Genomic DNA, 42,553 nt, shown 5'->3' on the forward strand with positions numbered 1-42,553 from the left:
ACAGCTTCTATCATTTCAAATCAAGAATTCTTATGATTCAAAATCTAACTAAACCCAAAAGAAAAATCCTAGCAGCATAGCTACTAGGATTTCAATTCGGTCGTTCATTGTAATAGGTCACAAATTAATCAGCAACACTATTTGACAAAGAACCTACTTTTGACGGTCTTTCAATGCTTTTTCAATTTGACGATTTGCATCTTTGGCCTTTAAATCTTGACGTTTATCGTAATTTTTCTTCCCTTTTGCAATACCAAATAATAATTTCGCATATCCATCTTTAATGTATAACTTTAATGGAATAAGTGAATAACCACCCATTTTTTGTGTTCCAATTAATTTTGCTATTTCACGTTTGTGTAATAATAGTTTTCTTGTACGTAATGGATCATGATTAAATCGATTTCCTTGTTCATAATGAGAAATGTGCATATTATGTACAAAAGCTTCATTACGATCAATACGAACAAATGAATCTCTTAAATTGACTTTACCGGCACGAATCGATTTGATTTCAGTTCCTTGCAGCACAATTCCCGCTTCAAATGTTTCTTCAATAAAATAATCATGTCCTGCTTTTTTATTTTGCGCAAGCGTTGATCCCACACCTTTTGGCATTCTTACACCACCTTTAAGCTCTCCAACTAATTTTCATCGTAAGTAATGTAATCTACAACATCAACTACATTCGAGTAATTTTCCATTAAAGCTTGAACCGTTTCAAAATAATCACGTTGATCAGATTCAACTAATGGAACTAATTGATAATTAACTGTTCCATTTTCAGCATAGTTATAGGTTGGCATTAATTGAGGTTGCGAAATTTCAATTTTCACTTCATCACCAATCGTTGTTTTAATAATATCAAACTTTAAAATTCCACCTACTAATTTAGCAAGTCCTGTTTGACCTGAAATAAAGTTACCTAATGAATACGCAACTAATGTTTCATTTCCATCACGTCCAACCAAGATATCAACAGGTTGTAAAACATGAGGATGTTCACCTAAAATAACATTTACACCTTGATCTGCTAGCCACTTGGCTTGTTCTAACTGTGTTTCATTTGGTGTATCTTGATATTCAGTACCCCAATGCATTGAAACCACGATAACATCTGCAACTTCTTTAGCTTTTTGAATATCTTGTTCCGCTTGTTCATAACTGAACTCATTAGCTAAATAAGGTTTATCTTCTGGAACCCTATATCCATTAAATCCGTAAGAATATGCTAGTAATGCTAATCTAATTCCATTTTGTTCAATCACAGGGATTTGATCACGTTTTTCTTGTGAATCAGTTGATCCAGCTGAAATAATTCCATTTAAGGTTTGCCAGTATGATTCAGCCAAAATCACGCCATTTTCTCCCTTATCTAATGTGTGATTATTAGCTCTTGAAAACATATTGAATCCAATGCCAACAAGATCTCGAACAATTTCATATGGACTATTAAAGTTTGGATATGAAGATAATCCAATCTCTATACCTCCAATATTTGACTCTTGATTTGCAAAAGCAAAGTCTGCTGGTTCAATATATGATTTTACATTTTCAAGTAATGGAGAAAAATCAAACAAATCTCCTTCTAATCTAAAATCATTAAATACAGTATCATGTAGTAAAATATCACCTACAGCAACCATAGAAGCTTTATAGACACGTATTTCGGGTCCTAAAGAAAAGCTAATATCAATACGCTGTTTAATAGGATCTGGTTCATAATAAACTGCAAATCCAGGCTTTACATCATTTGAGTACATTGAGTCATGATAATTGACTTCATTTGCTGTAATTAATCCCGTAGCAATCAATTCATCTAGGTAGGCTCTAATTTCTGTTTCTGTGTTTTTTGAGACATCTCTTCCTTTTGATATCGTTAATTTAACATCACAAGTCTCCTCATTTTCACATTTTTGTTGATCAACAACGATCCCATAATCCACTTCGTCTGAATAAATATAATCATAAATAATATTTATATCATTAGCAGCTTCATAATGTAAAACACGCTCAACATCCCATCCTTCCATATTAGGACGAACAAAAAATTGAGCTAAAACTAATAAACCAACCATGACGAATAGGAACAAAATGACATTGAACCACTTAATACCTTTTAACTTCTTCATCATGATTTACCTGCACCCTTTCACTAATTAGCCAAACTATTATTTATTAGATTTTTTTTGACTATTACTTTTTTGATTCGAAAAGTTTTTTGAACCTTTATTATTTTTTCTTTTTGGTTTCTTATTATCATTGAAACGATCAGATGATTTTTTATTACGATTATTTCTCGAATTTGATGATGAAGATGTTTTAGGTTTGCCATCTCTTCTTCGATCATTTGCTCCTGATGCACCTCGTGTATCAATACGTTTAAATGAACGTTTAGGACGGCTCTTACTCATACCAACTAATTGGAAGTCAATAGTTCTTTCCTCTTTACTTGCAGCTACTACAACAACTTTTACAACATCCCCAAGTTTGTACATGGTTTTCGTACGACGTCCAATTAATGCTAAATTATCTTCATCAAATTCATAATAATCATCTGTTAAATCATTTACATGAACTAGCCCTTCTACCGTATTTGGTAGTTCGACATACATTCCCCATTTCGTAACAGATGAAATAACACCTTCAAACTCTTCGTCAATAAATTGTGTCATATACTCTGCCTTTTTCATATCCTCCACTTCACGTTCTGCATCGATTGCATCACGCTCACGTTTTGAAGTTTGAAGACCAATTTCAGGCATAATAGTATTATAATATGTTAAAGTCTCATTTGATAAGTCCTGTTCGAACAAATATCGACGAATTAATCGATGAACAATTAAGTCCGGGTAACGACGAATCGGTGATGTAAAGTGAGTATAGAACTCTGCAGCCAATCCAAAATGTCCTAAACTTTCTTCACTATATTTTGCTTTTTGTAATGAACGAAGCATCATTGTATTAATTGCAGCATGCTCAGGTTTTCCTTGTACGGCTTCCGTAATCATTTGCAATGCTTTTGGATGAACATGTTCTCTTGTTCCTTTAATCTCATAACCTAAAGCACGAGCTAGCTTATAGAAACGCTCTAATTTTTCAGGTTTTGGATGTTCATGAACTCGATAAATAAATGGAACATCCATCCAATGGAAATGTTCAGCAACTGTTTCATTAGCTGCTAACATAAAATCTTCAATAATGCGCTCTGCGATCCCACGGTCACGAAGTTCAACACCTGTTGGAAAACCATACTCATCTACAATAATTTTTGCTTCATCTAAATCAAAATCAATTGATCCACGATCATGACGAGCTTTACGTAGAATTTGAGATAACTCATACATTAGATGGAAATTTGGTACTAACGCTTCATAACGATTTAAAACCTCTTGATCCTCACCCTGTAAAATCAAATTCACATTGTGATAAGTCATACGTTCTGTTGTATTAATTACAGAAGGGAAGATTTCATGGTTAACCACTTCACCTTTAGGTGAAATCTCCATTTCACAAGTAATCGTCAAACGATCAACTTGAGGATTTAATGAACAAATTCCATTTGATAAACGATGTGGAATCATTGGGATAACGCGGTCAACTAAATACACACTAGTCCCTCTAAAATACGCATCACGATCTAATGGAGACCCTTCGGTTACATAATACGAAACGTCTGCAATTGAAACACCTAATAAATAGTTTCCATTATCAAGCATTTTTACATGAACAGCGTCATCTAAGTCTTTAGCATCATCGCCATCAATTGTAACAATGGTTTCACCACGTAAATCACGACGACCTTTATAGCTGTCTGCATCTAATTCCGTAGGAATAGCAGCAGCTTGTTCTAATGCATCCTTTGAAAATTCAGGTACAATGTCATATTTATAAACAACAGATAAAATATCAATACCTGGATCGTTTTTATGTCCAAGAATTTCTAAAACTTCTGCTTTAACAACATTATTTTCTAAGTAGTCAACAATCTTAACACGGACTTTATGGTCGCGAACAGCCCCTTTACTTTTATTTTTAGGAATTGCTACAACAGCATGATAACGTGAGTTGTCTGGTTTAACATAACCTACTTGTTTAATTTCATAGTAAGTCCCAATAAACTCTTTCATTCCACGTTCTAAAACTTGAACGATTTCTCCTTCTAAACTATCACCTTTAGAAGATGGTAAGATTTTAACTAAAACCGTATCTTTATGTAAGGCTCCATTTAAATCTTCATTACGAATATAAACGTCATCCATATCATCTATTTCAACAAACCCAAATCCTTTTGGATGAATAGAAATAATTCCTTTATAAAAACCTAATTCACGTGCTAAATCATAACGATCATTTTTTGAACGTACGACAACCCCTTCATCTTCAAGGGCTACCATTAATTTAACGAATTCTTTAAAAGCTTCTGTTCCTTCAATTTGTAAATAATCTACTAACTCATCAATTGTCATTGCTTCATAATGACTTGATCCTAATAACTCTAATACTGTATTGCGCAAATAGCACACCTCCAACTCATAACTACTATTCTATCATACTCGGTTAAATATTTAACCATTTTTTAGAATCCGAGAATACAAAGTTCTCTTGTATTTGACCTATGTTTAGTTTGTACCAATATTATATAATTTATTGCTACTACGTATTTTGACATTAAAAAAACTCATATTCTTCGAATATGAGCTAGTATATTATTTCATAAAAATAATTAGTCCTAAAACGATAAAAATAATTGAACAAATATAAGTTGCACGAACAATATAAGCTTCTGCTCCACGTTCTTTTTGATTCTTGAATAACTCACTATTTCCACCTGTTAATGAATCGCTTAATCCCTGTTTAGAACTTTGTAATGCAACTAAGACAATTAGGATTACTGAAACAATCATAAATAATACGTCTACAACACCTAAACTAAACATCCTAAACCCTCCTTGTATATATCAAAACTGTATCACATCTATTATACAATTTCAACCATTATTTCAAGGATGTCGTAATATAGTAACAATAAACTAGAATAATCAAAACAGAAGGAATTGCGTATAAAAATTTATTTTTAATCTTAATACCAAATAACACAAAAGCTAATACAATAGATTCTGCCAAGCCAACAAAAACTAACAATGAATTGGAGATATCGGCAATTTCAAAGATATTACCCGAGAAATATAAAACATCTGTCAAAGCAATAATTCCAAAATTAAACAAGTTACTTCCAACAATATTCCCAACTGCAATATCATAGTTACGCATTCTAATTAAACTAATTAAACTAGTCATCTCAGGTAATGATGTTGCCACCCCTAAAAAGATTGCTCCCACAAAAGATGAACCAACACCAGTCTCCCTTGCAATGTTATCTGTCGTAATTGAAACTAATAAACTACTGATCACAATAACAATTGCAAAGAATACGAAGCGTAAAATTAAGTTAAGCATTGATTCTGATGGATTTGGCAAATCGCTACTTTGATTGTCGTTAGACTCTAAATTAGAAGCTAATTTTAAATTTAAATAATATAACACCGCAATAGAAATAGATGCTGTTCCAACATGTCCCACCTGTGTAATCGTTGGACTAAAAAACGTAAATAAAATAATAATATAAATACTACAGTTAATAACATTTGTCATCGTGTTAGAGCGTCCTATGTTATTAAATAACATGTGCTTAATAAAAACAATATTTCCAACCGCTAAAATAAAAACATTAAAAGCATTACTTCCAAGAATGTTTCCGAATGCTAAATCTGGGTTATTTAACATCATTGTTGATGAAATACTTGTAATCAATTCTGGTAAGGATGTAACCCCAGCTAATAAAATTCCTCCTATTAAAGCTCCCCCGAGTTTAGTTCTCTGATCAAGTTCATCTACACATTCTGAAATTTTAATTGATGAAAAGACGACTAAAAACGATAATCCCACATACTGCAATAATAACAATCCCATCTAACAACTCCTCCTACAATCATTACTTCATTATTTACATAAGGTAAAGTAGATTTCTTATCTATAAACTCTATGATTAACTAAACAATTATATGTAGAAAAGACATGATTTTTTGAAGTTTGATTATTTTTGCATATATAAGGCCCGAGACTCATTTATAATGGTGAAATATATTTTTGTTTTAATATAGAAAAGGTCATTCCATGATTATGAAATGACCTTTAAACTAATTCAATTCATTATTTTTTTTACTACGGTATTCAAAATAGACGTCTTTACTATAACGTAAGATAATTTTTATAATACCTGCAATCGGAATAATGAAAATCATCCCAATTACCCCAAAAATTTGTCCTCCAATAATAATAAGTGTTAACAAAATAATTGGATGAAAGTCTACTGCTTTAGAGAACACAAGTGGTTTAATAAAGTTTCCTTCAATAAAATTAAGTGCTAATACTCCGATAATGACATACACTGGCGTCCAAATCGAAACTGTTAAACCAAAAAGAGCAGCTGGAATCGTACCAATAATTTGTCCCACATAAGGAATAATATTTAAAAATCCAATTAAAACACCAAATACAACCGCGTTATCTAATCCAATTAAGGCAAAATAAATAGATGCAATTATCGATAAAGCAAGTGATACTGCTAATGTTCCTGACACATATCCCCTCACAACTTCTTCCGATTCTTTTAAAATATTAAAAAATTGAATATGACGGTGAGTTATTAAATAGTTTTTAATTCGATTACGCAGTTCATAGAAGTTATTTAAAATATAGTATAACAAAATAGGAACTAGGAATAACATCCCTATAATCATCGTAAAACTACTACTTGCACTTGATAACCAACTACCTGCTCGTGATAAAAATGATGAAAAAAGGGTAAAGAATTTTGAATTTTCACTAAACAGAGAACTAAAATCAAACTTATAAATATCAATATAATCTAGATTTAAATTAGAAATAAGAAGCTCCACTTTTTCAATCAACATTGGCATACTATTAAGTACTTCTTGAATATTAACAATTAAATACGGAATTAAGCTAAAGATAGCATAAAATAACCCACCGACAATTGAAACAAAGGTTACAAGTATCGCGTATGAACGTTTAAAATGTAAGCGACAGAAGAAATCGACTAATGGATTGAGTAAATATGCTAGAGAAATCGCAATAATAAATGGGCTAATAATTAAATTTAATGCTGAAATAACAGGTTTAATAATCGGAAAACATATTTTAATAACCTGAACCCCAACTAAGATCCCAATTAATAAGACAACTCGATTAATCAATTTAAAATTCAAAGTTTCTTCTGATTTTTTCATTTGTCTCATCCTTTCAATCATGTCATATATTTTTAACAATTTTAAACTGGTTAAACACTCTAGAACTGTATATTGAAATAAAAATTTCTTCCTATCAGTTGCGGATTGTTTTTCACACCAAATACTAGCGAACCTATATTATATAGATTAATTCCATCCTATGGTAATTTTTATTAAAGCAGTATTCTATTGTCTAAAGGTTAATTCACCAAAGGTGTAATAAAATCAAATGGAATCTCTCCCATTTAAAAGGTATCTTCTACTAATAGGTCGCATTTTTTCTAAGTATAGAAGACTTATATATAAGTATATTTTAGCATATTTTGTTAAATCGACAATTATTTTGAAAATGTTTTTTTGTCAAAAAAAGCCCATCTAGATTTAGTTACCTAAACCTAGATGGGCTTCAATATATGTGCATGATTAATTAGGTTATAAATCCCTAACTTAAAAACAATCGTGTGCGATTTAATTTAATAAATTAAATTATTTTTTTAAGTTATAGAAAGATTTAACTCCGTTGTAAACAGCTTGTTGTCCTAATTCATCTTCGATACGTAATAATTGGTTGTATTTTGCAATACGGTCTGTACGAGACATAGAACCTGTTTTGATTTGTCCAGCATTTGTAGCAACTGCGATGTCAGCAATTGTAGCATCTTCAGTTTCTCCTGAACGGTGAGATACAACTGCAGTGTATCCAGCTTTCTTAGCCATTTCGATAGCTTCGAAAGTTTCAGTTAATGTACCGATTTGGTTAACTTTGATTAAGATTGAGTTAGCCACGTTTTTCTCGATACCTTCAGCTAAACGCTCAGTGTTAGTTACGAAGAAATCGTCTCCAACTAATTGAACTTTATCTCCGATTTTTTTAGTTAAATAATCCCATCCAGCCCAGTCGTCTTGGTCTAAACCGTCTTCGATTGAGATGATTGGATATTTTTCACATAATTCAGCGTAGAAGTCACATAATTCTTCAGATGTGAATACTTTTCCACCTTCACCAGCTAAAACGTATTTTCCATCTTTGTAGAACTCAGAAGAAGCAACGTCCATAGCGATCATTACGTCTTTACCTGGAACATATCCAGCTTTTTCGATAGCTTCTAAGATAACTTTGATAGCAGCTTCGTTTGATTCTAAGTTTGGAGCGAATCCACCTTCATCTCCAACTGCTGTATTTAATCCCATACCGTGTAATACTGATTTTAATGCATGGAATACTTCAGCTCCCATACGGATAGCTTCTTTGAATGTTGGAGCTCCAACTGGCATGATCATGAATTCTTGGAAGTCGATGTTGTTGTCAGCGTGCTCTCCACCGTTGATGATGTTCATCATTGGAGTTGGTAATTCTTTAGAGTTGAATCCACCTAAGTAACGGTATAATGGTAATCCAACGAAATCAGCAGCAGCATGAGCAACAGCCATAGATACACCTAAGATTGCGTTAGCTCCTAATTTACCTTTGTTTTTAGTTCCGTCTAAAGCGATCATTAAACGGTCGATTCCACATTGGTCAGTAACATCCATACCAACTAATTCAGGTGCGATAATGTCGTTAACATTTTTAACAGCGTTTAAAACACCTTTTCCTAAGTAACGAGATTTATCTCCATCACGTAACTCAACAGCTTCGTAGATTCCTGTAGAAGCTCCAGATGGTACTAAAGCACGTCCGAATGATCCACTTTCAGTTGTAACTTCTACTTCAACAGTAGGATTTCCGCGAGAGTCTAATACTTCGCGAGCATAAACGTCAACAATATAAGGCATGTATGACAGCTCCTTTTTTTCTAATTTTTTCACACTTCTTATTATAATACATTTTTTTGGAGATTAAAGATATTTTTCTGTTGTAAACGCTATTTTTTGTAAATTAAAGCTCATACTAATGAAACAAAATAAGCTCTTACATCATATTATTCCTCAATATCTCAATTTTTTTCAATACAATCTCTAATATGACCAAAATTTCAATTATTATGAATCACTAATTAAGAAATTTGACAAAAAAAAATCTAGCTCTCAGCTAGATTATATATTTCAATCCATTTTGATGGTGCCGGGTGCGAGAATCGAACTCGCGGCTACGCATTACCATTGCGTTGTTTTACCACTAAACTAACCTGGCTTCCACTTTTATATAGTACCATAAATATCCACCATTTTCAAATATAAACGTTAAATTTACCTCTTTAATTCTTGAATAAGTCGATTTTTTTCTTTGTCTTATCATCCATACCTTTTATCTTTATTATGGAATTTTATATTACAAATAATCACACCTATTCCCTATAAATTAAACTTCAATCATATATTGAAAGTATATATGAATCCGATTATAAATATTATAATTTACCGAAAATAATACCACTTTTTTTTACAAAAAGTAAAAGACATAACACCTTTTAGGCGCTATGTCTTTTTGAATATTATTTAATGATTGATTTTCCTGTCATTTCAACTGGTTGTTCAACACCTAATAATTGTAACATTGTTGGAGCTAAATCTCCTAAGTTACCTCCGTTACGTAACTCGATTCCTTCTTTAGTTACAATAACTGGAACTGGATTAGATGTGTGAGCTGTGTATGCTCCACCATTTTCATCTTCTAATTTTTCAGCATTTCCGTGGTCAGCTGTAATAATTGCAACTCCACCTTTAGCGATGATTGCATCCACAACTTTACCTAAGCACTCATCAACAGCTTCTAATGCTTTAACTGTCGCATCGAATACTCCAGTATGTCCAACCATGTCTGGGTTAGCGAAGTTTAAAATAATTGTATCATGAATATCTTTGTTAATTTCAGCTACACAAGCATCAGCTACTTCGTAAGCAGACATTTCTGGTTTTAAATCATAAGTTGCAACTTTTGGAGAGTTAATTAAAACTCGAGTTGCTCCTTCGATTTCTTTATCTACTCCACCATCGAAGAAGAATGTAACGTGAGCATATTTTTCAGTTTCAGCAATACGTAATTGTTTTAATCCATTTGCTGCAATAACATCTCCATAAGTATTAGCTAAGTCTTGTAATGGGAATACAACTGGCCCATTTACAGCACTTCCGTAAGACATCATTGAAATAAAGTATACATCTTTTGGCCCTTTTGATGAATCTAATGCTGGTTTACCTTCTTTTGCATAGTTTGCAACATTTTCTGGGTTAGATAACGCGATTGCGATTTGTTGTGCACGATCAGGACGGAAGTTGGCAAAAATGACTGTATCTCCATCTTGAATTAATCCATTTTCATCAACAACAAAAGGAGCAACGAATTCATCTAAAATATCATTTTTGTAAGAAGCCTCTACACCAGCTTTAGCTGATTCGAATTTTTCTCCAGTTCCTTGAGTCATAGCATCGTAAGCTAATTGTGTACGATCATAGTTTTTATCGCGGTCCATTGAGTAGTAACGTCCTGAAACAGTCGCAACTTTCCCCATTCCGATTTCAGCTAATTTTGCTTCTAATGCTTCAACATATTCTAATGCAGATTTAGGAGCTGTATCACGTCCATCTAAAAATGCATGAACATAAACTTCTTTTGCACCTTGAGCTTTTGCAGCTTCAACTAATGCATACATATGTTCATTATGTGAATGGATTCCACCAGGTGATAATAATCCCATTACGTGAATTTTTTTGTTATTCTCTAAAGCATGTTTAACACCTTCTGCAATTGTTGCATCAGTATTTAATTCACCATTTTTAACCGCTAAGTTAATACGAGTTAATGATTGGTAAACGATGCGTCCTGCACCTAAGTTTAAGTGTCCTACTTCTGAGTTCCCCATTTGTCCTTCTGGTAAACCAACTCCTAATCCAGAAGCCTCTAAAGTGTTATGAGGATATGTATGGAATAAACGATCTAAGTTTGGCATTTTAGCCGCTTTAACTGCATTCCCAGCAGTTTCATCACGTAAACCAAATCCGTCTAAAATGATTAATGCTACAGGTTTTTTAGTCATATTGTTTCCTCCTTAAATTATCTATCTATAGTATACTAAACTTTAATTTATAAGTACAAGATTATCAGAATGTAAGCGGTTGTTAATTTGTTTTCAATCCTCTTTATTATCTATCATTCATTTAAAATCATACTCAACTTAAATTTGATTTAACATAAAAAAACCTTATTTATGCCATATAGTCATAAATAAGGTTCACGTTTGTTCTACTATTTCAAAACGATAGATACTCATCATCTCGCTTTAATCTTGATTTTCCTCTAATAAACGTTTCTTTTGATTGTCACGAATTTCTTCAGCCATTTCAGCTAATTTACGCATACGATGATTAATCCCAGATTTCGTTAATTTAAATCCTCTTTCATTTGAAATATCGCTTAAATAATTCAAATTTTCTTCAGGAAATTCTAAACGCAATTTAGCTACATGTTGTAATCTCTCTGGTAATGAATCAATTCCATATACAAAATCAATTAATTCAATATTATCAATTTGACGTTGAGCCGCCGCAATCGTTTTAGTTTCATTTGCAATTTCACAATTATTCAAACGATTTTCTGAATTTCTAATATCCCTAAAGATACGAACATCTTCAAAATTCAAGACTGCATTATAAGCCTCAATCACTCTTAAAAAATCACTGATCTTCTCAGCTTCTTTAATATACATAATATATCCCTTTTTACGCTGTAAAACACGAGCATTTAAATTAAAAACATTAGCTAAATCTTTTAAATCTTCTGCTAGTTCTTGATCTAATGTAGAAATTTCAAAGTGATACGATGATGTTTCTGGATTATTAACTGATCCTCCCGCTAAAAAAGCACCACGCATATACGCACGTTTACAACAATCATATTCTACTAAATCTTTTGCAATTCCAAGAACAAATCCAACACTTTCAGACATAATCCCTAATTCTGTTGCAATATCTCTAGCATTTTTTTTAATTCGAATAATATAGACATTATTCTTTTTTAATTGCATTTTTTTTCGTGATAATAAATCGACCTCTGTATCAAAGAGCTGTTTAATTAACTGTAGCGTTCGTCTTGCAATTGCCGCATTCTCTGTTGCAAAGTCTAAAACTAATCCTTTATTCGATAAAGAAATCACACCATTCATTCGAATTAAAGCAGACAATTCGGCTTTTGCACAACAATCATCTGACTGAATTTGAACTAACTCTTTTTTTGTTTCAGAAGCGAATGACATAATAATCACCCCTCCCTTTGTTCTTCGATGTCTAATAATAATGAGAAAATAGTTGCTGCTACTTTCTTAGTATTATGGCGCACTTCTCCTACGTTATTATAAGAAACTAATCGACTCTTAATAACATCTATATTCATGTTTTCTAATACCTCTTCGTCAATGACAACCATATCAGAATTTTGATGTGTATAGCGTTCATAAGTACTATCGTCAACACTTTCATCATTTACAATAATCTTATCGATAATATGACATCCTACATGTTCTTCAATAACACGAACATGATCAGAAGCCGTCATACCTGTTGTTTCCCCTGGTTGGGTCATAATATTACAACAATAGACACACTGAGCTTCCGTTTTAACAACTGCATCAGCTATTTGTTTTAACAAAAGGTTAGGAATAATACTTGTATACAAACTTCCAGGGCCTAAAAGAACTAAGTCTGCCTCCATGATGGCTTCAACAGCTTCATCTAGTGCTGGCTCATCTGGATTTGTATAATAGACACGTTTAATTTTCTTATCTTCAACAGGAATGAGTGATTCGCCTTGAATGATTGTACCATCATCATACTCAGCACACAAGCATAACGGGGTGTTACTTACTGGTAATACTGTTCCTCGAACTTTTAAAACTTCACTTAACTTTTGAACCGCTGATGCAAAATCCCCTGTGATATTTGTCATTGCAGCAATTAAAAGATTTCCTGTTGGATGACCTGCTAATTCTGTTTCACCTTTAAAACGATATTGAAATAGTTCTTGCACTAGTGGTTCTACTTCCGATAATGCCACTAGAACATTTCGAATATCTCCTGGTGGTGGAACATCAAAATCACTTCTTAAACTTCCAGAACTTCCTCCATCATCGGCAACTGTTACAATCGCTGTAATATCGATTGGATAACGCTTTAATCCTCTTAATATTGTAGATAACCCGGTTCCACCCCCGATTACCGCTACCCTTAAATCATACTCTGCCATTATTTTAGGCCCCCTTATTTTTTATGTGCTCGGTGGATATCACGGTGTTTTGAATTGGTTTTATAATCATTTTCAAAAGCGTGCGCCAAGTATTCAGCAATTGCAACTGAACGGTGTTGACCTCCAGTACATCCAATCCCAATGATCACTTGTGATTTTCCTTCAGCCTTATATTTAGGAATTAAAAATTGTAATAAATCTACTAATTTAGCTAAGAAGGTTGTTGTCTCCTCAAAACTCATCACATACTCATAAACTCCATCATCAAGTCCTGTTTGTGGACGTAATGTTTCAATGTAAAATGGATTTGGCAAAAAACGTACATCAAACATAATATCTGTATCAATCGGTGTTCCATGTTTAAATCCAAATGACATGAATGTGACGCTAAAATAATCTGAATCTAAATCCCCAAACTTTGTAATAATCTGCTGTTTTAAATCTTTAGCAGCTAGACCCGTTGTATCAATTGTAACATCTGAAATATCTCGAATTGGCTTTAACAACTCTCGCTCTTTATCAATTCCATCTAATAAATTTGTATCTCGTGATAATGGGTGTGTTCTTCGAGTTTCTTTATAGCGTTTTACTAATGTTGCATCATCTGCATCTAAGTATAAAACATGGACATTAACAAAATGACTATCTTGTAAAAAATAAAGCATCTCGTCAATTGAGTTAAAATCAAGTGATCTTAAGTCAATTACAACGGCTAAATTTACTGATTGCTCACTCGTACCCAAAATTAAATCTGTTAATTTAGGCAATAAAATAGGTGGAAAATTATCAATACAATGATATCCTACGTCCTCTAGACTATTCAGTACGACACTTTTTCCTGCTCCACTCATTCCCGTGACAATTAATAAGTTAATCTTTTTCACTATGACACCCTTCTTTCACTCTATTATCACTTTTTAATATTATTCATCTGTATTTTGAATCAGTTCAATTAACTCATATGTTGGTGTATAAATTTGAGTTGAAACGATAGGCAGATCTGACTCTAATAATTTCTTAATAATAAAACGATCACCTTCAAACATCGGTAATTCATCAACTTCTTTAAGGGAATGCCACGCTAATGAACCTTCACGGTTTTCCTCAATTAATTCACCAGTTGAATCCGTTGCTTTAACGGTATATAACATCCACTCTTTTTTTTCTAATTCTTCTTCAACTACAACCGTTGTAATAGCACCTAATTTTGCGTGCTTCAATTGTAGGCCTGTTTCTTCATAAAACTCACGTAGCCCAGTTTGAATAATATTCTCCCCAAACTCAGCTTTCCCACCTGGTAAAAACCATTTTTGGCGACTAGGTTTAAACAAAAGAAGAATTTGATCATCTTGCACTAATAAACTATGAACAACTCTCATTCGTTAGCCTCCTTCATTACTCCTTATTATATCATATAAATAGCAAAATAGAAAAAACTGACTAACATCGTCAGTTTTTAAATTCCAATAATCAGTATATGGAGAGTCAATCCGATGAGAACTCCAAAAAAGTAAAGTAATCCAATAATCACTAAATTTTCTTTAAGTAACTTATTCATTTTAAATAAGGTTAACAAGCCTGCCCCCACACCTGTACAAAGTCCTGCTAACAAAGAACCAAAGGTAATCATGCCTTTTAAATAAAGATCAGTTAATAAAACAGATGCTGCACAGTTAGGAATTAATCCGATGAGCGCTGCTAAAAAAGGTTGTTTATAAGAGGTTGTCATTAGTCCCCGTGCCAATGTGTCTTCTCCAATCCAGGAAATAACCAAGTTAATCAAAAACGTCATGATAAATAAAAAGACTAGCACCTTCACTGAACGTTCAAATGCCTCTATAAAAATTGATTTCTCCTTTTGATACTCATATCTAGAAACTGTGGATAATTCTGATCTTTCTCCTCTCCATAATAAATCAATTAGAATTCCAACAAAACTTGCATAAATCACTTTTATTATGACTAATAACGCAATCATTTTCCACTGATTAACATGAGTAAACATCAATGGAATCGCCTCATCCGATGTGGCGATAAAAACTGCTAGCAAAGTTCCTAATGTAATCACACGTCCTGAGTATAAAGACGATGCTGCAATCGATGCCCCACACTGTGGAATACATCCACTTAAAGCTCCAGCGATTGGACCTAATTCTTTCTTTGCACATAAATTTATTTGCTTATGTTCCACCCATTCAAATATAGCGTACACTATATACAAAAGTGGCCAAACTTTAGCCGTATCCAAGAAAGCATCCATAAGTAAATCCATCTCTCTCATCCTTTCAATTGCATAAAAAAAGAAAACTTAATTAAAGTTTTCTTTTTAAATATATTAAACGAAACGAGAGTTCATTCGTTAATTAACGTAAATTTGTTTCAATGTATTTAAAGGCAGATTGTGCAGCGATTGCTCCATCGTTAACTGCCGTGACAACTTGGCGTAATTCTTTACTAATAACATCTCCCGCTGCAAAGACACCTGGAATCTTCGTCATCATGGCGTGATCAACGACTACATACCCTGATTCATCTGTAATTCCTAGATCTTTTACCATCTCCGTAATTGGATCTAATCCGATATAGATGAATGCTCCCGCTGCCTCAACTGTTGATACTTCACCTGTTTTCACATTTTTAACTTTTACGGCACCTAATTTTCCATCAGCTTCTTCAAATGATTCTACTGTTGAATCCCAAACAAATTCGATTTTTTCATCAGCAAAAGCACGTTGCTGAAGAATTTTTTGAGCACGTAATTCATCACGACGATGAATAACCGTTACTTTCTCAACTAATCCAGCTAAATAGATAGCTTCTTCGATTGCAGAATCTCCACCACCGATAACTGCAACTTTTTTCCCTTTAAAGAATGCTCCATCACAAACAGCACACCATGAAATTCCACATCCTGATAATTGTTGTTCACCTGGTACATTTAATAAACGGTGTTTGGTTCCTGTTGCTACGATAATTGTTTTAGCGTAAACTTTATGATCTCCACAATCGATAACTTTTGTTCCATCCTCCGCAATTGTTACATTTTCAACGTAACCATATGCATATTCAGCTCCTGCTGCTTGAGAATGTTCAAACATTTTCATTGATAAATCAGGCCCAGAAATCTTTTCAAATCCTGTATAATTTTCAATTTCGAATGTATTAACCATTTGTCCACCTGGAGCTCCGCGTTCGATCATAACAACAGAAAGACTCGCACGTGCTGCATAAATTGCAGCTGTCATTCCAGCAGGCCCTGCTCCGATAATCGCAACATCATATACTTTTTCCATTATTGAACACCTTCCTTTTTAATAATTTCTACTAGTTCATCAGCAGTATTAATTATATAAGTCGGATTAAACCCTCGCAAATAATCTGCACCTTTTAATGCCCAACCGACTGCAATACTTTTGACTGATGCATGATTTGCACACTCAATATCGTGTGAATTGTCACCCACCATTATAACTTCATCTTTTAAAAGATTTAGCTTTTTTAATGCTAATTCAATCGGTTCTTGATGGGGTTTAGGTTGCGTGACTTCATCTGATGAAATAATATAATCAAAATAATCTAAAATATCTGTATGTTTCATTGCCTTTAACGTCATATCACGTTTTTTAGATGTGACGATGACTAATCTTAATCCTAAAGCTTTTAAAGCTTTAAGCATTTCTTCGATTCCAGGATAGATTTTAATTAATCCATCATGATTTAACACATAATGATGACGATACATCTCAACCATTTCCGAAATGTTTTGTGGATAATATTTCATCGCTGTTTGTTCGAGTGTTGGACCAATACAGTCGATAATTTCTTCATATGTGAATTCACGGTTCGGATAATAGTGTTTAAATGTGTCTGTAAATGATTTAATGATTAAATCATTTGTATTTAATAGAGTTCCATCTAAATCAAATAATACAGCTTTAATCATGAGTCTAGACTCCTTTTAGTTTTTTAAATAGAAACTACGATATGTGACCAAATTCTTTTTCATTACACGTCTTGCAACAACAACAATTAAAACAGCTATAACTGTGATGATTGAAATAAATTGAGCCATACGAATCGTATCCGTTAACATCAAACTATCCGTTCTCATTCCTTCAACAAAGTAACGACCAATTGAATACCAAATAGCATAAAAGGCTGCAATTTCTCCAACTAATAATTTACTTAGTTTTCGTAAGATAAAGATTGCAATTAAAAATCCAATCACATTCCAAAGTGATTCATATAGGAAAGTTGGATGATAATATGCCCCGTTAATATACATATTATTGATCACAAAATCTGGGATGAATAATGAATGCAAAAATTCTCGTTGAGCATCAAGTGTTGCACCTGGAACAACTCCACCATGCGCCTCTTGATTCATAAAATTCCCCCAACGTCCAATCGCTTGAGCAATAAAGAAACTGACAGCTGCAATATCTGTGATAAGCAACAGTGAAATATTTTTTCGTTTACAGAAGAAGTATCCAAAAATAACAGATGCTATAATTGCACCATGAATTGCAATCCCTCCCTGCCAAATTTTAATAATATCCTCAGGATGGACAGAGTAATAATCCCAAGAAAAAGCGACGTAATAAATACGAGCTCCAATAATAGCGATTGGTAAGCCAAATGTCACTAAATCATAAAAGAATTCTGGTTTAATCCCCATACGTTTCCCTTCACGAATGGCAAGATAAAGTCCGATTGCGACCCCTGACATAATCAAAACTGCATACCAATAAATAGTAATGGGCCCCAATTGTAAAAATACACGATTTAACGGTTCAATTGCTGAGTGATCCATATTATCCTCCTTATTACATGAAAAGTGAGGCTGCACGTCCTCACCTCTAAATCATTTATTGATTATTTTTATTTTGAATATAGCTATTTAATTGATTTGTGAAAGCTTCTGCTGCGTTATACCCCATAACTTTTAATCGATGGTTCATCGCAGCTACTTCAATTAAAGAGGCAATACTACGTCCTGGACGAACAGGAATTGTAATTTTCGTAATGTCTGTATTGAATAATCGAGTCGTTTCATCTGATAATCCAATTCGATTATAAATTTTTTCATTATTCCAATCTTCTAATTCGATCATTAATGTCACGCGTTTTTTATGACGATACGCACGGGCACCAAACATTTCAACCACGTTGATAATCCCAATCCCACGAACTTCAATAAATTGTTGTAATAATTCTGGCGCTCGTCCTACAACTAATCCTGGTTCTTTTTCATAAATATCTACTCGATCATCGGCAATCAATTGATGACCACGGTGAATTAATTCTAAAGCTGTCTCACTTTTCCCGATACTACTTTTTCCGGTAATTAAAACTCCAATCCCATTGACGTCAACAAGTACCCCATGTACTGATTCAATTGGAGATAAAGCTTCCTCTAAATAATTTGAAATTGATGTAAATAAAACGGTTGTTTCTTTTTGACTTCTTAACATCGGCACTTGCGTTTCATTTGCTAACTCCATCATTTCTTCTGGAATTTCAAAGTTTTTAGAGAAAATAATAACTGGGGTATCTTCTGTGAATAAAACACGAGCTCTTTCTTTTCGAGTTTGTGAATCTAATGTTTGAAGATATAACCATTCTTTTGTTCCAATAATTTGAACACGGCGTTTTGCACTGTCTCTAAAATATTCTATAACACCCGCAAGCTCCATTCCAGGACGTGAAATCATTTGTTCTGTAATTTTACGATCTAATGAAATCTCTTTCGTGATTACTTCTAATTTTAATTCTTGAACTAAATCTGCAACTGTTACGACATTCATCCTATCACCACCAAATAATTTTAATGAATTTTATTCATCTTTATGAGCTATCGTTTAGAAAACGACTTATCTTTAGTTTTGATTACAATTTCACTTTTATTGTATCTTCTTTTAAAAAGTAATGGTTAATTGCCATCCTTAATAATGAAATGAAAATAGAAGCTAATACAGCAACACCAAATGATGTAATCTCAAAACTTGGTCCCATTAAATAATCAGCTATAACTAACAGAAATCCATTAACAAAAACATAGAATAATCCAAAAGTCATAATGGTTAATGGGAGCGTTAAAAGGACTAAGATAGGTTTTAAGATTATATTTAAGATAGACATTATAATGGCTGCGTTACAGGCATCTAAAAAGCTACCTAAATAAAATCCACCTAACCATCCACTTGTCACCATTAAAACAATCGTATAAATCATTAAATTAATTAAAATAGACTTTAAATCAAAGCACCCAACTTGTTTTGAATATATGACTTCGGTACCTGAACGATTTTTACCCGATTGTTTTTTTTCATTTTTAGCATCCCCATTTAAGAGATTTTCAATTACTTTATTTTCATCAATAACTTCTCGATCAGACTGATTAAGATTTTCTTTCCGATTCATTCTACTCCCTCCAAAGTCTAGTCAATATTATTGTATCATAACTCAAACGTATCACAACACTTTTAGCAATTCATGTCAATTTGTTTCTAGGGCTTTTAATATAATAAAAAAGCCTTCTAGCTTTAACAATCATGTTAAATCTAGAAGACTCTTGAATATTTACGCGTCACGTTATGACCATTTTAATGCTTCAGCTAATGACCTTGATATTGATTGTCGTAAGAACTTTCACTAACTGTCCATCCCTCTACAAGCAATTAAAATTGTTAAGTGGCTATAACGCCTCGTAAATGAAAGATTACCAGCCCAATCTGAGGACTTTAGTTTGTTTGTATTTGCGGCCAAAATCCCATGCGTTGGTATTGACCAATAAATCTAAATCATTTCCAGTGATAGCACTTCCTCGGTCAAGAACGATTGCTTTTCCGATTCCATCAATGTCAACAATTGTTCCACAAGGATAATCTTTCCCTGCGGCTACGATACGAAGTTGTCCGTATTCACTATCATTATAGTAAATCGTATTACTAACATCCGTATACGGTTTACATGCTACTCGTGAACCTCCACCAGCACTTTGAACATCATATGCTGTCATATTGGCAACAAATGAAGTAATGGCTCCAGTTCCAACAGCAATTGTGCGTGGTTGACCTTCATCAACTACATTAGTCGCTACTTTAGTTTGTTCAACGTGATCTCCGTTTTTATAAACTTTTTCGTAGACGTGCTCAACTACTTTTGGACTTCCTTCATTCCAAACTTCCTGTTCATTACTAGGAAGTTCATCCGTGTAAACATATTCAGTATCTAAATTTATTTCTTCATAAACAGATTCATACTCTTTTTCAACACGGGTAATTTCAATTTCCATATCACCTTCTACATGAGAAGTTCTGGCAACTGAAATTTCATCATTTGTACTTAGCTCGATACTACGAGCTTTTAATACATCATCGACAGTCGGTTCCGTTGTCATAACAAGAGTTTTAATTCCCCCATCGTTAATTACGACAGGTTGTGCTCTTGTAATATCAATTTCCATACCATCATAAACGCGATCATCAAAACTCACGTTCATATCATCAAAATTTCCAACTCTGATTTTTTGTTCCTTTAAGAACTCATCCACGGTTTGCTGATATGTTGTGAATGTACTTAGCTCTCCATTATCATTGATGTTTACTTCCTTCAAGTTGGATTGCATGACGGCGTAGATACCAACCACTATTACGCATAAAGCTGTAATAAATGCAATTAGGTCTCGTTTCATCTCATGCGCCTGTTGCCTAAAACACTATAGTGAATAATCATTCACCAAGCTCATTTTAGCAACAGTTCACCTCCTTCTTTACGTCCGATAAACAAGCAAGTAATCTTTCTAGCGTGAGCTTACGACTCGCCTATCATAGCACGAGGTCAAAAAAAAGGTCAACACTATCACCGCTTCTAATTCTTGTTTAATACATTTTTTATACAAAAAGAACATAAAAGTATAGTGATTCGGACACATTTCGTTCGTTTTTCGATGATTTTCCTGATTTTTCTAGAACACTTTGTCTGAAATGCGCATTATCGACCGTTTTAAGATGAATTAAAAAAACAAAGAGAGCCTCTTCCTTAAGAAAAAGCTCTCTTTTATTTTCTATCTATTTTGTCTTAGACGATCTCGCTCTAAAACTTTTTTCAAATACTTACCGGTATAAGACTCCTCTACATTAGCAACTTCTTCTGGCGTTCCTTTAGCAACAATCGTTCCTCCACGATTACCACCTTCAGGACCTAAATCAATAATATAATCTGCCATCTTAATCACATCTAAATTATGTTCAATAATAACAATAGTAGCTCCTTCATCAACCATTCTCTCAAGAACCTTTAATAATCGTCTGACATCATCTACATGTAATCCGGTTGTTGGTTCATCCAATATATATACCGTTTTATCTGTTATACGACGATGAAGCTCTGATGCTAATTTAACACGTTGTGCTTCTCCTCCTGATAAAGTAGAGGCTGGTTGTCCTAATTGTAAATATCCTAATCCAACATCGCATAAGGTTTTCAATTTACGAGCAATTTTGGGATGATGTTCAAAGAAATGATACGCATCTTCGACTGTCATCTCTAAAACATCGGCAATATTTTTCCCTCGATACGTGACACTCAAAGTTTCACGATTATATCGTTTACCATGACAAACTTCACAAGGAACATAAACATCTGGCAAGAAGTGCATCTCAATTTTTAGTAAACCATCGCCACGACAGGCTTCACAACGGCCACCTTTCACATTAAAAGAGAAACGTCCTTTTTGATAACCTCGAACTTTTGCTTCATTTGTTGCCGCAAATAAATCTCGAATATCATCAAACACACCCGTATACGTTGCTGGATTAGAACGTGGCGTTCTCCCAATAGGAGATTGATCAATATCAATAATTTTTTCAATAAATTCGAGTCCTTTTATCTCTTTATGAGCGCCAGGCTTATCTTTCATACGATATAATTTTGTCGCAATTGATTTATATAAGATATCATTAATTAACGTTGATTTCCCCGACCCTGATACTCCAGTTACAACATTCATAACACCCATTGGAATTGAAAGGTTAATATTTTTTAAATTATTTTCAGAAGCACCTTTGACTTCAATAAAATTCCCATTTCCTTTTCGACGTTCTTTTGGAAGGAAAATCTGTTTCTTTCCACTTAAGTATTGTCCTGTAATAGATTTATCATTCTTCATCACTTCATCAGGGGTACCTGCGGCTACAATCTCTCCACCATGAATCCCTGCACCAGGACCAATATCGATTAAATAATCGCATGCCATCATTGTATCTTCGTCATGTTCAACCACAATTAACGTATTTCCCAAATCTCGCATCGATTTTAATGTTTCAATTAAACGGTCATTATCACGCTGATGTAATCCGATTGAAGGTTCATCTAACACGTATAAAACACCTGATAAACGTGAACCAATTTGCGTTGCCAAACGAATACGTTGTGCTTCTCCTCCTGATAATGATCCTGCTGAACGACTTAATGTTAAATAATCTAATCCAACATTAACTAAAAAGCTTAATCGTTCTGTAATCTCTTTCAAAATTAAATTTGCAATTAATCTATCTTTATCATTTAAATTTAAGTTTTCAATAAAATCTAATGCTTCTTGAATTGAAAGATCAGTAAAATCATTAATATTTTTTCCATCAATTAAAACAGATAAAGCTTGCTGCGATAAACGTTTACCCTGACACTTTTTACATTTTAATTCAGACATAAAGCCTTCAATCCATTCGCGCATAAATGATGAATTAGTTTCCATATAGCGACGTTCTAGATTATTAACAACACCTTCATAAGTATCAAATTTTTCTTGCTTTATCCCACTCTCAGATTCTAATAAAAAATGAATGGGCTCTGTCGTTCCATATAAAATAATTTGTTTTTCTTTATCTGTTAACTCTTCGAATGGTTTATCTAAATCAATTCCATAATGGCGACAAACGTTATCTAGCATTTTACGGGCATAATTTTCTTCCTTTTCCCATCCTCGAATAGCACCTTGTGCGATTGATAATTTTGGATCTGGAATTAATAAGTCCACATCGATTTTTTTCTGAACACCAAGACCACTACATTCTGGACATGCTCCAAATGGGGAGTTAAATGAAAACATACGAGGTTCTAATTCACCAACAGAGAAATCACAATAAGGACAAGAGAAGTGTTCACTAAATACTAATTCTTCTTCTCCTATCACATCGATTAATACTTTCCCTGCTCCAAGTTTTAAAGCAGTCTCTAATGAATCTGCCAAACGAGCACTTGAATCTGGTTTTATTGCAATACGATCAACAACGACTTCAATTGTATGCTTTTTATTTTTATTTAACTCGATTTCATCATCTAAATCTCTCATTTCACCATCAACACGGACGCGAACATAACCATCTTTTTTTAACTGTTCAAACACTTTAACATGTGTTCCTTTTTTACCTACAATCATGGGAGCTAAAATTTGCATTCTTGTACGTTCTGGGTATTCATATAGACGATCAACCATTTGTTCAACTGATTGAGCTTTAATCTCTACACCATGAACGGGACACACAGGTTTTCCAATACGAGCAAATAGTAGGCGTAAATAATCATAAATTTCTGTAACTGTTCCTACTGTTGAACGAGGATTACGATTTGTTGTTTTTTGATCAATCGAAATAGCTGGAGATAATCCCTCAATAGAGTCTACATCTGGCTTTTCCATATTGCCTAAAAACTGACGGGCATAAGCCGATAAACTTTCCACATATCGGCGTTGACCTTCTGCGTAAATCGTTTCAAAGGCAAGTGATGATTTACCAGAACCTGATAAACCAGTTAAAACAACTAACTGATTACGCGGAATTTCAACATCTATATTTTTCAAGTTTTGTTCTCTAGCACCTTTTACGATAATTTTATCATTCATGATGAGATTCACCTCATTCTTTCTATATCTAAACAAAAATGTTTTTCATAATTTTTAAAACCATATTCAGCATTTAATCTTCGATAATGATTGGAATTTTTGATAAAGGTAAAAACAGTGTAAATGTTGAACCAACATTCACTTGACTCTCTACAATCAGATTCCCTCCCATTACTTCAGCTAATCGTTTTGAAATACTTAATCCAAGCCCTGTACCACCAAACTGTCTAGAAATAGAGTTATTTTCTTGTGTAAAGGAATCAAAAATAGAATTTAACTTATTTTCAGCAATTCCTTTACCGGTATCTTTTACTCGTATACTCAAGTAAACTTCAGTTTCTGTTTGATAATCTAAATCAAAACTAACTTCTATTTTGCCATGCTCTGTGAATTTTAAAGCATTTGACATTAAATTAATAATAATTTGTTTAATCCTTGCTTCATCACCATATAAAACAGAAGGAATTTGTTCATCGATATTTACGACATAATCAAGACTTTTCTTACTCGTATTAATAATAAATAATTCTTCAATGACATGCGCTGTTTGGAATAAGTCGATCGTATCAATTTCTAATTTCACTTTTCCATCCTCTATTACAGAGAAGTCTAATAATTCATCGACTTGTTTTAATAATAAATCACTTGAATGATCAATTATTTCAATTTGTCTTAACTGTTTTGGATTATCAATACTTAATTTTAATAACTGAATATATCCTTTTATCGCATTTAATGGTGTTTTCAATTCATGTGATACTTTTGCTAAGAAATGTGTCTTAGCCTGATTAGCAACTAATGCTTTTTTCCAAGCATACTCAAGTTCCTGACTTTGATTATCTTTTACGGCTAGTAAACGTTCATTCTCTAAATAAGCATTTCTAATTCTTACAAATGAAAAACGCCAACTCGAGTTAATACCAGGTGGAATTGTATAATCTCCTTCTCCACATCGTCTTACATAGTCAACTAATAAATAACAAGGTCTAATGATCACGATAAAAAGTAAATAGGATACAAATAAGAATAAAATAATCAATAAAATAGTACTAAACTCAAATAAACTAATCGTTTGCCTTAATACCATTTCCTGTAGTTCAGCTGTTGAATAAAAATGAACCATTTTAACAATTTCATCTGCTGGACTAAAGCGACTCACATAATACCCCTTATTTGTTAACTCTCTGATAACTAGCTCGATATTATCGGTAGATAACTCTTCAACCATCTCTAAATCAGCACTATCACTTTGAATATAAACATTATTTCCGATGTAATAAATAATATTATCCATTGTCGAAATTAGCGGAATATCTACATAATGAGCCAAATACTCTAACATGATATATCCAATAGGATTTCCCTTGTAGTGGATTTCTTTATAAGTCCTTCCAAGACGTTGATTATCCTTGTCAATCTCTAATATAGTCACACCATTTGTCAACTCTATTTTATCTATATAATCAATCGTCTTTAACTCATCTTCTAATTGATTTGAATTAGAATAAGGTACTAATTCAAAATCGCAAAGATTATATTGTTCCATATACATTTCCTGTAAATCTGACAAAATAATATCTAACTGTTTAAAGGTTTGGAGATAAGCTAATCTTAACACGTTATCGTCTGTTAAAATTTTTGTATTAGATTCTTCTATTTCTTGCAAGATCATATTAATCTGATAATCTGGCAAGGTTTGGTATACCTGATACGAACTCTCATAAAACCCCTCAATTACACTTCCAACTGACAATGTTAAATTCGTATATTTGGTTAAGGTATCATTAATTTCCTCACCAATAGTATTTAAGTTACGATCGATTTCTAATAATTTCTGTGAATAACTTTTTTCATAATTTAAATAAAAATTGACACAAAAAGCACAAACTACGACGACGAACAAAGCCCAAAAAGTCATAGTCAAGCGCCAAATTAATCGTTTCATTTCATCCCTCTATTTCATTTACTCAATCTCTCTAATAGAAATAAAAATAAACTTCTCATTTTATGAATTAGTATACATTCTTCTGTTAGATCTTCTTACTCCCAATTAATTAAATTTACGTCTATATCTTTTTCATTAGCATTACGGGTTAAAATTCCGAAAATTTCTTCAGTTGAACGCACTACGACTGTAATATCATAATAATTAGAGAATGTCTCATTCATTAACTGTGCTAACAACTGATGGAATGATAGCTTTTCAGCTAATCCATAAAAATCAATATTGACAGTAATCTCTAAATTATCTAGCTTATTATCAACATAATGAGCGACTCCGATTACTCCATAATAGTGAGGATAATATTCTTTGATTGTATCTTTGAACTTGACAAACTGTTCAGATAACTCATAATCAATTTCTTGAATTTTACTATCTGGTAATAAATAGTATTGTTCATTAACACTATCCCAGTTTTTAATTTTACTTGAGCCTGATGAAACTAATGTTTTAGCTACCATACGCCCTGGAACGACTGCACTTTGTTCTTGTAGAACATACAATCCGACCATGATATCAACATTTTCAAAACCTTCTTGAGTTCTCAAAATATCAATGGCATGTTGAGCAATCTCTTTTCCTTTTGCAATTAGTTCTTCTTCTTCTAGGACAACGGTTTGTGTATATCCTAATTCTTCATTTTTCCATGTTTGATAAGGATTTAACGCCAGTCCAATTGAAACACCTTTTAACGTTGTTTGATCACCCTCGAGTACAACATAATCTTGTTCTAGTAAATATGATAAATAAACAGGATTTATGGTCAGACCATTAATTTCAATTGTTTCATCAGTTGAAGGATTTAAGCCTAAATCAACATATTCATCATCTTCAGCTAACGCTTGCTCTAACTCTGCTTGCGTTTTTTTCTTTGCTAACATTTGTTTCACAACAGGTTTTGTTAAATACTGTCCCTCTTGGAAATAAACTTCATTCGTATTGAAATAAGACTGAGAATAACGCATTAACGAAAGCTCCATCTCTTCAATATCATATTTATTAGCTAAATAAGAGTAAACTAATCCACGAGTTGGACTTGAAACATATGGAATAATCGTACGATAGTACTGTTCTGTCGCATCATTATATAATGTTTGTTTGGTTGGAGCCACTTGCGAAATATTCTCCTCTTGTACTGCTGGAACTGGAGGTTTTGAACAGGCAACTAATAGTATACTAAGTACAAAAACACTTAAAAATCTTAAATAAATTTTTTTCATTTTTAGCCCCTCCTACTCATTCATCATCGATAAAAACGTTGCTTCATCTAATACTGTCACGCCTAATTGCTGCGCTTTGGTTAATTTAGAACCACTTTTTGCTCCAGCGATTAAATAGTCTGTATTAGAACTAATACTTCCTGAAACTTTCGCCCCAAGCGATTCTAATTTAATGCCTGCTTCTTTTCTCGATAACGTTTCAAGTGTTCCAGTTAATACGACTGTTTTCCCAAAGAATACGTGCTCTGTATTAGCATCAGCTAAACGAGCCCCTTTATATGACATATTTAACCCTAGTTCTTTTAACTGATTAATTAATTCAACATTAGCCGTTTGAGAGAAATAATGAACGATACTATTTGCAATAACATCTCCGACCTCTGCTACTACTTTAAAGTCATCAAATTTTGCATCCATTAACGAATCCATATTTTCAAACTGAGTTGCTAAAACCTTAGCTGTCTTACTTCCAACATGACGAATTCCAAGTCCAAATAATAATTTCTCTAAACTATTTTCTTTACTCGCTTCAATTGCATTTAATAGATTCGTTGCTTTTTTATCTCCCATACGTTCAAGAGGCAATAATTGCTCTTTTGTTAGGCGATAAATGTCTGCAACATTTTCAATTAATTTATGTTCAAATAACTGCTCGACTACTTTGATTCCAAGTCCATCAATATTCATCGCATCACGAGAAACAAAATGACTTAAACTTTCAACAATTCGCGCAGGACAATCAATATTTAAACAATAATAATCCGCTTCACCTGCTTCTCGAACTAATTCACTAGAACAACGTGGACAAGTTGAAATCATTTCAAATGGTATTTCATCGCCATTACGCGCATCAATGACTGGCTTTACAACCTCAGGAATAATTTCTCCTGCTTTTCGAATAATGACACGGTCATTAATACGTATATCTCGTGATGTCACATAATCTTCATTATGTAACGTTGCACGAGAAACTCGAGTTCCCGCTACACGAACCGGTTCTAACACAGCATTAGGCGTTACCATTCCTGTACGACCAACCGTAAATATAATATCCGTTAAAATGGTTTCAACTTCTTCAGCTGGGAACTTATAGGCAATCGCCCAACGTGGACTCTTCACTGTGTTTCCTAACTTATCTTGTTCCTGTAATTGATTCACTTTAATTACAATTCCATCAATTTCATATGGTAAATCAAAACGCGCATTTGTCCAACGGTTAATGTACTCTAAGACTTCATCAATATTTTCGCAGACTTGACGATTTGGATTTACATTAAAACCAAGTTCAGAAATTTTTTGTAAGCTCTCCTCATGTGTTGTACAACCTAAATCAGCCGCACTCGGAACCGCGTAACAAAACATTGCTAAGTTTCGTTTTGCCGCAATACGTGAATCTAATTGACGAAGCGAACCTGCGGCTGCATTACGAGGATTTGCAAATAACTCTTCTCCTTTAGCAGCACGTTCTTCATTTAACTTCTCAAGCGTCGCTTTTGACATATAAACTTCACCACGTACTTCAAGCGGTTGATTATTATTGATATGAAGAGGAATTGTTTTGATTGTTTTTAAGTTTTCCGAAATATCCTCTCCAATGACCCCATCCCCACGTGTTGCCCCTTTAACAAAGGCTCCATTATTATAATGTAGCGTCACGGCTAATCCATCGATTTTCAATTCACAAACATATGTTGCTTTTGGCGATACTTTTTTAACTCGTGTATCAAAATCACGTAAGTCACCCTCATTAAAAGCATTTGAAAGAGATAACATCGGTTTTTCATGTTCAATTTTATTAAATCCTTCTAGAACCTTTCCTCCAACACGAACCGTTGGAGAGGTATTAGACTTAAGTTCAGGATGCTTTTCTTCAAGTTCCATTAATTCCTGCATTAAACGATCGTATTCACGATCGCTAACACTCGGTTTATCTAATACATAATATTCATGGTTATACTGTGTTAAAAGTTTTGTTAACTCTTCAATTCGAAGTTTTTCCATGACTAATCCTCCGTTACTCATATTTACTCTTCTTTATATGTTTAATCATGACTCATTAAGAACGTTTTTTCAAAGCAGGATGTGATCCCATCAACTTTTTAATGCCGTGCGGAGCACTAAAAGCAATTGAAACGACTTCTCCTTTAACTCCTACGACAACGCCTTCACCGAATGATTCATGTTCCACTTTATCGCCACTATTCCAAGAGGCATTATTGTTTAAGCTAATAGTTTTAATGTTACGCTTCGGCTCTTCTTTTTTAGGCTCTAATACTTCACTTAAACTAAATGAAGGACGTGGGCGTGATTGAACGCCTGTTTTATTTAAATACTCTTCACTAATTTCACGAATAAACATTGACTCTGGATTCGCTGTACGATTTCCATACTGATAGCGACTTTGTGCGTTTGTAATAATTAAAATATCTTCCGCACGCGTAATCGCCACATAAGCTAATCGACGCTCCTCCTCTAATTCATCGGCCCCTTCTTCAATCGCAGAACGTAGTGGGAAGACGCCATCTTCAAATCCGCAAAGGAAAACAACAGGGAACTCAAGACCCTTTGCAGCATGAATGGTCATAAGTGTTACTTTTGATTCATTTGATTCTTCTTCCGTTTCAACATCCGTTTGTAACATTAAATCATTTAATAAAATCGTTAATTTAACTGATGTTGGTAAATCTTCAGCACGTTCTTCACTTTCTTCTTCAGCTAAAATTAAATCTAATTCTTGCTCCTCAAAGTGACCTGCCATCGATTTAAACTCTTCTAAGTTATCAATACGGCTATCTGCTTCAATTGTTTTTTCATCTTTTAACATTTGTAAATAACCTGTACGCTCAAGAACCATATCAATTAATTCAACCATTGAATACGTGTCCATTTCCATACGCATCATATAAATCATTGTTTTAAAATCCATCATTTTATTTAATGTTGCTTTAGGAATAACACCTGTTGCATCTTGGATACTTGCCATACATGATAGTTCAGACTCAGCTGCAAAAACTTTAAGTTTATCCACAGACGTTGCCCCAATTCCACGCTTTGGTTCATTAACGACGCGTGCAAATGATAAATCATCATCAGGATTTAAAATTAATCGCAGATAGGCCATTAAATCTTTAATCTCTTTACGTTTGAAGAAACTTTGTCCACCAACTAAACGATAAGGAATATTTTGACGAAGTAGCGCCTGTTCAATCGCACGTGATTGAGAGTTTGTTCGATATAATACAGCAAACTCATGGTATTCATGTGCATCTCGGTGCATATAAGAGATTTTGTCTGCTATATAAGTTGCTTCTACATCACCATCTGTTGCACGGTAATATTCAATAACATCACCAACACCACGATCAGACCATAATTTTTTATCACGACGTCCACTATTATTTTTAATAACATCATTAGCTGCGTTTAAAATCATTTGTTTTGAACGATAGTTTTGCTCAAGTAGAACAACTGTTGCATCAGGATAATCATGTTCAAATGATAAAATATTTTCAATATTCGCTCCACGCCAACTATAAATTGACTGATCAGAGTCTCCTACAACGCAAATATTTCTAAACTTTTTAGCTAACATCTTAACGATGGTATATTGAGCATTATTTGTATCTTGATACTCATCGATATGGATATATTGGAATTTGTTTTGATAGAATGCTAAAACTTCAGGCTCTTTTTCAAATAAATGAACAGTTAACATTAATAAATCATCAAAGTCAACACGGTTATTTTTAAATAATACTTGTTGATATTTTTCATAAACACGAATAACATCTTCATTTTCAAATTCCTTACGCAAATCACGAGGGGTTTTTAGTTCATTCTTCGCATTACTAATTTGATTTAAAAAGTATTTAGGCGACTGACGTTTTGGATCTAAGTTTAATTCTTCCATAACTGTTTTAATGACACTTAATTGATCTGTATCATCTAAAATTCCAAAGTTTAAATCATATCCAATTAAATCGATATCGCGACGTAAAATACGTACACACATCGAGTGGAATGTTGAAATCCAAACATCTTTTCCACGATCACCAATTAGTTTTTCCACACGCTCTTTCATTTCACGTGCAGCTTTATTCGTAAACGTAATTGCTAAAATATTATAAGGAGCTACTAATTTTTCAGACATTAAATAAGCAATACGATGCGTTAAAACACGTGTCTTTCCTGAACCAGCTCCTGCCATAACAAGTAATGGACCTTCAGTTGTCTCAATTGCCTGTTTTTGCTGTGGATTCATATTCTGTAATAAATGATTCATCATTTCACCTCTATATTCAAACATATAATTTTTTAACATTTTTATACTCAGTCTTAGCTTTCATAGTAAGACGTCCTATAGTCTAAGGGATTTAAGTGTGTGATAACACATTCCCCAACTGCTAGGAATAAATTCCCTACATCAAAGAATGATCCTCCGTTAGTAAGCAGAAGTAAAAATTTTTTAACCTTATAAAAATTATTTAGTCTTATATATAAAAATTTCAATTATTTCATATTTAAAGACATTCTGTTTTATTATAACAATTTTAGCTATCAAATTAAACAAACAAATGTTCAAGTTCAGCCATTTTTTGAGAATAAATTTAGAAAAGAGACATATTTATTATTTTACAGTTATTTCAGATTCCTTATTCAACTTTTGATAAATTAGATTCACATCCAAACATTGATAAATTTATACTTATTTAAATTTTAAAAAAAACACTTATTTTATACGTGATCTTAACTTTTAAAACTCGTATTTCCTATAAACTTCCCCCTAATAAAAAAGCTCAACTAGAATAATGCAAATCTTAGAATTGACGACGCGAATTCTAAGATTTTAGACCTCTACCAAATGCTAATTCCCCTGACCATTAAGTAGTAGATTATCTTCGACAATGATTAAGGAACCTCTACAGTTTTATTCACCCTCTGTGTTTTTCATACACATCATTAAAGATAAAGATTAATACTTCGCATAATGGGCCCTCCCCATCAGTGATTAAGCACTTTAGAAAAAAAAAACCACGTTCAATGAACGTGGCCTTATATAAACTTAGCTGTGGGCTTCGATACCTGTCCAACAATAGAGACTTCGTCTAAAAGAAAACACGCTCATGTAGAGCGTGTTTTCTATATAAAAAGCTTAATTACAGGCGGTAAGTCCACTGCCACAGCTTTATAATTTAAAACTTGATTTTAATGATACGATTCGGTTGAATGATAGTTTTCCGTCTTTTGTGCGGATTGGATCCACGTTGAAGTATCCATGGCGGAAGAATTGGAATTTGTCGTGTCCTTTTACATCTTTCATGTTTTCTTCTACGAATCCTTGTACGATTTCTTCAGAGTTTTTATTGATGCGCTCTAAGAATGGTAATCCTTCTGTTTCTTCATTTTCGATTAATAATGGTTCGTATAAATGGAAGTCTGCTGGGATGTTGTGTGTTGCATCTACCCAGTGAATTGTTCCTTTTACTTTACGTCCTGTGAATCCTGATCCTGATTTTGTTTCTGGATCATATGTCGCATGAATTTCAGTGATATTACCTTCTTCGTCTTTAATCACATCTGTACACTTGATGAAGTAAGCGTGTTTTAAACGAACCTCATTTCCAGGGAATAAACGGAAGTATTTAGGAACTGGATTTTCCATGAAGTCTTCTTGTTCAATATAAATTTCACGAGAGAATGGAATTTTACGCATTCCCATTTCAGGAACTTCTGGATTAATCTCAGCGTCTAAATATTCAACTTGTCCTTCTGGATAGTTTGTAATTACAACTTTTAAAGGTTTTAACACTGCCATTGTACGAGGCGCTTTTAATTTTAAATCTTCACGGATGAAGTGTTCTAACATTTGTGGATCAATTGTACTAACCGCTTTAGACAATCCCGCTTCTTGAATGAAGTTGGTAATAGCTTCTGCTGTATATCCACGACGACGAAGTCCTGCAACTGTTGGCATACGTGGATCATCCCATCCACAAACAATCCCTTCATCAACTAATTGTTTTAAATAACGTTTTGACATGATTGTATTTTTCATGTTTAAACGAGCGAATTCAATTTGGCGAGGTTTAGCTTCTGTTTCGCAATTTTCAATTACCCAATCATAAAGTGGACGGTGATCCTCATATTCTAATGAACATAAAGAGTGAGTAATTCCTTCAAATGCATCTTCAAGTGGATGAGCATAGTCATACATTGGGTAAATGCACCACTTATTACCTGTATTATGATGCTCTGTATGTAAAATACGATATAAAGCAGGGTCACGTAAGTTCATATTAGGTGAAGCCATATCAATTTTTGCACGAAGTACGCGAGAACCATCTGGATAAAGACCATTTTTCATATTTTCAAATAACTCTAGATTCTCTTCTACTGTACGATTACGGTATGGAGATTCAACTCCTGGTTGAGTTAATGTTCCACGATTTTCACGCATTTGTTCAGGAGTTTGATCATCAACGTAAGCTTTACCTTTTTTGATTAAATCGATTGCATGTTCATACATTTTATCAAAAGTATCAGAAGCGAATAATAATTGGTTATACTCTACACCTAACCATTTAATATCGTTAATAATTCCTTGAACATATTCTTCATCTTCTTTTACAGGATTTGTATCATCAAAACGAAGGTTCATTTTTCCGCCAAATTCTTTAGCTAATAAATAATTTGTTAAAATCGCTTTCGCATGTCCGATATGTAAGTAACCATTTGGTTCTGGTGGGAAACGTGTAATAATCTCTTTATGTTTACCACTTTCTAAATCCTCTTTCATAATCGTCTTAATGAAGTTTGAATTTTCATTGACCATTTCCATAAAAACACCTCGCTAAGATTCAAAAATTTCCTTTTTATAAAATAAAAATCCATTTCTAGATTATATCATAAGTCTACTTTAGATAGTATCATTATTCCACTAAATCCATTGATAAATTCATCATTTCGCCATACTTAGTAAATAAATCCTGTGCCAACTTCGCATCTTCTTCCAATCCATCAGTTCCATTAAACGATGTAATAAATAATAAAATCTTTTTCGTCTCTTCCGTAATACGAGTTCTTGGCGTATCAGATGTCGGAGTCCCAAAAGGTCCTATCTCATCACAATAGACTGGAATATTTTCGATATTAATTTGGCCACGGCCAATCCCTTCGTAAGCCTCATCTTTTCCTATACGAATCAGCACATCTCCTTGAATTTTATCAAGGTCAAGAACTGCGACACTTCTTTGAGTTTTAACAGATAAAACATTTCCGATATCAACTGCATTATTTACAAAATATAGACCACTTCCTTTAATTAAACGGCGAAGAAGTGCTTCAGTTGATAAACGATAACGTGATGGGTCCTTACCTAATGCCTTATACCCACTACGAGCTGCAGCAATACGTGGTTCTTTTAATAACGTTTCAAGAGTTAATCGATTCATCACGTCTTTTTCCATCTCTAACATTTCATTCTTTAATGCGTCATCTGTTGGTTTAACCGTCATTTCAAATGACATAACCGCTAAACAATATCCCGGAACTTTTTCTTTTAATTGTTGATCTATTTTAATTGTAGTCATGATTTCTCCTCCAAGTTGTCATAATACTTATTATATAACTAAAAAAAGATAGTTTTAAACTATCTTCTTAATTTTTATTAATAGAATCAGCTTCCTTTTGACGAAGTTCATTTTCCATCAAAGCATAAGCTACTGCCAATTCTTTAAGTTTTTGCTCTCGTTCTTTTTCAATACAATATTGTTGAACATACAGTATCATTCCAAACGAAATAATGATTAAGACACTTAGATTAATGATATCCATAAAGGGTTGCTTCATCCCATCAATATAATATTGATTAGAAGATAGAACATAATAAACAACTAAAAATAAAGCATACCACTTCATCCAATTAAATAAATTAGATGGATTAATTTGTGTCACACGAATTTTATTCACAAAAAATAAAAACAAAATTAAAATAGATAAAATCAAAAATACAATAACGACCATAAACATAGCTCCCTCAAATGAGTTTTCCACTTTATGATTCCCAATTAATCTCTATTTTATCCCCATTTTTTTAAAAATCTTCGCTGTGTTAGACAATTTTGTTGGTGGGTAAAAATGCTTAATAGCAATGATTTTAACTAAGAATTTTTAAAGGTGATCTTTGCTTTAAGCGAATGAAGTATTAAAAACAACATTTTCGTCTAACAGAGCCAAAATCTTAAATCTTCCATAGGGATTAATGTTTGTTATAATTTTTTATTCTATATACAAACAGAAATATATTTCACTATTATAAATAAGTCTCAGTACTGAAGTCTTTTTGATCCTTAGGTGTCACTATAGTCCAGTTAAAAGTTTTCCAAGTGTGAAAAACTTTTAACTGGACTTATATATTGGTCGCTTTTCAATATATTATTCTTTAATTTGAATCTTGATTTCACTCTTAACCCCACTATCATCACTTAACAACGTTATTGTCACATCCCCAGGTGATATTCCCTGCACCAATCCATTTTGATCAACTGTAGCAACCTGATCATCGCTAGAAATCCACATCACTTGTTGATTACTTGCATTGCTTGGCGCTACTCCAAATTCTAACTGCATCGTTTTTCCAGTTTTTAAAGATTTGCTATGATTTAAAATTTCCAGCGATTCTACGGGAATGCTAACACGAATATCAAAACTTCCAATAACCTCTCCATCGTGTAAAATACTAACCCGTACAAGTCCTGGATTCAAAGCAGTGATAGAGCTTGGCCCAATTTCTATCACCCCATCAATCGAACAATCAATTTCAACTGCCTCAAAATGATATCCTAAACTTTCTAAAGCTGAACGAATTGGAAGAGAGTCACCGATTCCTAAATTTAAATAAGTCAAAATTTGAGTGGGATTATTGATAGTGGTCTCATTCACTAATAAAAGATCATTACTATCCACATATCCTGCGCTATCTTTAAATACATAGTTTGAATTAATCAAAGCTTGCTGCGTACTAGGTTCAATCGCCATGTCACTTTGAATTTTCAGTAATTCATCACCTCTCTCTAACACTAGGAAAGGATAATTAGAAATCGGTAAATTACTTTTACCGTTGGCTGTTAAGTACACCGTCTTATCGTCGTCCGATAAAACTGGAATCATTTCATTATCCAGCTTAATAGCAAGTTGATAGTAATTATAATCTTTGCCACCTAGCGCTTTATCCATACGATAATACCAACCTGCAATTTTTTCACCCCAATACGGATCAGAAGCATACTTCACATTCATACCACTTGCCTTGTTTCCAACATGGGCACCAAAATATCTAAAATCATCAAGCGCATCTGTGTATCCCCAAGACATATAACGCTGCGCGTGATAATAGACTCCATTTCGTACACTCGTGAACATCGTTGCATTTCCATAAGGATTGTTATCCGTTGCATTCATTCCAAACGTATTATTCTTTTCAATTGAAATCTTACTTCGACCTTGACCACTTTCATGAAGCGCCATTGAAAATTCAAGACCACCATTGATTCCAAACTCTTCTTGGGCTGCAATAAAACTTTCACCCTCACCAACTAACTGACTTTCGTTAGTATTTGCAGGATAGCTAGTCGGTTTTAACGTATAACCAAGTTCATTTAAATAGGTATTTAACTCATCAAAGCTATAATTAGTTTTTGAACGATAAGGTAGATACTGAAAATAATTATAATAAGGATCATCCAAATTCAAAGCATACTGCTTATCAGCTGTAATCTTAGTCCAATCATCATAAAAATAGTTGCCATCATAACTATAATACTTCTGATTCTCAACCATAAAATCAGGTGCTTTCCCAATAATGACTGATGACGAGGCTAATTCATCACGCACATCCTTAGAAATATGATGAACTAAGTCCTCCCCCATCACTTCATAATAAGAAACGTTTTGAACCTGATTGCTAGGAACAATATTTACCCACGTTTCACTACCACTTGGTGCATCATACAGCACATGTCTTGAAATCCATCCATCATATCCAGACATATAAACCTGGAAATCATCCTGTGATTCATCAAGCAAAAAAGCATCATCAATATAACACGCATTAATATAAGTATCTTGCTTAGCATTCGAACCAGCACGACTTTTTAAATTATGATTCGCACCACAAGACGTCGTTTTAAACTGAATAATAGCAGGAGTAAATGACATCACAATCATTCCATCATTTAAAACAACCGGAATATCCTCAAACACTAAGTTTCCCACACGTTCCTTAACCTGCTTCGCTTCATCAAACGTTTCAACACAAGCAACATGTTCAAATGTTCCATCAGACCTAGACATTGCAACCTCATAAAAATAAGGATCACAATAAGTACTCACCGTTTTCATACGAGTGGTTTCTTTTGCACTACTAGAGACTGTATTAATACTGTAATAATAATACGGACTAAATAAATCCATCAAAGATTCAAGAGAAAATAACTGATCAATTACCTGATGATAATTGGTTAATCCGCTAGGCGTATAACTTTCAAGTCTTTTTACTACTTCATCTACTGTTAAGTTAGGCTGATAATTAGTTTCTGCTAAAATTTCATCCTGATCCTTCAATATACTAAAAACGAATATCAACCCTATAATGAATATTTTTTTCATCATCCCGCTCCTAAAACAGACTTATGTTGACTTTATATTCCTTATTATACCACCGATGAAAAAATTTAATGTATACAAAACAAAAAAATCTCTAATTGGATATACCAATTAGAGATTTTTATTCTCCTTAATATTTTTCTCTAATATTGCAACCTTATGAGTTAAATCTTTAAGTTTTTCATGGTGTTGACTTAATTTAACAGATAGGCCAAATACAATAAAAAGTAGAAAAGCGATAATTGAAGTAAAAATTAAATTAGCAGCAGACATAAATCCTATTATTTCTGCTAATTTGGCTGGAATCCATGGGATGACACTAAGTAATAACAATACAATACTGCCAATAATCCATACAATCATATCATCAATACGAACATTTGATTTTCTTATCTTATAAATAATGTATAAGTAGGTACCCAGCGAACCTAAGACTAAACATACTTGAAGTTCCGGTGAAATAATACGTCCCATAAAAATCCCTACTTTCTAAATCCCTGAACTAATAAAATACTTGTTAACATTCGCATCATATAACGGATACTATTCGTAAACCCTAAATAACTAGTCCCTTCAATTCGCTCATCCATTTCAACTTGAATTTCTTTTACAACAGCACCTTTTCTTATTTGATAAGCTATTGTATCTGGTTCAGGAGGATAGTTCATATTAAATGCAAATTCTTGAATTAACTTACGATTAATGGCTCGCATTCCACTCGTCGGGTCTTGTACTAAAACTCCAGTTGTTAATGCGATTGATAACGTAATTAATCTAGATCCTACCATTCTCATATTCCAAGGTTTTTTTGCATTTACAAAACGCGATCCAATGGCAATATCCGCACCATTTTTTATTTCTTGTACTAATAATGGAATATATTCAGCACGGTGTTGTCCATCACCATCATACTGTATGGCAACATCATAACCATGCTCGTAGGCATATTTATACCCGACTTGTACAGCACTCGCCAAGCCTAAATTAATAGGTAAATCTATAAAATTATAGTTATTTTTTAAACATACTTTTCTCGTTTTATCACTCGAACAATCATTAACAACTACATAATCACATTCAGGAAGATTTATTTTTAAATTTTCGACAACACGCTCAATATTTTTTTCTTCATTAAATGCTGGGATTATAAGTAAAGTTTTTAGCATATATTTTTCTCCCTTTATAATCACTTCTCTATCTCATTTTTTGTCATATATTATCATTAATTATAGCATATATAATGTAATATATGCTTTTATTCTTTTTTCATCTTAATTAATTACCATCTTTTTAGTGGTTTATTTAGCTTTAGATAAGCTATGTATAACAATAAAATAATATCAAAGAAATTTAAGTAAAACATCTTTAATCCAATAAATTTAAAAGCAGTAAATAAGCTTTTATCTTTTATAACATATTGAAAAGAAAAATACTTATTACATTGATACGCCTTAAACTTTGAGCTCATGTATTGTCGTGTTTGAGAAATTAATTTATGCCTTCTAAAAATATTTTTTTCACTGCTGCATCTTGATAAATGACCAAATACTAAATGCATAATAAAATAATACTCTATCTCCATATAATTATTTTTAAATAAGTTATTTTGATTACAAAAATCATAGATATGGTTAAATACCGAGAATATATCTTCCACACGATTATCATATAAATTAATAGAAGAATTGGGTCTTTGAACATAATAATATAATTCTTCAGTTATCCATCCTATTTTATTAGATATAAATAAAAATGGAATAACCGCCTCTAAATCTTCGTACCATAACCCTTCTGAAAATTTTATATTATATTCATTCCAAATAGATTTTTTATAAAGTTTATTCCAAGGACTTGTATTAATATCCAATTTGTTTGGTTTACTTTCCTTCATCTCACTAAATAAAATTCTTTCCTGTTCATCCACTCTATAATATGAGGATATGACCAAATCATAATCACCGCTAATAGCCTTTTGATATAACGTCTCATACATTGTTGGTGAGACATAATCATCACTGTCTACGAATCCAATATATTTTCCAGTTGCAAATTGTACGCCATAATTACGGGCCCTTCCCTGGCCTCCATTACTGACACTATATACTTTTATTATTTCTGGATATTGATATATAAATTCATCCAAAATCGTTTTAGTATTATCTTTCGACCCATCATCAATTACAATTATTTCTAAACTATCTAATGTTTGATTAACTAATGAATTTAAACACTTTCTTATATACTCTTCTCCATTATAAACTGGGACAATTACACTAACCTTAATCATATACTTTTACCACGCTATTCTTTTTTAAATTTCTTTACTTTTATAATATTTAATTAGATTTTTAAATGAATCACTATTATTTTTAAATATATATTTTCGCTTTATGTGATTGTTTTGAGTAATCTTGGTTACTGTGCTTCCATGGTCATGTAATACTTGGGTTTCAGGAAAATAAATTACCTTTGCTTTTGAACGTAAGCATCTTAATGCTAAAAAATCTTCTTCTAAATACATAAACGTTAATTCATTAAATGGTGATCTAAATTTCTCTATAAATCTATCAGAGAATACTAAAGCACTCCCATGTAATTTAGAAACTTCTTGAATCTCATTTATTATGACTTGAGAATTTTTTTTCCTATTTATAGTGTTAAGTGCCCAAATAGCTAATTTATGTAAAATGCTATCTAAGTAAAGAATATTAAGTATCTCATAGATTTTATAAATAACATAATATGTATATAACCATGCTAAATTATAATTTACTTTGGGTAATGGGTTTTGATGTTCTTGAGTATCTAGCCTCCAGATATCTGGTCCCATTACATCAAAATTTAAATAATCCCATTTTTCTATAGTATTAAACGTTAGATTATTATTTAGATATATATCATTATTAATAACAAAATAATATCTAGTTTTAAACTTTTCTTTTGCAAAATTAATACCAAAATTATTTCCTTTTGCAAATCCTAAATTTCTTATTGTTTGAATCACGTACACATTATCATTCATTCTATATTTATCACAAATTATTTTATAAGCATCATTACTAGAGTGATTATCTACAACTACGATCTTATAATCTATCTCACTAAATTTCTCAATACTTTTGATACTTTCAATTGTTTTTTCATATAGATTATATTGTAAAATAATAAAACTTATCATCTTTAAGCCCCCTAATTTAATCAACAAAATACTATTATCTATTTTATCATAATACCAATTGTTATCCTTTTAAAAAATTATTTAATTCTTCATTGAACTAAAAAAAGACATCCTATAAATTGAAGTAGTACCTATCAAGTAGAAAGTTACTAAAAAGCGAATTTATACGTCATGAAGTCTATCCATAATAAATTCCGTATTTATTTTGTATTATAACAATTGGTATGGTGCTAGTATAGTTTTATAGATACACTTAATTTAAGTCGTTACAATAGACTTAATAAAAGGATTTATCTGTATGAAAAAATATAATTCTGAATTTAAATCAATGGTTGTTGAACTCTATAAAACTGGACATGCTGTCAAAATTTTTAGTCGTGAATGTGGTATATCTGAAGTAACTATTCATAAGTGGATTAAACAACTTTCTCTGATTGCCTCAATCGATGATACTGAATTGACATTAGAAAAATTTAAACATATAAAGAAATGTTACGTTTACAGGAGGAGAGTGAAATTCAAAAAAGGCTATGACTATATTCGTAAGAAAGAAAGTAAACCAGTCTAAATTATACCAGTTTATTGATCAACATTGTTCAGAACATGATGTGAAGCAACTTTGTAAGGTATGTTCCAAGAAATACTTTTTATCAATCTAAGCATCAAAGTGAGCCTAAATAAAGACGTGAAAATCAATAACTATTTGAGCATATTAAGAAAATTTTTTGAAAGCAAGCGTTGATACAGTGAAATTAAGGTACATCGTCAATTGCTTAAAGAAGGATGGTATGTCAGCTAGAAACGTATCCAACGATTAATGAAGTCAGCTGGATTAGCCTCTATTTATTCAAAAGAAGGATACCCTTATAAACAATCTAATGAACTTGTTTTAGAACATGATGACATTCTATAACACAGGACTTTTCAACGATCTCAATTAACCAAAAATCGATATCAGATATTACTTATATTCACGTTCAAGAAGAAGGTTGGTGCTATTTAGCATCAGTAATGGATTTACGTTCAAAAAAATTTATTAATTATCACTTTTCTCAACAAATGACAAAGTGTATTGTTATTTAAGCTTTAAACAATGC

Annotated in this window: 33 protein-coding genes and 1 tRNA gene; 1 reads left to right on the plus strand and 33 read right to left on the minus strand. The window is 32.8% G+C overall.

The features are described from left to right. Positions 1 to 153: 153 nt before the first annotated feature. The 33 genes from smpB to HMPREF9402_RS02630 all read right to left on the minus strand — a co-directional run bounded on the left by smpB (position 154) and on the right by HMPREF9402_RS02630 (position 41,456). Positions 154 to 618 carry an SsrA-binding protein SmpB gene (gene smpB / locus HMPREF9402_RS02470; RefSeq protein WP_009606386.1) on the minus strand — a complete coding sequence of 155 codons (465 nt, stop codon included), beginning with the start codon at positions 616 to 618 and terminating at the stop codon, positions 154 to 156. A gap of 26 nt (positions 619 to 644) precedes the next feature. Then, the gene (locus HMPREF9402_RS02475; RefSeq protein ID WP_237701281.1) at positions 645 to 2,132 is read right to left on the minus strand and encodes a CapA family protein; all 1,488 of its coding nucleotides are present in this window, start codon (positions 2,130 to 2,132) and stop codon (positions 645 to 647) included. A 39-nt stretch (positions 2,133 to 2,171) separates the two neighbouring features. Further along, positions 2,172 to 4,517: a ribonuclease R gene (gene rnr, locus HMPREF9402_RS02480; protein WP_006785200.1), complete on the minus strand. Its 2,346-nt coding sequence runs from the start codon at positions 4,515 to 4,517 to the stop codon at positions 2,172 to 2,174. A gap of 192 nt (positions 4,518 to 4,709) precedes the next feature. Next, entirely contained in the window at positions 4,710 to 4,940 is a 231-nt protein-coding gene (gene secG, locus HMPREF9402_RS02485; protein ID WP_009606382.1) for a preprotein translocase subunit SecG, read from the minus strand. Positions 4,941 to 4,998: 58 nt separating this feature from the next. Continuing rightward, positions 4,999 to 5,973: a sodium:calcium antiporter gene (locus tag HMPREF9402_RS02490; RefSeq protein WP_006785198.1), complete on the minus strand. Its 975-nt coding sequence runs from the start codon at positions 5,971 to 5,973 to the stop codon at positions 4,999 to 5,001. A 227-nt stretch (positions 5,974 to 6,200) separates the two neighbouring features. Beyond that, a complete protein-coding gene (locus HMPREF9402_RS02495) occupies positions 6,201 to 7,313 on the minus strand; it encodes an AI-2E family transporter (RefSeq protein WP_006785197.1) in 1,113 nt (370 codons plus the stop codon). A gap of 486 nt (positions 7,314 to 7,799) precedes the next feature. Continuing rightward, the gene (gene eno / locus HMPREF9402_RS02500) at positions 7,800 to 9,089 is read right to left on the minus strand and encodes a phosphopyruvate hydratase (RefSeq protein WP_006785196.1); all 1,290 of its coding nucleotides are present in this window, start codon (positions 9,087 to 9,089) and stop codon (positions 7,800 to 7,802) included. Between the two features lie 284 nt (positions 9,090 to 9,373). Next, positions 9,374 to 9,447 (minus strand) — tRNA-Thr (locus HMPREF9402_RS02505). 301 nt (positions 9,448 to 9,748) lie between these two features. Next, the gene (gpmI, locus tag HMPREF9402_RS02510; RefSeq protein ID WP_006785195.1) at positions 9,749 to 11,290 is read right to left on the minus strand and encodes a 2,3-bisphosphoglycerate-independent phosphoglycerate mutase; all 1,542 of its coding nucleotides are present in this window, start codon (positions 11,288 to 11,290) and stop codon (positions 9,749 to 9,751) included. 243 nt (positions 11,291 to 11,533) lie between these two features. Next, complete coding sequence (whiA, locus tag HMPREF9402_RS02515) at positions 11,534 to 12,505, minus strand: DNA-binding protein WhiA (protein ID WP_006785194.1); 972 nt, start codon at positions 12,503 to 12,505, stop codon at positions 11,534 to 11,536. A gap of 5 nt (positions 12,506 to 12,510) precedes the next feature. Then, complete coding sequence (locus HMPREF9402_RS02520) at positions 12,511 to 13,491, minus strand: gluconeogenesis factor YvcK family protein (protein WP_006785193.1); 981 nt, start codon at positions 13,489 to 13,491, stop codon at positions 12,511 to 12,513. 14 nt (positions 13,492 to 13,505) lie between these two features. Next, on the minus strand, positions 13,506 to 14,375 hold the full coding sequence (rapZ, locus tag HMPREF9402_RS02525) for an RNase adapter RapZ (protein ID WP_006785192.1): 870 nt from the start codon (positions 14,373 to 14,375) through the stop codon (positions 13,506 to 13,508). Positions 14,376 to 14,414: 39 nt separating this feature from the next. Then, positions 14,415 to 14,870, minus strand: a complete 456-nt coding sequence (locus tag HMPREF9402_RS02530) for an NUDIX domain-containing protein (RefSeq protein ID WP_006785191.1) — start codon at positions 14,868 to 14,870, stop codon at positions 14,415 to 14,417. 77 nt (positions 14,871 to 14,947) lie between these two features. Continuing rightward, the gene (locus tag HMPREF9402_RS02535; RefSeq protein ID WP_009606374.1) at positions 14,948 to 15,763 is read right to left on the minus strand and encodes a putative manganese transporter; all 816 of its coding nucleotides are present in this window, start codon (positions 15,761 to 15,763) and stop codon (positions 14,948 to 14,950) included. Between the two features lie 91 nt (positions 15,764 to 15,854). Then, positions 15,855 to 16,784, minus strand: coding sequence for a thioredoxin-disulfide reductase (gene trxB / locus HMPREF9402_RS02540; RefSeq protein ID WP_009606379.1), 930 nt, complete (start codon positions 16,782 to 16,784; stop codon positions 15,855 to 15,857). Continuing rightward, entirely contained in the window at positions 16,784 to 17,434 is a 651-nt protein-coding gene (ppaX, locus tag HMPREF9402_RS02545; RefSeq protein WP_009606381.1) for a pyrophosphatase PpaX, read from the minus strand. Before ppaX ends, trxB begins: the two co-directional genes overlap by 1 nt. Before the next feature lie 15 nt (positions 17,435 to 17,449). Beyond that, complete coding sequence (gene lgt, locus HMPREF9402_RS02550; protein WP_009606384.1) at positions 17,450 to 18,304, minus strand: prolipoprotein diacylglyceryl transferase; 855 nt, start codon at positions 18,302 to 18,304, stop codon at positions 17,450 to 17,452. Positions 18,305 to 18,359: 55 nt separating this feature from the next. Further along, positions 18,360 to 19,298 carry an HPr(Ser) kinase/phosphatase gene (gene hprK, locus HMPREF9402_RS02555; RefSeq protein ID WP_006785186.1) on the minus strand — a complete coding sequence of 313 codons (939 nt, stop codon included), beginning with the start codon at positions 19,296 to 19,298 and terminating at the stop codon, positions 18,360 to 18,362. A gap of 82 nt (positions 19,299 to 19,380) precedes the next feature. Continuing rightward, complete coding sequence (locus tag HMPREF9402_RS02560) at positions 19,381 to 19,914, minus strand: phage holin family protein (RefSeq protein WP_006785185.1); 534 nt, start codon at positions 19,912 to 19,914, stop codon at positions 19,381 to 19,383. Positions 19,915 to 20,212: 298 nt separating this feature from the next. Further along, positions 20,213 to 21,187, minus strand: coding sequence for a 3D domain-containing protein (locus HMPREF9402_RS02565; protein ID WP_006785184.1), 975 nt, complete (start codon positions 21,185 to 21,187; stop codon positions 20,213 to 20,215). A 372-nt stretch (positions 21,188 to 21,559) separates the two neighbouring features. Further along, positions 21,560 to 24,394, minus strand: coding sequence for an excinuclease ABC subunit UvrA (gene uvrA / locus HMPREF9402_RS02570; protein ID WP_009606387.1), 2,835 nt, complete (start codon positions 24,392 to 24,394; stop codon positions 21,560 to 21,562). A 73-nt stretch (positions 24,395 to 24,467) separates the two neighbouring features. Continuing rightward, the gene (locus tag HMPREF9402_RS02575) at positions 24,468 to 26,339 is read right to left on the minus strand and encodes a sensor histidine kinase (RefSeq protein WP_009606377.1); all 1,872 of its coding nucleotides are present in this window, start codon (positions 26,337 to 26,339) and stop codon (positions 24,468 to 24,470) included. 95 nt (positions 26,340 to 26,434) lie between these two features. Next, positions 26,435 to 27,616, minus strand: a complete 1,182-nt coding sequence (locus HMPREF9402_RS02580; protein WP_009606390.1) for a CamS family sex pheromone protein — start codon at positions 27,614 to 27,616, stop codon at positions 26,435 to 26,437. Between the two features lie 12 nt (positions 27,617 to 27,628). Then, complete coding sequence (ligA, locus tag HMPREF9402_RS02585) at positions 27,629 to 29,617, minus strand: NAD-dependent DNA ligase LigA (RefSeq protein WP_009606388.1); 1,989 nt, start codon at positions 29,615 to 29,617, stop codon at positions 27,629 to 27,631. Positions 29,618 to 29,672: 55 nt separating this feature from the next. Further along, positions 29,673 to 31,898, minus strand: a complete 2,226-nt coding sequence (gene pcrA / locus HMPREF9402_RS02590; protein ID WP_009606373.1) for a DNA helicase PcrA — start codon at positions 31,896 to 31,898, stop codon at positions 29,673 to 29,675. A 903-nt stretch (positions 31,899 to 32,801) separates the two neighbouring features. Next, the gene (locus HMPREF9402_RS02595; protein ID WP_009606383.1) at positions 32,802 to 34,454 is read right to left on the minus strand and encodes a glutamine--tRNA ligase/YqeY domain fusion protein; all 1,653 of its coding nucleotides are present in this window, start codon (positions 34,452 to 34,454) and stop codon (positions 32,802 to 32,804) included. A 91-nt stretch (positions 34,455 to 34,545) separates the two neighbouring features. Then, positions 34,546 to 35,205: a B3/B4 domain-containing protein gene (locus HMPREF9402_RS02600; protein WP_006785177.1), complete on the minus strand. Its 660-nt coding sequence runs from the start codon at positions 35,203 to 35,205 to the stop codon at positions 34,546 to 34,548. Between the two features lie 67 nt (positions 35,206 to 35,272). Continuing rightward, complete coding sequence (locus tag HMPREF9402_RS02605) at positions 35,273 to 35,638, minus strand: hypothetical protein (RefSeq protein ID WP_006785176.1); 366 nt, start codon at positions 35,636 to 35,638, stop codon at positions 35,273 to 35,275. A 411-nt stretch (positions 35,639 to 36,049) separates the two neighbouring features. After that, entirely contained in the window at positions 36,050 to 38,281 is a 2,232-nt protein-coding gene (locus tag HMPREF9402_RS02610; RefSeq protein WP_229059766.1) for an Ig-like domain-containing protein, read from the minus strand. Positions 38,282 to 38,389: 108 nt separating this feature from the next. Then, positions 38,390 to 38,752, minus strand: coding sequence for a DUF2304 domain-containing protein (locus HMPREF9402_RS02615; RefSeq protein ID WP_009606385.1), 363 nt, complete (start codon positions 38,750 to 38,752; stop codon positions 38,390 to 38,392). An 8-nt stretch (positions 38,753 to 38,760) separates the two neighbouring features. Beyond that, on the minus strand, positions 38,761 to 39,444 hold the full coding sequence (locus HMPREF9402_RS02620) for a glycosyltransferase family 2 protein (protein WP_009606376.1): 684 nt from the start codon (positions 39,442 to 39,444) through the stop codon (positions 38,761 to 38,763). A 113-nt stretch (positions 39,445 to 39,557) separates the two neighbouring features. Then, positions 39,558 to 40,565: a glycosyltransferase family 2 protein gene (locus HMPREF9402_RS13915; protein ID WP_009606375.1), complete on the minus strand. Its 1,008-nt coding sequence runs from the start codon at positions 40,563 to 40,565 to the stop codon at positions 39,558 to 39,560. Between the two features lie 24 nt (positions 40,566 to 40,589). Further along, positions 40,590 to 41,456, minus strand: a complete 867-nt coding sequence (locus tag HMPREF9402_RS02630; protein ID WP_009606378.1) for a glycosyltransferase family 2 protein — start codon at positions 41,454 to 41,456, stop codon at positions 40,590 to 40,592. A gap of 298 nt (positions 41,457 to 41,754) precedes the next feature. Between HMPREF9402_RS02630 and HMPREF9402_RS02635 the strand changes: the two genes are divergently transcribed. Then, positions 41,755 to 42,024 (plus strand): transposase, encoded by a 270-nt coding sequence (locus tag HMPREF9402_RS02635; RefSeq protein WP_009606380.1) that lies wholly within the window; start codon positions 41,755 to 41,757, stop codon positions 42,022 to 42,024. The last annotated feature ends 529 nt before the right edge of the window (positions 42,025 to 42,553 follow it).

The sequence above is a fragment of the Turicibacter sp. HGF1 genome, assembly GCF_000191865.1.
GTDB lineage: Bacteria > Bacillota_I > Bacilli_A > MOL361 > Turicibacteraceae > Turicibacter > Turicibacter sanguinis.

What these genes read in the sequence shown, in the direction of transcription:
- HMPREF9402_RS02580 (WP_009606390.1), bottom strand. Translation starts at nt 27,616, where the DNA reads ATGAAAAAAATTTATTTAAGATTTTTAAGTGTTTTTGTACTTAGTATA.
- HMPREF9402_RS02605 (WP_006785176.1), bottom strand. Translation starts at nt 35,638, where the DNA reads ATGGTCGTTATTGTATTTTTGATTTTATCTATTTTAATTTTGTTTTTA.
- ligA (WP_009606388.1), bottom strand. Translation starts at nt 29,617, where the DNA reads ATGGAAAAACTTCGAATTGAAGAGTTAACAAAACTTTTAACACAGTAT.
- HMPREF9402_RS02635 (WP_009606380.1), top strand. Translation starts at nt 41,755, where the DNA reads ATGAAAAAATATAATTCTGAATTTAAATCAATGGTTGTTGAACTCTAT.
- HMPREF9402_RS02560 (WP_006785185.1), bottom strand. Translation starts at nt 19,914, where the DNA reads ATGAATCGGAAAGAAAATCTTAATCAGTCTGATCGAGAAGTTATTGAT.
- gpmI (WP_006785195.1), bottom strand. Translation starts at nt 11,290, where the DNA reads ATGACTAAAAAACCTGTAGCATTAATCATTTTAGACGGATTTGGTTTA.
- HMPREF9402_RS02600 (WP_006785177.1), bottom strand. Translation starts at nt 35,205, where the DNA reads ATGACTACAATTAAAATAGATCAACAATTAAAAGAAAAAGTTCCGGGA.
- lgt (WP_009606384.1), bottom strand. Translation starts at nt 18,304, where the DNA reads ATGGATCACTCAGCAATTGAACCGTTAAATCGTGTATTTTTACAATTG.
- secG (WP_009606382.1), bottom strand. Translation starts at nt 4,940, where the DNA reads ATGTTTAGTTTAGGTGTTGTAGACGTATTATTTATGATTGTTTCAGTA.
- HMPREF9402_RS02475 (WP_237701281.1), bottom strand. Translation starts at nt 2,132, where the DNA reads ATGAAGAAGTTAAAAGGTATTAAGTGGTTCAATGTCATTTTGTTCCTA.
- HMPREF9402_RS02520 (WP_006785193.1), bottom strand. Translation starts at nt 13,491, where the DNA reads ATGGCAGAGTATGATTTAAGGGTAGCGGTAATCGGGGGTGGAACCGGG.
- whiA (WP_006785194.1), bottom strand. Translation starts at nt 12,505, where the DNA reads ATGTCATTCGCTTCTGAAACAAAAAAAGAGTTAGTTCAAATTCAGTCA.
- HMPREF9402_RS02610 (WP_229059766.1), bottom strand. Translation starts at nt 38,281, where the DNA reads ATGAAAAAAATATTCATTATAGGGTTGATATTCGTTTTTAGTATATTG.
- HMPREF9402_RS02530 (WP_006785191.1), bottom strand. Translation starts at nt 14,870, where the DNA reads ATGAGAGTTGTTCATAGTTTATTAGTGCAAGATGATCAAATTCTTCTT.
- ppaX (WP_009606381.1), bottom strand. Translation starts at nt 17,434, where the DNA reads ATGATTAAAGCTGTATTATTTGATTTAGATGGAACTCTATTAAATACA.
- HMPREF9402_RS02575 (WP_009606377.1), bottom strand. Translation starts at nt 26,339, where the DNA reads ATGAAACGATTAATTTGGCGCTTGACTATGACTTTTTGGGCTTTGTTC.
- eno (WP_006785196.1), bottom strand. Translation starts at nt 9,089, where the DNA reads ATGCCTTATATTGTTGACGTTTATGCTCGCGAAGTATTAGACTCTCGC.
- hprK (WP_006785186.1), bottom strand. Translation starts at nt 19,298, where the DNA reads ATGAATGTCGTAACAGTTGCAGATTTAGTTCAAGAATTAAAATTAGAA.
- HMPREF9402_RS13915 (WP_009606375.1), bottom strand. Translation starts at nt 40,565, where the DNA reads ATGATTAAGGTTAGTGTAATTGTCCCAGTTTATAATGGAGAAGAGTAT.
- HMPREF9402_RS02630 (WP_009606378.1), bottom strand. Translation starts at nt 41,456, where the DNA reads ATGATAAGTTTTATTATTTTACAATATAATCTATATGAAAAAACAATT.
- trxB (WP_009606379.1), bottom strand. Translation starts at nt 16,784, where the DNA reads ATGGAAAAAGTATATGATGTTGCGATTATCGGAGCAGGGCCTGCTGGA.
- HMPREF9402_RS02595 (WP_009606383.1), bottom strand. Translation starts at nt 34,454, where the DNA reads ATGGAAATGGTCAATGAAAATTCAAACTTCATTAAGACGATTATGAAA.
- HMPREF9402_RS02565 (WP_006785184.1), bottom strand. Translation starts at nt 21,187, where the DNA reads ATGAAACGAGACCTAATTGCATTTATTACAGCTTTATGCGTAATAGTG.
- HMPREF9402_RS02620 (WP_009606376.1), bottom strand. Translation starts at nt 39,444, where the DNA reads ATGCTAAAAACTTTACTTATAATCCCAGCATTTAATGAAGAAAAAAAT.
- uvrA (WP_009606387.1), bottom strand. Translation starts at nt 24,394, where the DNA reads ATGAATGATAAAATTATCGTAAAAGGTGCTAGAGAACAAAACTTGAAA.
- HMPREF9402_RS02615 (WP_009606385.1), bottom strand. Translation starts at nt 38,752, where the DNA reads ATGGGACGTATTATTTCACCGGAACTTCAAGTATGTTTAGTCTTAGGT.
- smpB (WP_009606386.1), bottom strand. Translation starts at nt 618, where the DNA reads ATGCCAAAAGGTGTGGGATCAACGCTTGCGCAAAATAAAAAAGCAGGA.
- HMPREF9402_RS02495 (WP_006785197.1), bottom strand. Translation starts at nt 7,313, where the DNA reads ATGAAAAAATCAGAAGAAACTTTGAATTTTAAATTGATTAATCGAGTT.
- pcrA (WP_009606373.1), bottom strand. Translation starts at nt 31,898, where the DNA reads ATGAATCATTTATTACAGAATATGAATCCACAGCAAAAACAGGCAATT.
- HMPREF9402_RS02490 (WP_006785198.1), bottom strand. Translation starts at nt 5,973, where the DNA reads ATGGGATTGTTATTATTGCAGTATGTGGGATTATCGTTTTTAGTCGTC.
- HMPREF9402_RS02535 (WP_009606374.1), bottom strand. Translation starts at nt 15,763, where the DNA reads ATGGATTTACTTATGGATGCTTTCTTGGATACGGCTAAAGTTTGGCCA.